Genomic DNA, 40,553 nt, shown 5'->3' with positions numbered 1-40,553 from the left:
TGCGCCTCGCGGCCGATGTCGAGCGCCTGCCAATGGACATTCTGGGCGCGGCGCAGGCTGAAGTGCAGCATGCCCGCCGCGACCGTCGCATTGGTCAGCTTGTCGATCAGGATGAACCCGCCGAGCGTGCGGTTGTCGCCATAGGCCTCGAACACCAGCGGCTTGTCGGTCGCGACCTCGACGACCCCGATGCCGTTGAGCTCGAGCGTCTTCGCCGCGAGATGGTCGAGGGTGTTGACGTTGATCTCATACTTCGGCGCCTGCACCGTCGCCGACACATTCTGCGTCGCGAGCTTGAGCCAATAGGCGCGGCCCGCGATCATCGCTTCGTCGGCCATCCAGACGAGCGTCGCCTCGAAGCGGTCGGCGACCTCGGGCGGCGCGTCGGCGAGCGCGATGACGTCGCCGCGCGAGCAGTCGACCTCGTCGGCGAGGGTCAGCGTCACCGACTGGCCGGCGACCGCTTCGGGCAAGTCACCGTCGAGCGTGACGATGCGGGCGACGGTGCTGGTCTTGCCGCTTGGCAGGATGCGCACCGCATCGCCGGGCTTGACCGAGCCGCCCGCGATGAGGCCGGAGAAGCCGCGGAAGTCGAGGTTCGGGCGGTTGACCCATTGCACCGGCATGCGGAACGGCGTCTCGACATCGCGCTGCGCGGCGACCTCGACGCTCTCGAGATGCTCGACCAGCGCCGGCCCCTTGTACCAGGGGGTGTTGTCCGACAGGCCGGTGATATTGTCGCCCTTGAACCCCGAGATCGGGATCGCGGTAAAGTGGGTGATGCCGATCTCGGTCGCGAAGGCGCGGTACGAGAGCAGGATACGCTCGAACACCGCCTTGTCGTAATCGACGAGGTCCATCTTGTTCACCGCGAGCACGATATGGCGGATGCCGATCAGGTGCGCGAGGAAGCTGTGGCGCCGGGTCTGGGTCAGCACGCCCTTGCGCGCGTCGATCAGGATCACCGCGAGGTCGGCGGTCGAGGCGCCGGTGACCATGTTGCGGGTATATTGCTCGTGCCCCGGGGTGTCGGCGACGATGAACTTGCGCTTCTCGGTGGTGAAGAAGCGGTAAGCGACGTCGATCGTGATCCCCTGCTCGCGCTCGGCGGCGAGGCCGTCGACGAGGAGGGCGAAGTCGATCTCGCCGCCCTGGGTGCCGACGCGCTTGCTGTCGGCCTCGAGCGCGGCGAGCTGATCCTCGAAGATCATCTTGCTGTCGTAGAGCAGCCGCCCGATCAGCGTCGACTTGCCGTCGTCGACCGAGCCGCAGGTGATGAAGCGCAGCAGCGACTTTTGCTGATGCTGCGCGAGATAAGCGTCGATATCCTCGGCGATCAGCGCGTCGGTGACGTAGATGGGGTCGGTAGATGTTTTGGTCATATGGCCTTACTCGTCGCCCCCGCGAAGGCGGGGGCCGTTGGCGTGGGGGCTCCGCCGCTGGCGACCCCCGCCTTCGCGGGGGTTGACCCTTCGTCAATCTGAAGATTGACGCGGCGGGTCAAAAATACCCCTCCTGCTTCTTCTTCTCCATGCTGGCGTCGCCGCCATCCTTGTCGATCGCGCGGCCCTGCCGTTCCGACGTCGTCGTCAGCAGCATCTCCTGGATCACTTCGCTCAAGGTCGCCGCCTCGCTCTCGACCGCGCCGGTCAGCGGGTAGCAGCCGAGCGTGCGGAAGCGGATCGAGCGCTCAACCGGGACTTCGCCCTCGCGGAGCGGGAAGCGGTCGTCGTCGACCATGAGGAGGAGCCCGTCGCGCTCCACCGTCGGGCGCGGCGCCGCGAAGTAGAGCGGCACGATCGGGATCGCCTCGCGGGCGATATATTGCCAGATGTCGAGCTCGGTCCAGTTCGAGATCGGGAACACCCGGATGCTCTCGCCCTTGGCTTTGCGGGCATTGTAGAGGTTCCACAGCTCGGGGCGCTGCTTCTTGGGATCCCAGCCGTGGCTCGCGGTGCGGAACGAGAAGATGCGCTCCTTGGCGCGGCTCTTCTCCTCGTCGCGGCGCGCGCCGCCAAAGGCGACGTCGAAGCCATGCAAATCGAGCGCCTGCTTCAGCCCCTCGGTCTTCCACATGTCGGTGTGCAGCGGCCCATGGTCGAACGGGTTGATCCCGCGCGCCTTCGCCTCGGGGTTTTGATAGACGAGCAGTTCCATGCCGCTCTCGGCCGCCATCCGGTCGCGCAACTCGTACATCGCCTGAAACTTCCACGTCGTATCGACGTGGAGCAGCGGGAACGGCGGCGGCGACGGGTAAAACGCCTTGCGCGCCAGATGCAGCATCACCGCGCTGTCCTTGCCCACCGAATACAGCATCACCGGTGCCGCCGCATCCGCCAGCACCTCCCGCATGATGTGAATCGCCTCCGACTCCAGGCGGTCGAGATGGGTCAGGTTCGATGGACTTTGCGGCGTGGGAGACGACAAGCTCCGGTTCCTCTTTATTCGATGGCGCTGGATCGGCGACATACGCGCCTATCCGGCGTAGACTATTCCCAAATGGGAGCCACGCGGACGACCGTCCGCGCCGATCGCCCCTAGCCACTCGGCCCGCCGAGAGGCAAGCAGTATGGGCTTTGCGGCAAAATAGTCTGGCTTGTGCATCCCCTTCTGTTTGCGGCACCTTCCTGCTAGTCGCAACAACAAGCAGATAGAGGAACATATGCGCGCCACCCCCGATTTCGATTTCGCGCTCGGTGACAATGCCGAGATGATCCGCGAGAGCGCCGCGCGCTTCGCCGACGACAAGATCGCGCCGCTCGCGGCCAGGGCCGATGCCGAGGACTGGTTCCCGCGCGACGAACTGTGGACCGCGATGGGCGACCTCGGCCTGCACGGCATCACCGTCGAGGAAGACTATGGCGGGCTGGGGCTCGGCTATCTCGAACATGTCATCGCGGTCGAGGAAGTCAGCCGCGCATCGGGCGCGATCGGTCTCAGCTATGGCGCGCATTCGAACCTGTGCGTCAACCAGATCCGCCGCTGGGGCAATGCCGAACAAAAGGCGAAATACCTCCCCAAGCTGATCTCGGGCGAGCATGTCGGCAGCCTTGCGATGTCCGAAGCCGGCGCCGGCAGCGACGTCGTGTCGATGAAGCTCAAGGCCGAGCGGAAGGGCAGCGGCTATGTCCTCAACGGCACCAAATTCTGGATCACCAACGCGACCTGTGCCGACACATTGGTCGTCTATGCCAAGACCAGCCCCGAGGCGGGATCGCGCGGGATCACCGCCTTCCTGATCGAAAAGGACATGCCCGGATTTTCGATCGGCCAGAAGATCGACAAGGTCGGCATGCGCGGCTCGCCGACCGCCGAACTGGTGTTCGACGATTGCGAAGTGAGCGAAGAGCAGGTGATCGGCCCCGAAAATGGCGGCGTCGGTGTGCTGATGTCGGGGCTCGATTATGAACGCGTTGTGCTCGCGGGACTTCAGCTCGGCATCATGCAGGCGTGCCTCGACACCGTGATTCCCTATGTGCGCGAGCGCAAGCAGTTCGGCAAGCCGATCGGATCGTTCCAGCTGATGCAGGCGAAGGTCGCCGACATGTATGTGATGCTCCAGTCGGCGCGCTCCTATGTCTACAACGTCGCCAAGGCCTGCGACGCCGGCCAGACGACGCGCTTCGACGCCGCGGGCTGCATTTTGCTGGCGAGCGAGAATGCGGTGAAGGTCGCCGGCGAAGCGATCCAGGCACTGGGCGGCGCGGGCTACACCAAGGACTGGCCGGTCGAACGCTATTGGCGCGACGCCAAGCTGCTCGACATCGGCGCCGGAACGAACGAAATTCGCCGTATGTTGATCGGCCGGGAGCTTATTGGAGCGGGCTGAGACCAGCCGAAGGGGGGCTAAATGAGGGGTATTGGCGGCGGGATACGCGGCGCGTGAACTGGCTATGGCTTGCCGCCGCGGCGATGGTCGTATCGGCCCTCACCCATTCGATCCTGGGCGAAAAGCGGCTGATCCAGCCGCTGCTGCGCATCAAGCGCGGAATCCTGCTCGCCGACCTGCCGCGCAAGGTCTTTCGCTTCGCGTGGCACGCGATGGCGGTGCTGATGCTGCTGTCGGCGGCGACGGTCGCCTGGCCGGGCACCCCGCGCGGGCTGATTATCGTCCTCGGCGTCGGCTGGCTGGGAACCGGCCTCGTCAATGCGGCTTGTACCGGTGGACGGCACATCATCTGGCCCTTTCTGGCCGGATCGGGGGTGCTGGCGTTGATCGGAGCATGGGCTTGAACGACACGCTGCTGACCGCGATGCAATATTATGGCGCCGGCGCGGCGACGCTGGCGGCGCTCGTCGTCTCGCTCAACCTCGGCCGACGCTGGACCGGCTGGGCGTTCGTGGTGTTCGTGACGAGCAGCATCGCGCTGGTCGCGTGGGGCTTTCTGCAACCCGACAGCGAGGGCATCGGGTGGCAGAATATCGCGCTGCTGATCATCAACGCGATTGGGGTCTATCGTTATCTGATCCTGAAGGAAAAGCCGGGCGGGCAGCCCGCCCAAGAAGAGTAGCGCCAAAGATCCTCCCCACGCGAAGCGATGGGGAGGATCTTTTGGGCCGCTCCAGACTGTCGAGGTATTTTACCCCCAAACCCGCACGCGCTTGTCGGGCGCCAGATACAGCTTGTCGCCTTCCTTCACGTCGAACGCCTTGTACCAGGCGTCGAGGTTGCGGACCGTCAGCGCGCGGTACATGCCCGGCGCATGGCCATCGGTCGCGACGCGCGCGCGCAGCGCCTCGTCGCGCATCTTGGTCGCCCAGGTCTGCGCATAGGCGATGAAGAACCGCTGGTCGCCGGTGAAGCCGTCGATCACCGGCGCCTCCTTGCCGTTCAACGAGGCGCGATAGGCGTCATAGGCGGCCTGCAAGCCCGCGACGTCGGCGATATTTTCACCCAGCGTCAGCTTGCCGTTGATCGCGAGGTCGGGGAACGGTTTGTAGGTGTCGAACTGCGCCGCGAGCGCCGCGCCCGCTGCGTTGAACTTGGCGAGATCGGCCGGGGTCCACCAGTTGCGCAGCGCGCCGGTGGAGTCAAACGCGGCGCCATTGTTGTCGAAGCTGTGGCTGATCTCATGACCGATCACCGCGCCGATCGCGCCATAATTATAGGCGGGGTCGGCCTTGGGGTTGAAGAAGGGCGGCTGCAGGATCGCGGCGGGGAAGTTCAGCGCATTCTGGACCGGCAGGTTCACGGCGTTGACCGTCTGCGGCACCATCCACCATTCGGCCTTGTCCATCGGCTTGCCGATCTTGGCGAACTGGTGCGCGGTCTCGGCCTTTTCGCCCGCGACGACATTGGCATAGGCATCGTTGCCGACCGTGTAGCTGCCATAGTCGCGCCACGTGTCGGGATAACCGACGCCGACGACGATCGTCTCGACCTTCTTGATCGCTTCCTTCTTGGTGTCGGGCGCCATCCAGTCGATGCCCTCGACCCGCTTGGCAAAGGCACCTTTGATATTGCTCACCATGTCGCCGACTTCGGCCTTGGCCGAGGCGGGGAAATATTTGTCGGCATAGGCCTTGCCGACCGCATCGCCGAGATAGGTGTCGAGCGCGTCGAGCGCGCGCTTGTCACGCGCACGCTGCTGCGGCGTGCCCGCCAGCGTCGTGCCGTAAAAGGCGAAATGGACGTTGTCGACCGCGGTCGGCAGCACGTCGCTGTGCGTGTTGATCTGGTGGAAGACCAGCCAGTCTTTCCACGCGTCGAGCGGTTCGGATGCGACGAGCGCGGACAGGCCGGTGATCGCCGCCGCGTGATAGGCGCCGAACTTGCTCGCGCCGTCCAGTCCGGCACCCGCCAGATAGGCCGACCAGTCGATGCCGGGGGCCTTTTTCGCGAAATCGGCCTTGCTCCACACGCCCGACGATTTGGCGAAATCCTCGCTGTCTTCGCGCGACACATGCGCCTTCGCGATCTTGACCTCGAGATCGTAGATGCGCTTCGCCTTCGCAGCGGCATCGGCCTGCCCCGCGGCGGTCAGCAGACTGGCGATATAGGCCTGATATTGGTCACGGATCTTCGCCATCTTGGGATCGGCGGACAGATAATATTCGCGCTCGGGCAAACCCAGCCCGCCTTGCAGCACATAGGGAATGACGTCGCCGGGCGTGGCGAGTCCCTGCGTCACGAAAATGCCGAACAGGTTTTCGGTGTTGAAGTCGGTGGCGTTCAGCGGGTCGACGTCGGCGCGCGTCTGTTCGCCCAGTATCTTCGACAGCGCCGCCTTGTCGGCGATCGCATCGAAGCGCGCGATGTCGGCCGCCACCGGCTTCATGCCCGCGGCATCGATCGCCTTGGTATCGACATAGGCGCGATAAAAGGCCGCGATGCGCGAATTGTTGCTGTCCGCCCCAGGCGCGCCCTTGACGATCGCATCGACCAATTCGCGGTTGCGCTTTTCGGTTTCGAGCTGCGCCACATAGAAAGCGCCGATGTTCGACCGGTCGGCGGGAATCTCGGTGGTCTTCGCCCAATTGCCGTTGGCATAAGCGAAGAAATCGTCGCCCGGCTTGGCGGCGGTGTCCATCGCCGCCTTGTTGATGCCGAGTTCGGTGCCGACGGTATAGGCGGCGCTGCTTGCCTCCTTGCCGCTGGTGCAGGCAACGGGGCCACCGAGGATCGCCGCGGTGGACAGCAGGATGGCGAGGATGGGATGCTTCATGGGGGGAAGGACCTTGTCTGTTTCAAAAATATGCCGAAGCGATACGCCTGTGTGCCGATGGTTTCAACGCCAACCGATTTCGGCGTGCGGCGCTTTCCAATCGACGAGCGACCGGCTAACTCCGCCCTTCTGAACGGGAGAGTAATGGACGTGAGCGCACCGGTCCTCGGAACCATGATCAACGCCGATAGCGAAGCCTATCGCGCCAATGCCGCACACAATATCGCGCTGCGGGAGGAACTGCGAGCACGCGTTGCCGAAGCCGGGCTGGGCGGCAATGAAAAGTCGCGCGAGCGCCACACCAGCCGCGGCAAACTACTGCCGCGCGAGCGCGTCGAGCGGCTGCTCGATCCGGGCTCGCCCTTCCTCGAAATCGGCCAGCTGGCCGCGAACGACCTTTACGACGGCGAAGTGCCCGGCGCGGGGCTGATCTGCGGCATCGGCCGCGTGTCGGGGCGCCAGTGCATGATCGTGTGCAACGATGCCACCGTGAAGGGCGGCACTTACTATCCGCTGACCGTGAAGAAGCATCTTCGCGCGCAGGAAATTGCCGAGGCGAACCGCCTGCCCTGCATCTATCTCGTCGACAGCGGCGGCGCGAACCTGCCGCATCAGGATCAGGTGTTTCCCGACCGCGACCATTTCGGGCGCATCTTCTTTAACCAGGCGAATATGTCGGCGAAGCGCATCCCGCAGATCGCCTGCGTGATGGGCAGTTGCACCGCGGGCGGCGCCTATGTCCCGGCGATGAGCGACGAGACGGTGATCGTCCGCAACCAGGGCACGATCTTCCTCGCCGGCCCGCCGCTGGTGAAGGCGGCGACGGGCGAGGAAATCAGCGCCGAGGACCTCGGCGGCGGCGATTTGCACGCGAAGAAATCGGGGGTCGTCGACCATCTCGCCGAGAATGACGAACATGCGCTGACGATCGTCCGCGACATCGTCAGCCATTTGGGAACCGACGCGGGCTTCGACGTCGCGATCAAGGACCCGCGCCCGCCCAAATATGACGGCGAGGAGCTCTACGGCATCGTACCGCAGGACGTGCGCGCGCCCTATGACGTGCACGAGGTGATCGCGCGCATCGTCGACGCCAGCGAGTTCCACGAATTCAAGGCTAATTACGGCAGTACGCTCGTCTGCGGCTTCGCGCATATCTGGGGCATCCCGGTCGCGATCCTTGCCAACAACGGCGTGTTGTTCAGCGAGTCCGCGGTCAAGGGCGCGCATTTCATCGAACTCGCGCAGCAGCGGCGCATACCCCTGCTCTTCCTGCAGAACATCAGCGGTTTCATGGTCGGTGGGAAGTATGAAGCCGAAGGCATTGCGAAACATGGCGCCAAGCTGGTGACGGCGGTCGCGACCGCAACGGTGCCGAAGATCACCGTACTGATCGGCGGCAGCTTTGGCGCGGGCAATTACGGCATGTGCGGGCGCGCTTACTCGCCGCGCTTCCTGTTCACCTGGCCCAATGCGCGGATTTCGGTGATGGGCGGCGAGCAGGCCGCGTCGGTGCTGGCGACGGTGCACCGCGATGCGGAGAAATGGACGCCCGAGGAGGCCGAAGCCTTCAAGGCGCCGATCCGGCAGAAATATGAGGATGAGGGCAATCCGTACCACGCGACCGCGCGGTTGTGGGATGATGGGATCATCGACCCGGCGCAGACGCGCGACGTGCTGGGGCTGGCCTTTGCCGCGACGCTGAACGCGCCGGTCGAGGAGCGCGGGTTTGGGGTGTTCAGGATGTAACGTCGAATTTTGTTGGCGAAAGGAGATCTGGCATGGGCATAACGAGCTATCCCCTTCCAAATGGGTCAGTTTCAATTGAAACCAAAGAAGCGGATCTTGTTGATCAGCTTGTAGACATCCCCGCACGGGTAAGCGTGGCCGTTCAAGGTTGCGTCGGTCAAAACGAGGCAAGGGAACCCGTAACGATTACGAGTTCGCGTGTTACGATATTCACTCAACGGTCGCCAGAGGGCCTACCGCCAGGGACAATCATAACATGGCTTCAACCAATCGGGGATGGTAATTTTCAAACACTTACGGGTGACGGGACGTTCGCCGTTCCGCCGGGAAAATACACTCATCGGGTAGGCGGAATATCGGTCACCTGCACGGATCAACACCCAGCCTTATTTATCAGCAGTACAATGACTTATTCGTAGAGGCCATATGATCCAATCCCTCCTCATCGCCAATCGCGGCGAGATCGCCTGCCGTATCATCCGCACCGCGCGCGAGATGGGCATAAGGACCGTCGCGGTCTATTCGGACGCCGACGCCAAGGCGCTGCATGTGCGCGAGGCCGATGAGGCGGTGCATATCGGGCCTTCACCGGCGCGCGAGAGCTATCTGATCGGCGAAAAGATCATCGCCGCCGCCAAGGCGACCGCGGCCGAGGCGATCCATCCGGGTTATGGCTTTCTCTCGGAGAACGCCGAATTCGCGCAAGCGGTGGCCGATGCGGGGCTCGTCTGGGTCGGACCCAAGCCTTCGTCGATCACCGCGATGGGCCTCAAGGACGCGGCCAAGAAGCTGATGGCCGAGGCCGGGGTGCCGGTGACGCCGGGCTATATGGGCGAGAATCAGGACCCCGCCTTCCTCGCCGAGCAAGCGGCCGACATCGGCTATCCGGTGCTGATCAAGGCGGTTGCGGGCGGCGGCGGCAAGGGGATGCGCAAGGTCGATGCCGCGGCGGACTTCGCCGATGCGCTCGCCTCGTGCCAGCGCGAGGCGGCGGCGTCGTTCGGCAATGACCATGTGCTGATCGAAAAATATATCCTGACCCCGCGCCATATCGAGGTGCAGGTGTTCGGCGACACGCACGGCAATGTCGTCCACCTGTTCGAGCGCGACTGTTCGCTGCAACGCCGCCACCAGAAGGTGGTCGAAGAAGCCCCCGCCCCCGGCATGGACGACGCTACGCGCGCTGAACTCTGCGCCGCCGCGGTGCGCGCGGCGAAGGCGGTCGACTATGTCGGCGCCGGCACGATCGAGTTCATCGCCGACGCCTCGGAAGGCCTGCGCGCCGACCGCATCTGGTTCATGGAAATGAACACGCGGCTGCAGGTCGAGCATCCGGTGACCGAGGAGATCACCGGCGTCGACCTCGTCGAATGGCAGCTCCGCGTCGCGTCGGGCGAACCGATCCCGCTGACGCAGGACGAGCTGGCGATCAACGGCTGGGCGATGGAAGCGCGGCTCTATGCCGAGGATCCGGCGAAAGGCTTCCTGCCCTCGATCGGCACGCTCGAACTGTTCCAGCTCCCCGAGCATAGCGGCCGCGTCGACACCGGCGTCTATGAAGGTGCCGAGGTCTCGCCCTTCTACGATCCGATGATCGCCAAGGTCATCGCCTGGGGCGAAGACCGCGAGGAAGCGCGCGAATTGCTGTCCGAGATGCTGGAGGACAGCGCGATCTGGCCAGTGAAGACCAATTCGGCCTTCCTGATCAACGCGCTCGACCACCCCGACTTCGTCGCGGGCAGCGTCGATACCGGGCTGATCGGCCGCGACGGCGACAGCATGACCGCCGAGCCCGAGCCGTCGGCGCAGGCGCTGACCAACGCCGCGATGGCGATGACGCCGCGTGTCCTGCAGGCGGGTTTCCGCCTCAACGCGCCCGATGTGCGCAGCGCGCCCTTCCTGCTCGACGGCAAGCGCGTCGAGGTGATGCTCCACGGCCCCGGCGCCGAAGAACCCGCCCCCGCGATGCTCGTCGCCGAAGCGGGATCGGTGTGGCAGCTCACCCCCTGGCGCGCGGCGGGCGGCACAGGCGGGGCCGCAGGCGACGGCGCGATCCTGTCGCCGATGCCTGGCAAGATCATCGCGGTGGAGGTCGCCGCGGGCGACACGGTGACCAAGGGCCAGAAACTGCTGACGCTCGAAGCGATGAAGATGGAGCACAGCCTGACCGCGCCCTTCGACGGGGTGGTCGCCGAACTCAATGCGGTGGCCGGCGCGCAAGTGCAGGTCGAAGCGCTGCTGGTGCGGATCGAGAAGGAAGAAGGCTGATGGCCGGCAAATATTTCGACGAATGGGCGATCGGCGATACGCTGGCGCATGACATCCGCCGCACGGTGACCGAGACCGACAATCTGCTGTTCACGGTGATGACGCACAATCCGCAGCCGCTGCACCTCGACGTCGAGGCGGCGAAGGCGTCGGAATTCGGCCAGATCCTCGTCAACGGCACCTTCACCTTCAGCCTGATGGTCGGGCTGTCGGTCAGCGATACGACGCTCGGCACGCTGGTCGCCAATCTCGGTTACGACAAGCTCGTCATGCCCAAGCCGGTGTTCATCGGCGACACGCTTCGCGCCGAATCCGAGGTCGTTGGTCTCAAGGAGTCCAAATCGCGGCCGAATGCGGGTATCGTGACCTTCCTGCACCGCGCGATCAACCAGCGCGACGAAATCGTCTGCCAGTGCGAACGCTCCGCGCTGATCAAGAAGAAGAACTGATTTTTCCGTTCGGTTCGAGCGAAGTCGAGAACCGTTTGCCCTTCGCGCGTCTCGACTTCGCTCGACACGAACGGCATAGGTGATGGCATGAGACTCCGCTCACTCCTCTTCGTCCCCGGCGACCGGCCCGAACGCTTCGCCAAGGCCGCCGCCTCGGGCGCCGACGCGATCATCCTCGACCTTGAGGATTCGGTGTCGCTCGCGAACAAGGATGCCGCCCGCCACGCGATCGCCGACTATTTGGCGGGCACCCGCGAGGTGATCACCTTGGTGCGCGTCAATCCGCTCGACGGCCATCTGACCGCCGCCGACGTCGCCGCGATCATCGCCGCGCGCCCCGACGCGATCATGCTACCCAAGGCCGAAGGCGCCCCCAGCATCCAGCAACTCGACACCATCATGCGCAGCGAGTCGGCAAGCGACGCGTCGCTACCAGCGATCCTGCCGATCGCCACCGAAACCCCGGCCGCCCTCTTCACCCTCGGCAGCTACCGCGAAGTGAAGGATCGGCTCGTCGGACTGACCTGGGGCGCCGAGGACCTGCCCGCCGCGATCGGCGCCACAACGAGCCGCGAAGCCGACGGCAGCTATACCGCGCCCTATGACGTCGCCCGCGCCATGACGCTCTTTGCCGCGCACGCCGCGGGCACCGCCGCGATCGACACGGTCTTTCCCGCGATCAAGGACGAGGCCGGCCTCGCCGCCTATGCCGCCCGCGCGCGGCGCGACGGTTTCACCGGCATGATGGCGATCCATCCGTCGCAGGTCGGCCCGATCAACGCCGCCTTCACCCCCGCCGCCGACGAGGTCGCGCGGGCTCAGGCGATCGTCGATGCCTTTGCCGCCAACCCCGACGTCGGGGTGCTGCAGGTCGACGGCAAGATGGTCGACGCGCCGCACCTGAAACAGGCGCGGCATATCCTGTCGCTGGCGGACTAAAGAACTTCGCACCCAATCTCCATTGGTGTCGAGCGAAGTCGAGACACCCTGAAGGCGGGGGTTTCCCAAGCGTGTCTCGACTTCGCTCGACACAAACGGGAATTTAGGCCGGCTTTCGCCCGAACGGCCGGTGCCGCCTGATCCAGGCCTTGCCCTTGTGCCAGTTCTTGCGCATCCCGCGCTCGGGGATCGCATCGAACATCGCGTCGGGGCTTTCGGGGTCGAGCAGTTCATGCTCGGCGATATATTGGTCGAACGGCCCCGGTTTGGTCAGGTCGAGCAGTTCGAGCGTCCGCCCTTCGCTCCCGCGTAACGCCTCGATCGCCGCAACCAGCGACCCGCTGCCTTCGAACGCGCGGCCGACCTCGCTCGGCTCGACCCCCAGATGCTCGGCGATCAGCGACTCGCGCAGCCGGCGGATCGTCGGCTCAACCCCGGTGTTCGCCGCCAACGCGGCATCGATCGTCACATCGCATTCGCTGTCGAGCCCCATCGAGCGGTTGTTCATGTTCGCCGACCCGACACGGATCATCCGGTCGTCGACGATCGCGGTCTTGGCATGGACATAGATGGCCTCGCCCCCCTCGGTATGCGGGACATAGACGCGCAGCCGGTCGCCATGCTTCGCCTTCGCGATTTCGCGCACCAGCTGCACGCGCGCGGCGTCCATCGCCATCTGCTCGAGCCAGCCGTCAGCCTGCTTCGGCATCACCAGCACGAATTCGGGCGGATCGTCCTCGTTGAGCCGCTCGGCGATCGCGGCAGCGATCTTGGCGCTCGTGAAATATTGATTTTCGAAATAGATGAAGCGCTGCGCCGCCGCGATCATGTCGAGATAGAGCTGCTCGATCTCGCGGATTTCCTCATAGCCGTCATATTCGGCGCGGGTGCGCGAAATGGCGACATCGACCCCGAAGAAGTCGGCCTCGAGCGCTTCGGGCCAATTCTCCCCGTCGCCCTTCACCTCGCGCAACGGCTTCTTGGTCGCGCGCTGCCACCGCTCGTTGCCCAGTTCGGCCAGCGCATTGCCGACCGGCCCGGCGAGGATCATCGTCGAATCATGCCAGGGCATATAGGATTTATCGTCGGGATCGGTGCGGCGCGGATCTTCGTCGGAGTGGTCGCGCGTATCCCAGCGGCGCGCGGCGACGTCGATGCCGCCGCATACCGCCAGATGGTCGTCGAACACCGCGACCTTCTGGTGATGGCTACACCCGAACGGGTGCGCGCTGTCCATGCGAAAGCTGATCGAGCGCGTCAGTTTCCAGCGCGCGATCATCGTCACGATGGCGGGCGACAGATATTGCTTCAGTCCGCCGAAATTCCATCGGAGGATGTCGATGTCGCGATCGGGGGCATCATGCGCCAGCCGCAGCAGATAGTGGCCGAGCGCCTCGCCCTCGCCCTTCTCGTCGGGGCATAGGGCGATGCGCGGATCGAAGTCCCAGCCGATCAGCAGGATGCGTTCCTTCGCACCCGCCATCAACTCTTTGAGCAGCGCATAATAATCGGCGGCATCGACGATCATCCGCGCCTTGTCGGCGCGTTCGATCCGCCAGCAATTGCGGCCTTCGACAACGATCGGGGAAAGCGCGCCCTCGCTCATGGTCGCTGAGACGCACCGCAACCGCTTTGGTTGCCCCGACCTGCAAAGACGCCATCAGGCAGCGTGGAACTGCTCCGGCGTCAGCGCCATCATCGCCTCGCTGCCCGCCTCGATCTTGCGGCGCAGCGCGCCCGCGTCGGGCATGAAGCGTTCGGCGAAGTGACGCGCGGTGACCAGCTTGGCCTCCATGAACGCCTTGTTGCCGCGCCCCTCGACCAGCGCCTTTTGCGCTGCTTCGGCCATCATCAGCCACATCGACCCGAGCGCGACGATACCCATGATGTGCATATAATGATGCGCGCCGGCGCCGACATTGTTCGGGTTGGCCATGCCGTTCGCCATGAACCACATCGTCGCGGCCTTGAGTTCGCCATTGGCCTTTTCAAGGCGTTCGGCGAAATCGGCGAGCTCGGGCACGTCCTTCGCCCGCGCGCATTCGCCGTCGACCACCGCGAACAGCGCCTGCACCGCACGCCCGCCGTTCTGCGCCAGCTTGCGCCCGACCAGGTCCATCGCCTGCACGCCGTTGGCGCCTTCGTAGATCATCGTGATGCGGGCATCGCGGACATATTGCGACATGCCCGTTTCCTCGATGTAGCCGTGCCCGCCGAATACCTGCTGCGCGTTTGTCGCGACCTCATAGCCCTTGTCGGTGCCATAGCCCTTGATCACGGGGGTGAGCAGGCTGACGAGGTCGTCGGCCTGTTGGCGTTCCGCCTCGGTCTCGGCGACATGCGCCAGATCGACCTGGAGCGCGCCCCACAGGCACAGCGCCCGCAGCCCCTCGACCGTCGCCTTGCCGTCCATCAGCATGCGGCGCACATCGGGGTGGACGAACAGCGGATCGGCCTTTTCCTGCGGGTCCTGCGGGCCGGTGAGCGCGCGGCCCTGGCGACGGTCCTGCGCATATTGCACCGCGTTCTGGAACGCGATCTCGGCCTGCCCCAGCCCCTGGATGCCGACGCCGAGCCGCGCGGCGTTCATCATCACGAACATCGCAGCGAGCCCCTTATTCTCCTCGCCGACCATCCAGCCGGTCGCGCCGTCGTAATTCATCACGCAGGTCGAATTGGCGTGGATGCCCATCTTGTGCTCGATCGACCCGCACAGCAGCGTGTTATGATCGCCCAGCGAGCCGTCGTCTTTGACCAGATATTTGGGCACGATGAACAGCGAAATGCCCTTGACGCTGTCGGGCGCATCGGGGGTCTTCGCCAGCACGAGGTGGATGATATTGTCGGTCAGGTCGTGCTCGCCCGACGAGATGAAGATCTTGGTGCCGGTGATCGCATGGCTGCCGTCGCCATTGGGCACCGCGCGGGTGCGGATCAGGCCGAGGTCGGTGCCGCAGTGCGGCTCGGTCAGGTTCATCGTCCCGCCCCACTCGCCGGAAATCATCCTGGGGACATAGATGGCCTTCTGCTCGTCCGATCCCTTGACGAGGATCGCGGCGACCGCGGCCTGGGTCAGACCGGGGTACATAGCGAACGCCTGATTGGCCGCCATGCGATATTCCTCGACCGGGAAACCAACGACGTGCGGCAGTCCCTGTCCGCCGAACTCTTCGGGCTGGGTCAGCAGCGTCCAGCCGGCGTCGCAATAGGCCTTATACGCCTCCTTGAAACCCGCCGGGGTGGTGACGCTGCCGTCTTCGTGGCGCGTACAGCCTTCAAGGTCGCCCGACAGGTTGATCGGGAACAGCACCTCTTCGCAGAACTTGCCCGCCTCGGTCAGCACCGCCTCGACCATGTCGGGGCTCGCATTGGCAAAGCCCGGCAAATTGGCGTAGCGCTCGATCCCGAGCACTTCGTTGATCAGGAACAGCGTGTCTTGGACGGGGGCGCGATAGACGGGCATGCGAATTCTCTCTGCAAAACAGGGGTTGGTATCATGTCTTGCCCGGGGAGGCTGGATTGTCGAGCGTCAGTTCGCCTTTTGGCGCGCGTCGACCTTTTTCACCATGTCGATGAAGCGTGACAGTTCATCGACGGCGCTGTCGATGTCGTCCCGCTGGCTGCGGAGCAACGCGATGCGCTCCTGGCATTTTTCGATCGTCACCTGGCGCTGGGTCTTGCGGTCGTCGCCGACGTCGTAAAGGTCGATCATCTCGCGAATGTCGGCGAGGCTGAAACCGGTGCGCTTGGCGCGCAGGATCCAGGCAAGCCGCGCCCGGTCGCGCTTCGAATAGATGCGCGACAATCCCTTGCGCGACGGGCTGATCAGCCCCTCATCCTCATAGAAGCGCAGCGCACGCGCGGTGACGCTGAACTCCGACGACAGGTCGGTGATGCTGAACTGTTCGCGGCCGAGGTGATCGGGCGTATCGATGTGGGCGTGGCCGTAGTCGTCGGTCATCGGAGGAGAATAGTTTCCGTTGACGTGAACGTCAAGGCTGGCGGAGCGGAGGGAAACCGGTGGATCAGGCGCCGCACGGCATGGTCATATTGCCGCGCTTGTCCTTCATCTGCAAGCGTCTTGCATCGCCCTCCGCCCAGCTCGCACGCGGCAGGCGCAGACCCGACAACGACGCGCGTTCAGGGCAGAGCTTGTCGCACTGCGACGGCAGCCCGCCGGGCAGTTGCAGCTCATCCTCTTCCTCGCGAACCAATGCGCTGCAGCCCTCGGCGCCGGCGAAATCGAGCCGCCAGCCTTCGCCGTCGCGAACGATACGCCCGCTCGCCTCGCACGACAGGCCCGGGCCGAAGGCGGCGGTGACGGCGAAGCGCCAGCGGTCGGCGCCGTCGGGGACGACGCACATCGCGTCGCGGCCCAGATCGTGGCGTCGCTCGAACACCCCGGTCAGGTCGGTCGCCTCGGGCCGGACGATGCCGCGCTCGCGCGCCGCGATCTCGAGCGGATTGCCGCTGTCGGCGCTCTCGGTCGCCTCGGGCGCGGGCCGCCCGCAGGCCGCGAGCAGCAGCAACAGCGCGCAGCCGAACTTACGCATCGTCGTCGAGGAAGGTCAGCCGGCCATCGCTCTCGACGCGGCGATAAAAGCAGGATCGCCGCCCGGTGTGACAAGCCGGCCCCGCGGGGGTGACGCGGAGCAACAGCGCGTCCTGATCGCAATCGACGCGCATTTCGACGAGCGTCAGCCCATTCCCGGATGTTTCTCCCTTGCGCCACAAGGCCTTACGCGATCGCGACCAGAAATGCGCCTGCCCTGTCTCTTGCGTCAGCCGGATCGCGTCATCGTTCATATGCGCCACCATCAGCAAAATCCCGCTATCGGCATCGGTGACGATCGCCGTCACCAGTCCGGCGGAATCAAAACGCGGGTCGAAGCGGTCGGTGGCATCACGGATATCGGTCATGAAAGGCGCTTTAGAGCAGGACAAATGCAACTGTCACGCAAGAGTCCAAATTGGGGGGGCGACAATTGCGATTCCCCTCCCTATATGCGCCGCAGTCACTGCCCCGCACAGCTGGACAAAAATGCTCACCACACACCCGTTCGATGACGACAAGCTCCGTGAGGAGTGTGGCGTCTTTGGTATTCACGGCGCCGAAAGCGCGGCCGCAGTCGTCGCGCTGGGCCTCCACGCGCTCCAGCATCGCGGCCAGGAGGCCGCGGGCATCACCGGCTTCGACGGCAGGGAGTTCCATACCCACCGCGCGATGGGCCATGTCGCGGGCAATTTCGACCGCGACGACATCATGCGCCAGCTCGCCGGCGCCTCGGCGGTCGGCCATGTCCGCTATTCGACGACCGGCGAAACCGCGCTGCGCAACGTCCAGCCGCTCTACGCCGACCTGTCGACCGGCGGTTTTGCCGTCGCGCACAACGGCAATATTTCCAACGCGACGGCGCTGAAGAAGATTCTCGTCCGCCGCGGTTCGATCTTCCAGTCGACCAGCGATACCGAGGTGATCATCCACCTCGTCGCGACGTCGAACTACCGCACCCTGCTCGACCGCTTCATCGACGCGCTGAAACAGGTCGAAGGCGCCTATTCGCTGATCTGCCTGACCGCCGAGGGCATGATCGGCTGCCGCGACCCGCTCGGCATCCGCCCGCTGGTCATCGGCAAGCTCGGCGATGCCTTCATCCTCGCGTCGGAAACCGTGGCGCTCGATGTCGTCGGCGCCGATTTCGTGCGCTCGGTCGACCCCGGCGAACTGGTGATCATCCGCGACGGCGAACTCACCTCGCACCGCCCCTTCGCCGAACGCCCGGCGCGCCCGTGCATCTTCGAATATGTCTATTTCTCGCGTCCCGATTCGATCGTCGACGGGACGAGCGTCTATTCGGTGCGCAAGGCGATCGGCGCCGAACTGGCGCGCGAAAATCCGGTCGAGGCCGACCTCGTCATCCCGGTTCCCGATTCGGGCACCCCGGCGGCGATCGGCTACGCGCAGGAATCGGGCATTCCGTTCGAACTCGGGATCATCCGCTCGCACTATGTCGGCCGCACCTTCATCCAGCCGGGCGACAAGGTCCGTCACCTCGGCGTCAAGCTGAAGCATAATGCGAACAAGGCGCTGATTGCCGGCAAGCGTGTGGTGCTGATCGACGATTCGATCGTGCGCGGCACGACGAGCCTCAAGATCGTGCAGATGATGCGCGATGCCGGCGCGACCGAGGTGCATATGCGCATCGCCAGCCCGCCGACCCAGCACAGCTGTTTCTATGGCGTCGACACCCCCGAGCGCGCCAAGCTGCTCGCGGCGCAGATGACCGTGGGGCAGATGGCGAATTTCATCAACGCCGACAGCCTGTCGTTCATCTCGATCGACGGCCTGTATCGCGCGCTCGGCGAGGCCGAACGCAGCGACCGCGCGCCGCAATATTGCGATGCCTGCTTTACAGGCGACTATCCGACCACGCTCACCGATTTCGACGAGCATGGATTGGAAGATCAATTTTCCCTGCTCGCCGAACGAGTTGTCTGACACCATGCATATTCAGTCTGAAGAATTGGCGGGCCAGGTCGCGCTCGTCACCGGGGCAAGCCGCGGCATCGGCGAAGCGATCGCCGAAGCGCTGGCGGCGCGCGGCGCGCATGTCGTCATCACCGCGCGCACCGCGGGCGGACTCGAAGAACTCGAAGACCGCATCCATGCCGCCGGAGGCAGCGCCACGATCGCGCCGCTCGACCTCACCGACGGTGACAGCATCGCCCGGCTGGCGAGTGCGATGGCCGAACGCTGGCAGAAGCTCGACATGCTGGTGCTCAACGCCGCGATGCTCGGCACGCTGACCCCGGTCGGCGCGATCGACGGCAAGGAATTCAACAAGCTGCTGACGCTCAACCTGATCGCACAGCAGGCGCTGATCGCCAATTTCGACCCTTTGCTGCGCCGCGCCGCCAGCGGCCGCGTCCTCGCGCTGTCGAGCAGCGTGGCGCGCGAACCGCGCGCCTATTGGGGCGCCTATGCCGCGACCAAGGCGGCGCTCGAAACGTTGATCACCAGCTATGGCGCCGAGATGCGCAATATCTCAACCGTGCGCACCGCGATCCTCGACCCCGGGGGCACCCGCACCCAGATGCGCGCGCGCGCCTATCCCGGCGAAGACCCGCAGAGCATCAAAGACCCCGCCGCGGTCGGCGCCTTTGTCGCGCGATTGATGATCGACGGCTTCGACAGCACCGCCTTTCATGCGCTGCCCAAGGTGATGGCGGAGGCTTAACGCGATATTTGCTTTCGCGACCTAGGATGTCCGTTCGATACGGGTTTTCATGAAGGTTTCGGGAATGACCAGCGGACTTATTCGATCGGCGATTGCAACGATCGTCGGCATCGTCGTGGCGTTCGGCCTCATCCTGCTCTTCCAATATGCCAGCGCGAGCCTGTTTCCCGCCGGCTATGACACAGCGGTCTATGATGTTTCCGCCGAGGAAATCGAGGCGCCGCTTGGCACGACGATCGCGCTGATCATCGGTTGGTTCGTCGGCACCTTCGCCGGCGGATGGCTCGCCATGCGGGTGTCGGCAGGCACTGGCGCCGGCTGGATCGTCGCCGGCGCGGTGATGGGCGCGGCCATCTACCGTGCCTCTTCGCCCGTCGACGAATGGTGGATTTTTGCCCTGGCCGTACTCGTCCCCGCCGCCGCGGCCTGGCTTGCGCAGCGCGCGACGGGCTTCGCGACCCCGGCTACGGCTTGACCGCGGCGTCCTTGTCGACGGCCGCCTGCACCGTCTTGTAAAATGCCTCGCGCGCCGCGCCGACGCCCTCGGGATCGGTCGCGGTCGGCCAGTTGCCGTTCGACGCGATCACCAGCTTGCGCTTGGGATCGATGAAGATCCCCTGCCCGAAGATGCCCTGCGCGGCGAAGCTGCCGTCGTCATTGGTCCACCATTGATAGCCATAGCCGCGGCCCGGGATGTCGATGCCCGTCTGTTTGGTCGTGGCCGACGCGATCCAGTCGTCGGGCAGGACCTTCTGCCCGCCCGCAACGCCGCCGTTCAGGATGAACTGGCCGAAACGTGCATAGTCCTTGAGGCTCGCCGACATGCAGCAGCCGCTGATCTCATGCCCCGTCGGCCCGAGCATCCACACCGCATTCTGCTCCATGCCGAACGGCTTCCAGACCTTCTCCGACAGATAGGCGGACAGCGTCTTGCCCGTCGCGCTCGACACCAGCACCCCGATCAGATTGGTCTCGCCGGTCTTGTACACCCACTTCGACCCCGCAGGCGCTTCACGCGGCAAGGTCTTCATATAGCTGACGGTGATGTCTTCTCCCGCCACCGGTTTTTGCAGGTTGAACTGCGCCACATCGGATTTGGGATCGGTATAATCCTCATTCCATTTGACGCCCGAAGTCATCGTAAGCAGCTGCTTCACCGAGACATCGTCATAGGCCGAGCCCTTGAGCCCGGGGATATAGACGGTGACCTTGTCGTCGAGGCTCTTGATATAGCCGTCCTTCACCGCAGCACCGACCAGCGTCGAGGTGAAGCTCTTGGCGACCGAAAAGCTCGTCCAACGGCCCGCGGCGCTATAGCCGAGCGCATATTTTTCGAGCCTGATCTTACCGTCCTGGACAATGATCAGCCCGGCATTGCGCTGCTTGCCCATATAGGCATCGACATCGGCCCCGATATCGAGCGGCTTGCCCTGCGGCAAGGGATAGACCGGCCCTCCGGCTTCAACGGTGTTGACCACCACCTTGGGCACCGTCTCCATCGTGCGAAAAGCGGCGTCGCGTTGATCCTGGGTCCAGAACAGCACATTCAAATCCTTCGGCAGGTTGTCGGTTTTCGTGGGTGCGGGGGATGTGCATCCCGCCGTCGCGCACAGCAGCGCCGCCGCCATAAGCCTTCGCATGTATCGTCTCCCCCTGCTTGTTTTCAGGCTGTTTTTTCAAGCGTGACCTGGGCGACGTCGATGCCGCCGCCGCGAAAACCGCCCTCGCAATATTGCAGATAATAGCGCCAGAGCCGGATGAACCGCTCGTCGAACCCTGCGGGCAATTGCTGGCTCGCCACCGCCGCGTCGAAGCGTTCACGCCAGCTTCGCAGCGTCTCGGCATAGTCGGGTCCGAACCGTCGCACATCGCGCCAGGCAAGCCCGCGTTCCTCGGCAAGCTTACGGAAGCGGCTTTCGGATATCAGGCAGCCGCCTGGAAAGACATAGGCCTGGATGAAGTCGCTGCTCGCGGCATAACGCTCGAACAGGGCGTCGTTGATCAGGATATACTGGATCGCGGCGCGGCCACCGGGCCGCAACAGCCGCGCGACGGTGTCGAGATAGGCGGGCCAATAGGCCTGCCCGACCGCCTCGACCATCTCGACGCTCGCGATCGCATCATAGGGGCCCTGCGCATCGCGATAATCGCATAATTCGATCGCACTGCGTCCCGACAGGTCGACCTCGGAGAGCCGCGCATCGGCGATCTCCGCCTGCGCCGGCGAAAGGGTGATCCCGGTGTAGATCACATCGTGGCGTTCGACCGCCCGTTCGGCAAGCGCGCCCCAGCCGCAGCCGATTTCGAGCAGCCGGCTACCCGACCGCAGGTCGAGCCGGTCGAGGATCGCGTCGAGCTTTTCGACCTGCGCCTCCTCCAGCGATTGCGCCGCTTCCGCAAACAGCGCACTCGAATAGTTCATGCCAGTGTCGAGCCACAAGCGATAGAAATCATTGCCCAAATCGTAGTGAGCATGGATGTTGCGCTTGGCGCCGCGGCGGCTGTTGCGGTTGAGGAAATGCGCCGTGAGATTGAGCCAGCGCCACGGTCCGCGCGATCGTGCGGCATTGCCCAACGTCTCGCCATTGCGCATGAACAGGTCGAACAGCGGCACCGGGTCGGGCGAAGACCATTCGCCCTTGTCCCAGGCGCGGTACCAGCCCACCGATCCCGACAGCGCGAGGCGGACGAGGGCCGCCCAGCTGTGGACATGCACCACCGCGACCGGCCCGCGGCCTCGCCCCCCGAGAATGCGAATGCTGCCATCGGGGAGATGGGCTTCGAGCGTGCCCTGTTCGAGTCCGGCGTCGATCTTGTCGAGACGGCCATGGAAAAAGGCGGCGGGCGCTCGCGCCATCATCGAGGCGATCAGCCCGCCCGACCGAAAGGCGCGATCCGCCCGCAGCAACCGTCGGCCCCGCCCCGTCCTGACATGCGTGTTCATAGGGTCATCACTGCCGCAAAGCGGCGCGGCTGACAATCAATTGTCGTGCGCCTTCATGACGTCATACGCCGCAAGCGCCCGGGCCCGCGCCTCGCGATGCCCGATGAGCTTGGCGGGATAGCCCACCGGCCGTACCCCATGTTCATCCGGGTCATGTACGTGATGTGCGTGAAGATCGAGCAATTCCGGCACCCATTCGCGAATATAGTCCGCCGCATCGAACTTCTCCGACTGCGTCAACGGCGCCATGATGCGCGGAAACATGTTCGAATCGATACCGGTGCCGGCGGTCCACTGCCAGTTGACGCTGTTGTTCCCGTAATCCGCGTCGACCAGCGTGTCCCAGAACCATTGCTCGCCGAGCCGCCAGTCGATCAGCAGATGCTTGATCAGGAAACTCGCCGCGATCATCCGCACCCGGTTGTGCATCCAGCCGGTCGCCCAGAGCTGGCGCATCCCGGCATCGACGATCGGATAGCCGGTGCGGCCCTGTTGCCAGGCTTTGAGGTCGGTGTCGGCCGCCTTGCCGGTGCGCCAAGGGAAGGCGTCGAAGGCTTCGCGGGCGTTACAACCGCCGTAATCGGGATATTGCAGGATGACATTCTGCGCATAATCGCGCCAGCCGACCTCACTGAGAAACACGTCGACCGATCCGCCCGCATCGGCGAGCCGATGCCAGACATGGGCGGGCGAGACTTCGCCGAAGTGCAGGTGCGGCGAGAGACGCGAACTGCCCTCTTCGGACGGCAAGTTGCGGCGGCGGTCGTAATCGGCGGCTTCGTCGATGAAATCGGCGACGCGGGTGCGGGCGCCCTCCTCGCCGGGCGTCCATTCGTTGCCGAACCCCGTCGCCCAGTCGGGCTTGGTAGGGAGGAGGTTCCAGTCGGCGAGTCTGTCGGAGGCCGGCCACTTCGGCGGTGCGGCGATCTCGCTCGGGCGGTTCGCCGGCGCTGGCGGCGGCATGCGTTCTTTGAGCGCCCGCCAGAAGGGGGTGTAGATCTTGTAGAGGTTGCCGGTGCCGGTCGTTACCGATCCCGGCGGGGCGAGATAATTGCCGTCGTGGCAGACCAGGTCGAGGCTCTTGGCGACGGCGCGCTCGGCGTTCCGCCACCAGGGTTCATAGTGATGCAGGCAATGGACCTGCCCTGCCCCGCATTCCTCGGCGATTTGAGCGAGTTGCTCGTCGCACTTGCCGCGGCGCAGGATCAGCCGCGAGCCCTCTTCGCGCAAGGCGGCATCGAGGCTGGCAAGACTGTGGTGCAGCCACCAGCGCGAGGCGCCGCCCATCGCGCGGTGTTTCGGCGTTTCGTCGTCGAGGATATAGACCGGGATTACCGGCCCCGCCGCCGCGGCGGCGAGCAGCGCCGCCTGATCGGACAGGCGAAGGTCGCGGCGAAACCAGACGATCGAGGGTGCGGTCAGGGCGTGGGTTCCGGCTTGGGGTCGACGATGACTTGAAACTGCCCGCGGCTGAGGCGGTTCCCGAAGCGCTGGTCGGACAGGACCAACCGGCCCTTTGTGTCGAACTTCGCAACCGGCATCCGCGACCAGAACAGGAAGGCCTGCGCCACCGGGCTGGTTTCAACGAGCGGTGCGACGCGCGGGTCGTCCATGCCGGTCGGCATGCCGGTGATATCAACATCGCCCCCCGCGCCGATGTCGAAACTGGCGCTGCCGTAACGCTCACCGCTGCGCCAGAAGACGTCGCGTTTCCAGAACATCAGCGGCGGCGGGCTGGCGACGACGAGCGCGTCGTCATGTCCGCCGCCGCGCAAGACCGCGCCGATCTCGCGCTCGGCGGTGCCGGTGATCAGGCCGTTGAACAGGATATAGCCGCAGACCGCGGTGAAACCGACCCAGGCCGGACGCGTCCAAGCCGCGACCTTCGCGCGCTCGCGGCGGAGTGAGAGCCAGATCGACAGGCCGAGCGCGATCCATATCCACAGGTCGATGATGAAGATGCTGTCGCCGTAGAACCAGCGGTGGCTGAACGGTTCGAGGAGGCGGATGCCGTAATTGTTGAGCCAGTCGAGCGCGGGATGGCTGAGGCAGCCGACATAGGCGAGCGCGAGCAGCCAGCCCTTGTGGATCGGCAGGCGGTTTTCGGGGCGCTTGCCGCGTTTGGTCTGCCAGCGGTCGAAGCCGATCATTGCGGCCCAGAGCAGTATGGGGAGCAGGACGAGCGCGATCGGGCCGTGGGTGATGCCGCGGCGCATCGACAGCGAAAGCTGGCCGTAGATTGTGCAGGCGGCGTCGATATCGGGCAGGTTCGCCGCGATGATGAGCGTCGGCATCGCGAGGCCGGTCTTTTTCTTGAGCCCCATCTGGCCGAGCACGGCACCGACGAGGCTGTGGGTCAGGTTGTCCATAGATCCTATAGACCCGACCCACAGCGTTATCGCAATGCGTTAAAGATCAGGCCCGCCCTCGGTCACCGTCCAGGTCTGCCCCTTCTTGAGCAGGCTTTGCAAGTCGGCGGTCTTGCCTTCGGCGGCGGCCTTATTCTGGCGCCAGACGTCGGCTTCGAAGGTCGGGCGCGGGTCGTCGTAGAGGACGCCGAGGGCCATCGGGAATTCGCCGAAGCGCATTTCGACGAGCATGTGCGCGACGCTGCGGTTGGTGACGTCATGGACGATCACACCCGCCGCCTGCCAGTCGCCATCGACCACGTCGACGACCTTCAGATGCAGAGCTTCGCTGTCGAGCGCGATGCCCTTCGTGCCCTTTGCAAAGACCATCGGTTCGCCATTTTCGAGCCAGAGCTGGCGATCCTCGGCGCCCTTGGGGGCGGCGAAATCCTCGAACACGTCCTTGTTGTAGACGATGCAATTCTGGAAGATTTCGATGAAGGCGGCGCCCTTGTGGGCATGGGCGGCTTTCAGAACCTCAGGCAGCTTTTTCGACACGTCGAAACCGCGCGCGACGAAGCGCGAACCGGCGCCGAGCGCGAAGGCGGCGGGCTGGGCCGGACGATCGACCGAACCATAAGGCGTCGAGGGACTGGAGGTGCCGACACGGCTGGTCGGCGAATATTGGCCCTTGGTGAGGCCATAAATCTCGTTGTTGAACAGCATGATCTGGCAATCGAGATTGCGACGGATCAGGTGCATCGTGTGGTTGCCGCCGATCGACAGCCCGTCGCCGTCGCCGGTGACGATCCAGATGTCGAGGCCCGGATTGGCGAGCTTCAGCCCCGTCGCGAACGCCGGCGCGCGGCCATGGATCGTGTGGAAGCCATAGGTTTCCATATAATAGGGGAAACGCGACGAGCAGCCGATGCCGCTGATGAACACGGTGTTTTCGGGCGTCGTGCCGATTTCGGGCATGGTGCGCTGCACCGCCTTCAGAATCGCATAGTCGCCGCAGCCGGGGCACCAGCGGACTTCCTGATCGGTTTCCCAATCCTTGAGCGTCGTGGTGCGGGCGATGGTGGTCATCTCGTTCATCAGAGGGCTCCCTCGATCGCGGCTTCGATTTCGGCGATGGTGAAGGGCTGGCCCGACACCTTGTTCACCGGCTTCGCGTCGACCAGATACTGGTCGCGCAGCACGGTCTTGAGTTGGCCGGTGTTCATCTCGGGCACGATCACCTTGTCATAGCTTTTGAGCAACTCGCCAAGGTTGGCGGGCAGCGGCCAGATGTGGCGGATATGGATGTGGCTGACGTCGGCCCCCTCGGCGCGCTTGCGGCGCACCGCCTGGTGGATCGGGCCGAAGGTCGAGCCCCAGCCGACGACCGCGAGCTTGCCGCCCTCGGCGCCGAGTTCGACGACCTGATCGGGCACCTTGATGCCGTCGATCTTGTCCTTGCGGATGTCGGTCATCGCCTGATGGTTCGACGCCTCGTAATTGATGTGGCCGGTGTCGAGTTCCTTCTCGATCCCGCCGATGCGGTGGAGCAGGCCGGGGGTGCCGGGCTTGACCCACGGGCGCTTGAGTTTTTCATCGCGGCCATAGGGCTTGAACCCGCCTTCGGGCACTTCGGTGAGGAATTCGACCGGGAACGCCTCGTAGGTGGTGAGATCGGGGACCGCCCAGGGTTCGGCGGCGTTGGCGATATAGCCGTCGGTGAGCAGCATCACCGGGGTCATATATTGCACCGCGATGCGCACCGCCTCGATCGCGCAGTCGAACGCGTCGCCGGGCGAGCGCGCGGCGATGACAGGCAGCGGCGCGTCGCCGTTGCGGCCGTAGACCGCCTGATACAGATCCGACTGCTCGGTCTTGGTTGGCAGGCCGGTCGAGGGACCACCGCGCTGCGAATTGACGATGACGAGCGGCAGTTCGGTCATGATCGCGAGGCCCATCGCCTCGCCCTTGAGCGCGATGCCCGGGCCCGACGAGCTGGTCACACCGAGCGAGCCACCATAGCTGGCGCCGATCGCCGAACAGATCGCCGCGATTTCGTCCTCGGCCTGGAAGGTCGTGACGTCATATTCCTTGAGCCGCGAGAGGTGATGCAGGATCGCCGACGCGGGGGTGATCGGATAGCCGCCGAAAAACATCGGCAGCTTCGCGAGTTGCGCCCCCGCGACGAGCCCGAGCGCGATGCCCTCGGCCCCCGTCAGCGTGCGGTAGAGGCCGGGCGCGACCGGCGCGGGATCGACATGGTGCTGGATGAGCGGTCCCGCGAGTTCGGCGGTCTCGCCATAAGCGTGGCCAGCGTTCAGCGCGGCGACGTTGGCGGCGGCGAGATTCGGGTCCTTGGCGAATTTTCCGTTGAGCCAGTCGATCAGCGGCTGGCGCTCACGGTCGAACATCCAGAGCGCGAGCCCCAGCGTCCACATATTCTTGCAGCGCAGCGCTTCCTTGTTGCCGAGGCCGAACGGCTTGACCGCGTCCATGGTGAGCCGGCTGATGTTGAGCTTGAGCAACTGCCATTTGGCGAGGCTGCCGTCGTCGAGCGGGTTGGCGTCATATTTCGCCTTGGCGAGGTTGCGGTCGTTGAACTCGCCCTCGTCGGCGATGATCAACCCGCCCGGCTTGAGCGACGGCACATTGGTCTTGAGCGCCGCGGGATTCATCGCGACGAGCACGTCGGGCGCGTCGCCCGCGGTGTCGATCGCCGAAGACCCGAAATTGATCTGGAACGCCGACACGCCGAACAGCGTGCCCTGCGGCGCGCGGATCTCGGCGGGGAAGTCGGGGAAGGTCGCGAAGTCGTTGCCCGCGAGCGCCGACGACAGGGTGAACTGGCCACCCGTCAACTGCATCCCGTCGCCGCTGTCGCCGGCAAATCGAACCACCACTGCATCGGAAAGGGGGGACTGCCGATTGTCGGCTCGGTCCTCTACCGCACTCGCCATTTTCTATCTCTGCCTTTGAATCTTGCGAACCTGTGACATTGGCCTAGGCCCGTCGGCGGCAAGCCGCAATTCAGAAAAAATTGTGCGCTGCAAAGCGAATGCGCGCCATAGGCGACGAGATCGGTTGCCAATTGCCATTGAATTATCGGCCGCGATGCCGAATAGCTGCGCCGACAACATAAGCGAGGGACGAACAGGATGACCGACGGCACCACCCATTTTACGCGCCCCGATGTGGCGGCCTTTCTTGCCTTCCTGAATGCACAGGAAGGCCCGAAGATGGAGGAGATGCCCGCCGAGGGCGCTCGCGAAATGTTCCGGGTGATGACGCAAATGGCCGACAGCCCGCGCGGCGAGATCGCCAAGGTCGAGGACCGCAGCATCCCCGGCCCGGCGGGCGACATTCCGATCCGGCTCTATGACAGCCGACCGGATCGCGAGACGGGTCCGGTGCTGGTCTTCTATCATGGCGGCGGCTGGGTGATCGGCGACCTCGACACGCACGATGGCTGGTGCGCCGAGGCGGCGCGCCAGCTCGACATGCCGGTGATCGCGGTCGATTACCGGCTGGCGCCCGAACATCCCTTCCCTGCCGCGCCCGAGGATTGCGAGGCGGCGACGCGCTGGGTCGCCGACAATATCCCCTGCACCGGGCTGGTGCTGGCGGGCGAAAGCGCGGGCGGCAATCTGACCATCGCGACCGCGCTGACGCTGCGCGACAAGCCGGCGTCGAAGCCGGTGGTCGCGATTCACCCCATCTATCCCGCGGTGACCACCCACGACGACTGGCAAAGCTACCGCGATTTCGGCGAGGGCCATTTGCTGACCCAAGGCAGCATGACCTGGTTCAGCGATCAATATGCCGCCGACCCCGCCGACTATCGCGCGTCTCCGCTCGATTTCCCGGCCGAGGGCCTGCCCCCGACGCTGCTGGTCACCGCCGGACTCGATCCGCTGCGCGACCAGGGCCGCGCCTATGCCGCCAAGCTGGTCGAAGCGGGGGTGACGACGGTTTACCGCGAGGGCGCCGGCACGATCCACGGCTATATCAACCTGTCGCAAGGCATTCCGAGCGCCAAGGACGACATCAAGGGGGCGCTGACCATGCTCAAGGCGATGGTCGCCGAAGCGACCGCGACGGCATGAACGACCATAGCAGCCTGCCCTATCGCCCCTGCGCCGGGGTGATGCTGGCCAATCGCGACGGGCGCGTCTTCGTCGGGCAGCGGCTCGATACGACAAGCGAGGCGTGGCAGATGCCACAGGGCGGGATCGACCCCGGCGAGGACGCCGAGATGGCGGCGATCCGCGAACTCGGCGAGGAAACCGGGGTGCATGGCGGGCTGGTCGAGATCATCGCACGCAGCCGCGAGGAATATTTCTATGACCTGCCCGATCATCTGATCGGCAAGATGTGGGGCGGCAAATATCGCGGCCAGCGCCAGCACTGGTTCCTGATGCGCTTCATGGGCGAGGACAGCGACATCAATATCGCGACCGAGCATCAGGAGTTTCGTGCCTGGCGCTGGTCCGACCTGAACGAGATCGAGAAATTGATCGTGTCGTTCAAGCGCGCGCTCTACCGCTCGCTGGTCGAGGAGTTCGGGCCGCTGGTCTGATCGCGGAGCGCCAACGCGGTGCGGAAGACATCGGCGAACATCGCCGCGGTCAGGCGCCCGGTGTTCGTGTTGTAGCGCGAGCAGTGATAGCTATCGAGTAGGTGCCGGCCATCGGGGAGCGCATGAACGGCGCCGTGGGCGAAGGGATAGGCGGCGAGCCGCCCGCCGAATGACCGGACGACCGCGTCATGCGCGATCTTGCCCAGCGCGACGATCACGCGGACGTCGGGCAGCGCCGCCATTTGCGTTTCGAAAAAAGGCCGGCAGGCGGCAATCTCCTGCGGGGTCGGCTTGTTTTGCGGCGGCAGGCATTTGACGCTGTTGACGATGATCGCGCCGTCGAGCGTCAATCCGTCGTCGATGCGGGCGTTATAGCGGCCGCGGCTGAGGCCGAACTCGGCAAGCGTCGCGAACAAGAGGTCGCCGGCATAATCGCCGGTGAAGGGCCGTCCGGTGCGGTTGGCGCCATGCTTGCCCGGGGCGAGGCCGGCGAGCGCGAGCCAGGCGCCGGGATCGCCAAAGGCATGAACGGGGGCGTTCCACCACTCGGGATATTCGGCGCGGCACGCGGCCCGGAACGCCACCAGCCGCGGGCATCGAGGGCAGTCGCGCGGCGGTTCGGTGCCGGGCAAAGGGCTTACAATCTCCACCCGCCTGCGATAGGCGCAAGCCTGTGAGCAAAGCAACGCCATCCCGCGTCCCCTTGGCCCTCTATGCGATCGGCCTCGGCTCGAACCGCCGCCATGCGCGGTTCGGCGACCCGCGCGCGGTGCTGATGGCGGCGCTCGCCGCACTCGAAAGCGACGACATCGAACCCGTCGACGCCAGCCCTATCATCGCCAGCGAGCCGATCGGCCCATCGCGGCGCCGCTATGCCAATGCCGTCGCGCTCGTCGCCTCGCCGCTTTCCCCGTCCGAGATGCTCGGACGACTGCAGGCGATCGAGGGCGCATTCGGCCGCCGTACCGGCCAGCGCTGGAGCGCGCGCACGCTCGATCTCGACATATTGCTCTGGTCGGGCGGCACTTGGGCCGACCGCGATCTGACGATCCCGCACCCGGCGATGGCGAGCCGCGCTTTCGTCCTCGGCCCGCTGCGCGCGATCGCGCCCGACTGGCAGCATCCGCTGCTCGGTCGCAGCGTCCGCCAGCTCGCGGCGAAACTGGTGCGGGCAAAGCCGGTTGACCGGAACGCATCGGCGCACTAGGGCGACGGCTCACTTCGCGGGCGACCTTTTCGAGGCACCGCGATGGGCCCTTAGCTCAGTCGGTAGAGCAACTGACTTTTAATCAGTAGGTCGCTGGTTCGAACCCAGCAGGGCTCACCATATCCCGTCTCGGCCAGCGAACCAGCGAGTCTCGGGCGGTCCAATCGTCAGGCCGATCGACCTGGCAGGGCTCATCCCCTCCCCCACCGCTTCCGATTGCGCTTTCGGGTGCGTCACCCTATGCAGCCAGCTGAAAGCGGGGGTTATTCGGTCGATGGTTCGGATGCGGTTGCCCAAGAATTCCGAACTGGCCGATGCCCTTCGTTCGCTCCACGGGCCGTTGATGGTCGTCGGCGGGCTGAGCGCCTTCATCAACGTCCTCGCGCTCGCCAGTTCGATCTTTCTGATGATGGTCTATGACCGGGTGCTGCCGAGCGGCAGCGGGGCGACGCTGTTCGGGCTGTTCGTCCTGTTCGGCCTCGCCTTCGTCTTTCATGGCGTGCTCGACGTGTCGCGCGCGCAGATGCTCGTCGATATCGGGCGGGCGTTCGGCGACAAGCTGTCGCCGCGGGTCGAGCAGTTGCAGTGGCAGTTCGCCATCGCACCGCCGCCGGGCAGGCCGCGCCCAACGCAGGACCTCGACCATATTCGCGGTTTCATGTCGGGTTCGGGACCCGCCGCCTTCATCGACCTGCCGTGGGTGATCTTCTTTCTCGCGGTCCTGTTCCTGCTGCATCCGTGGCTGGGTGTCGCGACGCTGGCCGGCATCATCGTGCTCGCGCTGCTGACCTGGCACACCGAGCGGTCGATCGCGAAGAACATGACCCTGCTCGAACCGCTGCGTTATACGCGCGGGCAGGATCAGGAAATGAGCTTCCAGAATGCGGCGACGCTGAAGGGGCTGGGCATGACCGGAACCCTCTCGTCGCGGCTGCGGCAGAGCGACGGCGCCTATCAGGACGAAAGCAACCGCATCAGCCGGATCGTCGCCCGCGCGGGCGGAACCGGGCGCATCTTTCGCATCTTCCTGCAATCGGCGGTGCTCAGCGTCGGCGCGCTGCTGGTGATCGACGGCAAGGCGTCGGGCGGAATCATCTTCGCCAGCTCGATTCTCGCCGGCCGCGCGCTGGCGCCGATCGATCAGGCGATCGCGCAGTGGCGCGGCTTCGTCGCGGCCCGGCAAAGCTGGACCCGGCTCGACGAGATGCTCGGCAAACTTGCCGAAGAGACCGCAAAGCCCGTTCGCCTGCCGCGGCCGACGAAACAATTGCAGGTCGACCGGCTGACCCTCGTCCCCGCCGGCAGCGACCGGATCGCGATCGCCGACGTCAGTTTCGATGCGCAGGCGGGCGACGTCATCGGGGTGATCGGCCCGAGCGGATCGGGGAAATCTTCGCTGCTGCGCGGCCTTGCCGGGATATGGCCGCCGGTGCGCGGCGGCATTCGGCTCGACGGCGCGATGCTCGACCAGTGGGAGGGCGACGAACTCGGCAGCTATCTGGGTTATTTGCCGCAGGAAGTCGGCCTTTTGTCGGGCAGCGTCGCGGCGAATATCAGCCGCTTCTCGCCGACGGCGGGGTCGGACCAGATTTTGGCGGCGGCGCAGCAGGCCGGGGTCCACGACCTGGTGGTCTCGCTGCCCGGCGGCTATGAAACCGAAATCGGGTCGGGCGGGCATAATCTGTCGGCCGGCCAGCGCCAGCGCATCGCCCTCGCCCGCGCGCTCTATGGCGATCCGTTCCTGCTTTTGCTCGACGAGCCCAATTCCAACCTCGATCCCGAGGGCGAGGCGGCGCTGGCAGGAGCGATCAAGCGCGCGCAGGGTCGTGGTGCGATCACCCTGCTCGTCACCCACCAGACGCGCATTTTGAGTTCGACCAACAAGCTGCTGGTGCTTCGCGACGGCAAGGTCGCCGGATGGGGACCGCGCGACAAGGTTCTGGCGGCGCTCGCGCAGAGCGCGAAACAGGCGCCACGCGACGGCGGCCTGAAAGCCGTGAACTAGGCCGCGATGACCGACGCTCAGGACCAGCCAACAGGGACCCCCGCTGCCGCGGCAGTGAGTGTTTCGTCGCCCGACGTTACCGCCGCGCTGGCGACGCGGATGCGGCGCGCGCTGTGGTTGATGGTGGGGATTATCGCCGCGCTGCTGGCGATCTCGACGATCGTGCAGATCGACGGCGCGGTCGTCGGCAGCGGCGCGCTGTCGGCCGAATCGCGCGTGAAGACGATCGCGCATCCGACCGGCGGCATCCTGTCGCGCCTGCTCGTTCGGGACGGCGATCGTGTGCGCGCAAATGACATCGTGATGGAATTCGCGACCGACGTATCGGGACCGAGTTCCGAACTCAGCAACCAGTCGCTGGACCAGTTGCTGGCGCGGCAGGCGCGGCTCGATGCCGAACGATCGGGCCGTTCGCAGATGCGCTGGCCCGCGGGATATCCGCCGCCCGCCGATGACGAGGCGCGCGCCGCGCTGGCGCAGGAACGGCGATTGTTGCAACTGCGCCAGAGCGAGATGACCGGCAACCGCCGGCTGCTCGACGAGCGGATTTCGCAGTTCAACGAGCTCAGTCAAAGCTATCGCGTCCAGATCAATTCGGCGCGGCGACAGCTCGAAATCATCCAGCCCGAGCTGGCCGGGCTGCGGCAGCTATATGAAAAGCGGCTAGTCACGGTGAACCGGCTCAACCAGCTCGAACGCCAGGCGGTCGAACTCGAAGGGTCGATCGGCGCGCTCGAGGCGAACATCGCGCAGACCAACGCGCGCATCTCCGAAGTCCGTGAGCAAAAACTCACCATCGAGCAATCGCGCCGCGCCGAAGCCGGCGCCGAACTGGCCCAAGTCGACGCCGCGATCGCCGACCAGCGCATCCGTATCGCCGACGCCGACGACCGCTTTTCGCGCTCCGTCGTGCGGGCGCCGGCGGCGGGGGTGATCGAAAAGCTGGCCTTTACGACGATCGGCAGCGCGGTTCCCGGCGGCACCCCGATCGCGCAGATCGTGCCCGACAAGGATGCCCTGATCGTCGAAGCAAGCGTGCGGCCTTCGGATATCGACCAGTTGAAGGTCGGACAGCCGGCACGGATCATGTTCCCGACGCTCGAACAGAATGTCACGCCCGAACTCGCCGGCAAGCTCATCTATCTGGCCGCCGATGCCACCGACGACGGTCGGGGCGGCCCGCCCTTTTTCCGCATTCGCGTCGAATTGCCGGTCACGACCCGCAACATGCCGATCCATACCCAGCTTCGTGCGGGATTGCCGGCGGAGGTGTTCCTGCGCACCGGCAGCCGGTCGCTGATGTCCTATCTGCTGAAACCGCTGCTCGACCAGATCAACCACGCCTTTCGGCAGTGACGCCCGCAGGGTCGCCGGGCGCCACCCGACGACGACCGGATCAACCCGGGAAAGCGGGCGCCTTGCTGACCATTGCCGGCAACGGGCGGCCCATGACGCCGGTAAACCAGGTCGCAGCGTCAACGATGGCGGGCAGGTCCAGCCCCGTGGCCACGCCGCCGCGTTCGAGCAAATAGACGACGTCCTCGGTCGGGACATTGCCCGCGGCGCCCGGCGCGAAGGGGCAGCCGCCGAGCCCGCCGAGCGACGCATCGACGGTCGCGGCGCCTTCGGCAACCGCCGCCCAGACATTGGCGAGGCCGGTATTGCGGGTGTTGTGGAAATGGACACGAACGGGCAACCCGCTGACCGCTTCGCGGACGCGGCCGACCATGTCGGCGACCTGCGACGGCACCCCGACGCCGATCGTGTCGGCGAGCGCGATCTCGCGCGGCGCCGCATCGGCGGCGCGCTTGGCCATTTCAACGACGCGGTTGATCGCGATCTCGCCCTCGAACGGGCAGCCGAAGGCGGTGGCGATGGTGATCTGACCGCTGCGACCCGCGTCCTTGGCAAGCGCGACGATCTCCATCGCGGCGGCGAGCGATTCGTCGGACGTCTGGCCCTGATTGCGGATGCCGAAACTGTCGCTGGTTACGCACACCGCGCCGAGTTCGTCGATCCGGCCGGTCGCGACGGCGCGTTCGGCGCCGCGGCGGTTGAGGACGAGGCCGATGTAGGTGACATCGTCACGGTCGGGGAGCTGCGCCACCAATTCCTCCGCATCGGCCAGTTGCGGCACCTTTTTGGGATTGACGAAGCTCGTCACTTCGATGCGGCGCGCGCCGTAACCGATCGCGCGGTAGATCAGCGCGAGCTTGTCGGCGGTGGCGACCGCAAGTGCTTCATTTTGCAGGCCGTCGCGGGGGCCGACTTCGACGATTTCGATGCTGGTTTGCTTCACGATTTTGCCTATCTTCGCGCATATCCGAGATTGCAGTTGATAATTGCATAGCATTCTAAGTATATCATGGCCACAGGGATTGAGGATGTCGGGCCGCGCGCGGTCCCCTTCCTAGGCTAAAGAGACGCCCGAAGGGAATGATATGACGGAAGCGAGCAGCGGGGGAGCGCTGGAAGGGTTGAAGGTCGTCGAAATGGGGCAGCTGATCGCCGGCCCCTTTTGCGGCCAGTTGCTCGGCGACATGGGCGCCGAGATCGTCAAGCTGGAGCCGCCGGTCGGCGGCGACCAGATGCGCAACTGGGGCCAGGGTGACAAACCGAGCTGGTGGCGCGTCATCGCGCGCAACAAATATTCGGTCGCGGTCGACCTGCGCAGCGAAGAAGGCCAGGCCCTCGCGCGCGAGCTGATCGCCAAGGCCGACATATTGATCGAGAATTTCCGGCCCGGCACGCTCGAGAAATGGAACCTCGACCCGCAGGAGCTGCGCAAGACCAACCCCGGGCTGATCGTCGTGCGCGTGTCGGGCTACGGCCAGACCGGCCCCTATTCGTCGCGCGCCGGCTTTGGCGGCATCGGCGAGGCGATGGGCGGGTGGCGCGGCATCGTCGGTTATCCCGACCTGCCCCCCGCGCGCATGGGGGTGTCGATCGGCGATACCCTCGCCGCCACTTACGGCTGCATGGGCGCGCTCGCCGCGCTGCATCATCGCAGCAAGACCGGTGAAGGCCAGATCGTCGATTCGGCGCTGTATGAGGCGGTGCTGCAGGTGATGGAATCGACGGTATCGGACTATTCGGCGAGCGGCACCAAGCGGCGGCGCACCGGATCGACGCTCCCCGCGATCGCACCGTCGAACGTCTATCCGTGCAGCGATGGCGAATATCTGATCGGCGCCAACCAGGACGGCGTCTTCGCGCGGCTCGCCGCGGCGATGGGCCGCCCCGAACTCGCGGACGACGAACGCTATGCGACGCACCGCGCGCGCGGGGTGCGGCAGGAGGAGCTCGACGCGCTGATCGGCGAATGGACGGCCACGCTGACGATCGAGCAGCTCGAGGCGAAGATGGTCGAGGCGGGCGTTCCCGCCGGACGCGTATTCGATGCCGAGGACATGCTGGCCGACCCGCATTTCGCCGCGCGCGACGCGCTGGTCACGGTGCCCGACGCCGAGCTCGGCGAAATCCGCATGCAGGGAGTCTTCCCCAAGCTGTCGGGCACGCCGGGCAGCGTCCGCCGGCCTGCCCCGCTGGTCGTCGGACAGGATACGGACGATGTGCTGAAGCGCTGGCTCGGACGCGAGGGTTGAGACGATGATCACCCTCTGTGGCGGCGCCACCCCCAATGCGCGCAAGATCGCGATCGCACTGCTGGAGATGGGGCTGCCGTGGCGGCTCGAATATATCGATATCCTCGCGGGCGACCAGCTGACCCCCGAATTCCTTGCGCTCAACCCGAACAACAAGACGCCGGTGATCGTCGACGAGGACGGCCCCGGCGGCGAGCGCTTCGTCCTGTGGGAGACCGGCGCGATCCTGCTCTATCTCGCCGAAAAGACCGGCCGCTTCGTGCCGACCGATCCGGTGAAGCGCGCGACCTGCTGGCAGTGGCTGATGTTCCAGGTCTCCGGCGTCGGGCCGATGTTCGGGCAGGAAGTGCATTTCACCCATTACGCCAAGGATCGGCACGATTATGCCATCGCGCGCTACAGCCGCGAGGTCGACCGGTTGATGATGGTGCTCGACAAAAGGCTGGGCGAAGCGACTTGGCTGGCCGGCGAGGATTATACGATCGCCGACATGGCCACCCTGCCCTATCTGCGTCGCCAGCTGATCGACAAGGCGGGGCGTTTCCCCCATGTCGAGCGCTGGGGCGCGGCGATGCTCGAACGGGCCGCGGTCGCCGAGGGCATGACCGTCGGTGTCGCCCGCGCCGAAACGATCGAGGGCGGGCTGACCGGATTTACCGACGAGCATCGCGCGATCCTGTGGGGCGACCGGCAGCATCAGGCGCGGTAGCGCCGCCGGCGGATGGATCGCGATGCCGGACGGAGCGCGGAAGACGACTTGGTCGCACACGCTCTCGATCCGGTCGCCGCACCGATCAGATCAGCGACTTCAACCGGTCGACTCCCGTCGCCTGCCGAAGGATCCGGGCCGCGAGCGCATTTCCGTTCACGGCATTGGTAAAGACGACGATCGCTCGTCCGCTGCGGGGATCGCCGACGCCCATGGTTTTGAAGATCCCGTAATTGCTGCCACTGTGCTGGAACAGCAGGCCCGCCGGGGATTGTTCCAGTTCCCAGCCCAGCCCCCGCGAAATGTCGCGCCCGCGCACGTCGAGCCGGGGGGTGAGCATCGCCCGCCGCGTCGTGTCGCTGATCTCCCACGCCGCCCGCGCCGGCCGGTCCATCATGAGCGCCATGAACTTCGCATAGTCGGACGCGGTCATCAGGAGGCCGCCCGCCGAATTGACCAGCAGGTCGTGGGTCGATGGCGGCGTCTTGGGATCGCTCTCTCGCATCGCGGCGACCGAATCCTCATAGGTCCAGGTTGAGATCGGCTTGCCCCGCTTTTTCGCGACCCGTAGCAGCCGGTCGCCCAGTTCGCGGGTGGGCTGGGGCGGAAGCACCTGCTCGCCTTCCGGCGGTTCGGAATGGCCGAAGACCGCCGACTTTGCGATGGCTTCGTCCCAGCCGAAGCTGCTGTGCGACATCCCGGCCGGGTCGAACAGTTTCGCCCGCATCACGCTGCCGAGACCCATTCCCATGATGGTCTCGACAACCAACTGGAGCCAGATGAAGGCTTCGCCGGAATAGGTGTAAATCGATCCGGGCGCGCTGCTCGTGACCAGCGGCTCGGAGGCCCAGTTGGGCAAGCCCGTCGAATGCTCCAGCACATGCCGGGCAGTGATCCGCTCGAGATTCGGGTCATCGCCCAAATTCGCCGGCCGGCGATAGGCGACGAGCGGCGTATCGAGATCGAGGCGCTTTTCATCGACCAGCCGCATCACGACATAGGCGAAGACAGGCTTGGTCATCGACGCGGCTTCGAACAGCGTATCCTCGCGCACCGGGTCGCGGGTGAGGATGTTTTTGACGCCGAAGCTTCTGCTCCAGGCGAGCGTCCCGCGATCCACGACCGCGATGGCGGCGCCGGGCACCCCGGCGATCCGCATGAGACGCGGAAGGTCCGCGACCAGTTCCTCGGGCGGGATCCAGGCGGCGTTGCCGTCCGGGCATCGCCCGCCCGTACCGGCGCGGGCGGGCGTCGCGCCGCCGGCGATCAGCGCCGCCGATCCGACCAGCACCGCCCGCCGTCCGGGCATCGTTCCGCCACTCATCTTTGTTCGCCGCCCAGCCAGCGCATCAGGCGAGCGACACGGCGAACAGACAGGACAAAAGCTTCATCGGTTTCCACTTCCAATCGATCATCTCGCTCATTGATAGCGCAGCGTCTTTTCGAACCCCTCATTCGCCTTGGTCATCTTTGCCAGTTTCCTGAGTTGACCGCGAACATGGCGCTGAAACCGCGCGTCGTCATAGATACCCGTCGCCCGATAGTCTTCCTGCCCGACCAGTTTCTTGATCTGCGCAGCGAAGGCACTCTGCTCATCGGTGCAATGCGCGGCGATCAGGGCACGGCAGACCCATTCCTCGGCGGCCGCCTTGTCATAGTCGTCCTGTGCCTCATACCCGCGCCGGTCCGCTGCCGCCTGATCGAGGCTCGAAGCCTCAAACCGCCGGTCCAGCCATTTCCGGACCTGCTCGCCATTCCACGCTTTTGACGGATCGTTCATCGCTTACTCCAAGCCTTGTCGGCGCCAATCTCCGTGCTTTGGCGACGCACGAGCCTTTGCCCGCGGTCCAAATCGACAGCAGCATGGCGCCTGCCTAAATATTGGTCTGATCGGCCGGAACCCCTTCGGGCATGGTCGCGCTCCCCGCAGCCTCTTCGCACGGCAAGCTCTCCGTGCCAACGCCGTAACAGGTCATGGATAGCGATCCCATCGCATAGCCGCGCAGGAGCGGCGCGGCCCCGCCCCCCGCCGCGGCGAGGCCGGCCATATGGAGGAGCGGAATGAAATGATCGGGGGTGGGGACCGCAAGGTCGTAATCCGGATGCTGGAGGACATTCAAGATGCCGCCCGGATCTCGCATGATCTGGTCGACGACGGCATCGTCGAACCGCTGCGCCCAATCGGTTCCGCCATCCGGATTGTGCCGGTCGATCTTTCGGAGGTTGTGAACGACATTGCCGCTCGAAACGATCAGGACGCCCTGCCCGCGCAACGCCGATAGCCGGCTGCCCAATTCCAGATGATAGTCCATCGGCTGGAGCGCGTTGATCGACAGTTGCACGACCGGCACGTCGGCATCGGGGAAAAGATGCGCGAGGACGCTCCATGTCCCGTGGTCGAGCCCCCATTGATCCCGATCGGCGCCGACCCAATGGGGTTTGACGACCTCCGCAATCTCGCCCGCCAGTTCGGGCAGGCCGGGCGCCGGATATTGAAACGCGAACAGTTCGTCGGGGAAGCCGTAAAAATCATGGATGGTGCGGGGGCGTGCCATCGCGGTCACGGCGGTCGCCCCGATGAACCAATGCGCCGAGACGACCAACAACGCGCGCGGTCGCGGCAAGGCCTTCCCCAGCCGGCGCCAGGCGCGCGTATAGCCGTTCAATTCGAGTGTGTTCATCGGGCTGCCATGGCCGATGAACAGGGCGGGCATCATATCCATCGGACGGCCCGTCAGGTCGCGCCGATCTGCGTCATGAACGAGGCATTGTCCCAAAACAGCCATTCCTCCTTCATCAGGCCATTTTCCCACCGCCCGACGGTCATCATCGGCAGCACGAACTTCTTGCCGGTGGGTTGGAGCGTCTTGCCGCCGCCGAGGTCCATCGGTTTCGTGAAGGTCCCGGTCATGATGCCCTGCACCGCGGTGTATTCCCCGTCCGCGAGCTTGATCGGATGCTCCGCAATCCTGGTGTCGGGGGCAAAGGCGAACTGCGGTTTCAGTTTGACGAGGTGGTCGGCGATGCCGGTCGTCGTCGATCCGTCCGGATAATGAACCAGAATGTCCTCGGCATGGCTCTTGTTGAACTCATCCCATTTCTGCCCGCTGTACACGCGGAAATCGAGATCGTCGAAATTGGCGAGATTGCGCTGCTGCTCTTCGGTGTGGCCGGTCGCATCGGCGCCCGTGGAACCGCCGGCCATGTCGGACGCTTGTTGGGCCGAACATGCCGCGATCGACAGCGACGCAGCAAGCACCAGCAGGTTACGGGTTTTTTGAGATAGGCGCATGTTCGACTCCCTCGATTCAGACCGCCGGGAACGGGCCGTTCGGGATAGGAAGCCTGAATGATCGCCCAGTCAAGACGATCGTCCCAATCACCGCTTCAGGCGCCCCGCGATGGCTGGAAATCGAAAGGCCCGGCCCCCGAGCATGACATCCGACTGGTGGAGCGGACCCCGCTCGCTCGCTTCTCAATCGCCCCGCACCGCCGCGCGGTTGGCGTCGCCGAACATGTTCGACCATTCGGTCTCGTCAAGCTTCTGGTGGCGGCCGAGATATTTCGCGGGCGCCTTCAGGTCTTCGCGCGCCATCGCGCGGGCGACGGCGGGGCGCTGGCCGATGCGTTCGAACCAGCCGCGCGTCGCGGGCCAGTCGTCGAGGCCCATGCCCATGACGAAGGCCGAGGCGCGGCCGGGCCAGATCGCCATGTCGGCGATGCCGTAATCCTCGCCGGCGACATAGGGAGACTTTTCCAACCGCTTTTCGAGGACGGTGAGCAGGCGGGCCACTTCCTTCGTATAGCGCTCGACCGCATAATCCTGTCCGGCGGGGGCATAGCGCAGGAAA

38 protein-coding genes and 1 tRNA gene (1 of these 39 cut by a window edge) are annotated in these 40,553 nt (G+C 65.3%); 18 read left to right on the top strand and 21 right to left on the bottom strand.

All coding sequences use genetic code 11. The features are described from left to right. Both cysN and cysD read right to left on the bottom strand, forming a co-directional pair. Positions 1-1,382 (bottom strand): sulfate adenylyltransferase subunit CysN (cysN, locus tag AC07U1_RS15200; protein ID WP_495175914.1); only part of this gene is annotated, 1,382 nt, incomplete at its 3' end. A gap of 118 nt (positions 1,383-1,500) precedes the next feature. Beyond that, entirely contained in the window at positions 1,501-2,427 is a 927-nt protein-coding gene (gene cysD / locus AC07U1_RS15195; RefSeq protein WP_495175915.1) for a sulfate adenylyltransferase subunit CysD, read from the bottom strand. 235 nt (positions 2,428-2,662) lie between these two features. On the opposite strand from cysD, the gene AC07U1_RS15190 reads away from it, so the two are divergent. From AC07U1_RS15190 to AC07U1_RS15180, 3 genes are read left to right on the top strand one after another with little or no spacing between them, the layout of a single operon-like run. Beyond that, positions 2,663-3,829, top strand: coding sequence for an isovaleryl-CoA dehydrogenase (locus AC07U1_RS15190; RefSeq protein WP_056347342.1), 1,167 nt, complete (start codon positions 2,663-2,665; stop codon positions 3,827-3,829). Positions 3,830-3,882: 53 nt separating this feature from the next. Further along, positions 3,883-4,233, top strand: a complete 351-nt coding sequence (locus AC07U1_RS15185) for a hypothetical protein (protein WP_495175916.1) — start codon at positions 3,883-3,885, stop codon at positions 4,231-4,233. Continuing rightward, positions 4,230-4,511 carry a hypothetical protein gene (locus AC07U1_RS15180; protein WP_187141921.1) on the top strand — a complete coding sequence of 94 codons (282 nt, stop codon included), beginning with the start codon at positions 4,230-4,232 and terminating at the stop codon, positions 4,509-4,511. Before AC07U1_RS15185 ends, AC07U1_RS15180 begins: the two co-directional genes overlap by 4 nt. Before the next feature lie 69 nt (positions 4,512-4,580). On the opposite strand, the gene AC07U1_RS15175 is transcribed toward AC07U1_RS15180, so the two are convergent. After that, positions 4,581-6,665 carry a M13 family metallopeptidase gene (locus AC07U1_RS15175; RefSeq protein ID WP_495175917.1) on the bottom strand — a complete coding sequence of 695 codons (2,085 nt, stop codon included), beginning with the start codon at positions 6,663-6,665 and terminating at the stop codon, positions 4,581-4,583. 150 nt (positions 6,666-6,815) lie between these two features. Between AC07U1_RS15175 and AC07U1_RS15170 the strand changes: the two genes are divergently transcribed. The 4 genes from AC07U1_RS15170 to AC07U1_RS15155 all read left to right on the top strand — a co-directional run bounded on the left by AC07U1_RS15170 (position 6,816) and on the right by AC07U1_RS15155 (position 12,070). Further along, positions 6,816-8,414: a carboxyl transferase domain-containing protein gene (locus AC07U1_RS15170; RefSeq protein ID WP_495175918.1), complete on the top strand. Its 1,599-nt coding sequence runs from the start codon at positions 6,816-6,818 to the stop codon at positions 8,412-8,414. A 426-nt stretch (positions 8,415-8,840) separates the two neighbouring features. Then, a complete protein-coding gene (locus AC07U1_RS15165; RefSeq protein WP_495175919.1) occupies positions 8,841-10,682 on the top strand; it encodes an acetyl/propionyl/methylcrotonyl-CoA carboxylase subunit alpha in 1,842 nt (613 codons plus the stop codon). After that, positions 10,682-11,131 (top strand): MaoC family dehydratase, encoded by a 450-nt coding sequence (locus AC07U1_RS15160; protein ID WP_495175920.1) that lies wholly within the window; start codon positions 10,682-10,684, stop codon positions 11,129-11,131. The genes AC07U1_RS15165 and AC07U1_RS15160 overlap by 1 nt, the downstream gene beginning before the upstream one ends. Positions 11,132-11,218: 87 nt before the next feature. Beyond that, a complete protein-coding gene (locus AC07U1_RS15155; protein WP_495175921.1) occupies positions 11,219-12,070 on the top strand; it encodes an HpcH/HpaI aldolase/citrate lyase family protein in 852 nt (283 codons plus the stop codon). A gap of 103 nt (positions 12,071-12,173) precedes the next feature. On the opposite strand, the gene AC07U1_RS15150 is transcribed toward AC07U1_RS15155, so the two are convergent. From AC07U1_RS15150 to hisI, 5 genes are all read right to left on the bottom strand, one after another. After that, positions 12,174-13,676, bottom strand: coding sequence for a phospholipase D-like domain-containing protein (locus tag AC07U1_RS15150; RefSeq protein WP_187141928.1), 1,503 nt, complete (start codon positions 13,674-13,676; stop codon positions 12,174-12,176). Positions 13,677-13,730: 54 nt separating this feature from the next. Further along, entirely contained in the window at positions 13,731-15,533 is a 1,803-nt protein-coding gene (locus tag AC07U1_RS15145; protein ID WP_495175922.1) for an acyl-CoA dehydrogenase C-terminal domain-containing protein, read from the bottom strand. Between the two features lie 66 nt (positions 15,534-15,599). Further along, positions 15,600-16,031, bottom strand: a complete 432-nt coding sequence (locus tag AC07U1_RS15140) for a MerR family transcriptional regulator (RefSeq protein WP_056347361.1) — start codon at positions 16,029-16,031, stop codon at positions 15,600-15,602. A 64-nt stretch (positions 16,032-16,095) separates the two neighbouring features. Continuing rightward, positions 16,096-16,623, bottom strand: coding sequence for a hypothetical protein (locus AC07U1_RS15135; protein WP_495175923.1), 528 nt, complete (start codon positions 16,621-16,623; stop codon positions 16,096-16,098). Continuing rightward, on the bottom strand, positions 16,616-16,990 hold the full coding sequence (gene hisI, locus AC07U1_RS15130) for a phosphoribosyl-AMP cyclohydrolase (protein ID WP_495175924.1): 375 nt from the start codon (positions 16,988-16,990) through the stop codon (positions 16,616-16,618). Before hisI ends, AC07U1_RS15135 begins: the two co-directional genes overlap by 8 nt. Positions 16,991-17,111: 121 nt before the next feature. On the opposite strand from hisI, the gene purF reads away from it, so the two are divergent. Genes purF through AC07U1_RS15115 form a run of 3 tightly spaced genes read left to right on the top strand, consistent with a single transcriptional unit; the run spans position 17,112 to position 19,783 of the window. Continuing rightward, positions 17,112-18,569: an amidophosphoribosyltransferase gene (purF, locus tag AC07U1_RS15125; protein ID WP_056347365.1), complete on the top strand. Its 1,458-nt coding sequence runs from the start codon at positions 17,112-17,114 to the stop codon at positions 18,567-18,569. Between the two features lie 4 nt (positions 18,570-18,573). Further along, on the top strand, positions 18,574-19,308 hold the full coding sequence (locus AC07U1_RS15120; RefSeq protein ID WP_492738119.1) for an SDR family NAD(P)-dependent oxidoreductase: 735 nt from the start codon (positions 18,574-18,576) through the stop codon (positions 19,306-19,308). A gap of 49 nt (positions 19,309-19,357) precedes the next feature. Continuing rightward, on the top strand, positions 19,358-19,783 hold the full coding sequence (locus AC07U1_RS15115) for a hypothetical protein (RefSeq protein ID WP_495197727.1): 426 nt from the start codon (positions 19,358-19,360) through the stop codon (positions 19,781-19,783). On the opposite strand, the gene AC07U1_RS15110 is transcribed toward AC07U1_RS15115, so the two are convergent. From AC07U1_RS15110 to AC07U1_RS15085, 6 genes are read right to left on the bottom strand one after another with little or no spacing between them, the layout of a single operon-like run. Beyond that, positions 19,773-20,948: a serine hydrolase domain-containing protein gene (locus AC07U1_RS15110; RefSeq protein ID WP_495175925.1), complete on the bottom strand. Its 1,176-nt coding sequence runs from the start codon at positions 20,946-20,948 to the stop codon at positions 19,773-19,775. The two genes, AC07U1_RS15115 and AC07U1_RS15110, sit on opposite strands and share 11 nt — an antisense overlap. Before the next feature lie 23 nt (positions 20,949-20,971). Further along, complete coding sequence (locus tag AC07U1_RS15105; protein ID WP_495175926.1) at positions 20,972-22,252, bottom strand: class I SAM-dependent methyltransferase; 1,281 nt, start codon at positions 22,250-22,252, stop codon at positions 20,972-20,974. A gap of 36 nt (positions 22,253-22,288) precedes the next feature. Then, entirely contained in the window at positions 22,289-23,674 is a 1,386-nt protein-coding gene (locus AC07U1_RS15100) for a cryptochrome/photolyase family protein (RefSeq protein WP_495177445.1), read from the bottom strand. Then, positions 23,671-24,621 carry a metal-dependent hydrolase gene (locus AC07U1_RS15095; RefSeq protein WP_495175927.1) on the bottom strand — a complete coding sequence of 317 codons (951 nt, stop codon included), beginning with the start codon at positions 24,619-24,621 and terminating at the stop codon, positions 23,671-23,673. The genes AC07U1_RS15100 and AC07U1_RS15095 overlap by 4 nt, the downstream gene beginning before the upstream one ends. Before the next feature lie 39 nt (positions 24,622-24,660). Further along, entirely contained in the window at positions 24,661-25,698 is a 1,038-nt protein-coding gene (locus tag AC07U1_RS15090; protein WP_495175928.1) for a 2-oxoacid:ferredoxin oxidoreductase subunit beta, read from the bottom strand. Then, positions 25,698-27,557 (bottom strand): 2-oxoacid:acceptor oxidoreductase subunit alpha, encoded by a 1,860-nt coding sequence (locus AC07U1_RS15085; RefSeq protein WP_495175929.1) that lies wholly within the window; start codon positions 27,555-27,557, stop codon positions 25,698-25,700. Before AC07U1_RS15085 ends, AC07U1_RS15090 begins: the two co-directional genes overlap by 1 nt. Before the next feature lie 198 nt (positions 27,558-27,755). Between AC07U1_RS15085 and AC07U1_RS15080 the strand changes: the two genes are divergently transcribed. Next, entirely contained in the window at positions 27,756-28,703 is a 948-nt protein-coding gene (locus tag AC07U1_RS15080; RefSeq protein ID WP_495175930.1) for an alpha/beta hydrolase fold domain-containing protein, read from the top strand. After that, entirely contained in the window at positions 28,700-29,176 is a 477-nt protein-coding gene (locus AC07U1_RS15075) for an RNA pyrophosphohydrolase (protein ID WP_495175931.1), read from the top strand. Before AC07U1_RS15080 ends, AC07U1_RS15075 begins: the two co-directional genes overlap by 4 nt. Here the strand turns inward: AC07U1_RS15075 and AC07U1_RS15070 are convergent. Then, positions 29,137-29,826 (bottom strand): uracil-DNA glycosylase, encoded by a 690-nt coding sequence (locus AC07U1_RS15070; RefSeq protein ID WP_495175932.1) that lies wholly within the window; start codon positions 29,824-29,826, stop codon positions 29,137-29,139. The two genes, AC07U1_RS15075 and AC07U1_RS15070, sit on opposite strands and share 40 nt — an antisense overlap. Positions 29,827-29,849: 23 nt before the next feature. Between AC07U1_RS15070 and folK the strand changes: the two genes are divergently transcribed. The 4 genes from folK to AC07U1_RS15050 all read left to right on the top strand — a co-directional run bounded on the left by folK (position 29,850) and on the right by AC07U1_RS15050 (position 33,744). Further along, complete coding sequence (folK, locus tag AC07U1_RS15065) at positions 29,850-30,383, top strand: 2-amino-4-hydroxy-6-hydroxymethyldihydropteridine diphosphokinase (protein ID WP_495175933.1); 534 nt, start codon at positions 29,850-29,852, stop codon at positions 30,381-30,383. Positions 30,384-30,427: 44 nt separating this feature from the next. Further along, a tRNA-Lys gene (locus tag AC07U1_RS15060) sits at positions 30,428-30,503 on the top strand. Positions 30,504-30,672: 169 nt separating this feature from the next. Further along, positions 30,673-32,388, top strand: coding sequence for a type I secretion system permease/ATPase (locus AC07U1_RS15055; RefSeq protein WP_495175934.1), 1,716 nt, complete (start codon positions 30,673-30,675; stop codon positions 32,386-32,388). A 6-nt stretch (positions 32,389-32,394) separates the two neighbouring features. Beyond that, positions 32,395-33,744, top strand: coding sequence for an HlyD family type I secretion periplasmic adaptor subunit (locus AC07U1_RS15050; RefSeq protein ID WP_495175935.1), 1,350 nt, complete (start codon positions 32,395-32,397; stop codon positions 33,742-33,744). 40 nt (positions 33,745-33,784) lie between these two features. Here the strand turns inward: AC07U1_RS15050 and AC07U1_RS15045 are convergent, their stop codons facing one another. Then, on the bottom strand, positions 33,785-34,687 hold the full coding sequence (locus AC07U1_RS15045) for a hydroxymethylglutaryl-CoA lyase (protein ID WP_495175936.1): 903 nt from the start codon (positions 34,685-34,687) through the stop codon (positions 33,785-33,787). Positions 34,688-34,829: 142 nt separating this feature from the next. Between AC07U1_RS15045 and AC07U1_RS15040 the strand changes: the two genes are divergently transcribed. Both AC07U1_RS15040 and AC07U1_RS15035 read left to right on the top strand, forming a co-directional pair. Further along, the gene (locus tag AC07U1_RS15040; RefSeq protein WP_495175937.1) at positions 34,830-35,993 is read left to right on the top strand and encodes a CaiB/BaiF CoA transferase family protein; all 1,164 of its coding nucleotides are present in this window, start codon (positions 34,830-34,832) and stop codon (positions 35,991-35,993) included. Between the two features lie 4 nt (positions 35,994-35,997). Continuing rightward, a complete protein-coding gene (locus AC07U1_RS15035) occupies positions 35,998-36,702 on the top strand; it encodes a glutathione S-transferase family protein (RefSeq protein ID WP_495175938.1) in 705 nt (234 codons plus the stop codon). Positions 36,703-36,787: 85 nt separating this feature from the next. Here AC07U1_RS15035 and AC07U1_RS15030 read toward each other — a convergent pair whose 3' ends face one another. The 5 genes from AC07U1_RS15030 to AC07U1_RS15010 form a co-directional block, all read right to left on the bottom strand. After that, positions 36,788-37,993: a serine hydrolase domain-containing protein gene (locus AC07U1_RS15030; RefSeq protein WP_495175939.1), complete on the bottom strand. Its 1,206-nt coding sequence runs from the start codon at positions 37,991-37,993 to the stop codon at positions 36,788-36,790. Positions 37,994-38,122: 129 nt separating this feature from the next. After that, the gene (locus AC07U1_RS15025) at positions 38,123-38,482 is read right to left on the bottom strand and encodes a hypothetical protein (protein ID WP_495175940.1); all 360 of its coding nucleotides are present in this window, start codon (positions 38,480-38,482) and stop codon (positions 38,123-38,125) included. 94 nt (positions 38,483-38,576) lie between these two features. After that, positions 38,577-39,425: a 4,5-DOPA-extradiol-dioxygenase gene (gene ygiD, locus AC07U1_RS15020; RefSeq protein WP_495175941.1), complete on the bottom strand. Its 849-nt coding sequence runs from the start codon at positions 39,423-39,425 to the stop codon at positions 38,577-38,579. An 11-nt stretch (positions 39,426-39,436) separates the two neighbouring features. Beyond that, entirely contained in the window at positions 39,437-39,907 is a 471-nt protein-coding gene (locus AC07U1_RS15015) for an ester cyclase (RefSeq protein WP_495175942.1), read from the bottom strand. A 270-nt stretch (positions 39,908-40,177) separates the two neighbouring features. Then, positions 40,178-40,553, bottom strand: partial view of a glutathione S-transferase N-terminal domain-containing protein gene (locus AC07U1_RS15010; RefSeq protein ID WP_495197726.1) — the 3' portion only. 350 nt of this gene lie beyond the right edge of the window; 376 of the gene's 726 nt are visible here — the last part of the coding sequence; its start codon lies off the right edge, out of view — the gene reads right to left on this strand; the stop codon is at positions 40,178-40,180.

It is taken from the genome of Sphingopyxis sp. GW821-FHT02C12, from assembly GCF_059421785.1.
This window is presented reverse-complemented; position numbering and strand designations above follow the sequence as displayed.

Excerpts from the sequence above, each read along its gene's own strand:
- AC07U1_RS15155 (WP_495175921.1), top strand. The coding sequence starts at position 11,219 with ATGAGACTCCGCTCACTCCTCTTCGTCCCCGGCGACCGGCCCGAACGC.
- AC07U1_RS15120 (WP_492738119.1), top strand. The coding sequence starts at position 18,574 with ATGCATATTCAGTCTGAAGAATTGGCGGGCCAGGTCGCGCTCGTCACC.
- AC07U1_RS15175 (WP_495175917.1), bottom strand. The coding sequence starts at position 6,665 with ATGAAGCATCCCATCCTCGCCATCCTGCTGTCCACCGCGGCGATCCTC.
- AC07U1_RS15050 (WP_495175935.1), top strand. The coding sequence starts at position 32,395 with ATGACCGACGCTCAGGACCAGCCAACAGGGACCCCCGCTGCCGCGGCA.
- AC07U1_RS15015 (WP_495175942.1), bottom strand. The coding sequence starts at position 39,907 with ATGGCCGGCGGTTCCACGGGCGCCGATGCGACCGGCCACACCGAAGAG.
- AC07U1_RS15085 (WP_495175929.1), bottom strand. The coding sequence starts at position 27,557 with ATGGCGAGTGCGGTAGAGGACCGAGCCGACAATCGGCAGTCCCCCCTT.
- AC07U1_RS15025 (WP_495175940.1), bottom strand. The coding sequence starts at position 38,482 with ATGAACGATCCGTCAAAAGCGTGGAATGGCGAGCAGGTCCGGAAATGG.
- AC07U1_RS15135 (WP_495175923.1), bottom strand. The coding sequence starts at position 16,623 with ATGCGTAAGTTCGGCTGCGCGCTGTTGCTGCTGCTCGCGGCCTGCGGG.
- AC07U1_RS15145 (WP_495175922.1), bottom strand. The coding sequence starts at position 15,533 with ATGCCCGTCTATCGCGCCCCCGTCCAAGACACGCTGTTCCTGATCAAC.
- hisI (WP_495175924.1), bottom strand. The coding sequence starts at position 16,990 with ATGACCGATATCCGTGATGCCACCGACCGCTTCGACCCGCGTTTTGAT.
- AC07U1_RS15035 (WP_495175938.1), top strand. The coding sequence starts at position 35,998 with ATGATCACCCTCTGTGGCGGCGCCACCCCCAATGCGCGCAAGATCGCG.
- AC07U1_RS15190 (WP_056347342.1), top strand. The coding sequence starts at position 2,663 with ATGCGCGCCACCCCCGATTTCGATTTCGCGCTCGGTGACAATGCCGAG.
- AC07U1_RS15110 (WP_495175925.1), bottom strand. The coding sequence starts at position 20,948 with ATGCGAAGGCTTATGGCGGCGGCGCTGCTGTGCGCGACGGCGGGATGC.
- AC07U1_RS15150 (WP_187141928.1), bottom strand. The coding sequence starts at position 13,676 with ATGAGCGAGGGCGCGCTTTCCCCGATCGTTGTCGAAGGCCGCAATTGC.
- AC07U1_RS15080 (WP_495175930.1), top strand. The coding sequence starts at position 27,756 with ATGACCGACGGCACCACCCATTTTACGCGCCCCGATGTGGCGGCCTTT.
- ygiD (WP_495175941.1), bottom strand. The coding sequence starts at position 39,425 with ATGGATATGATGCCCGCCCTGTTCATCGGCCATGGCAGCCCGATGAAC.
- AC07U1_RS15095 (WP_495175927.1), bottom strand. The coding sequence starts at position 24,621 with ATGGACAACCTGACCCACAGCCTCGTCGGTGCCGTGCTCGGCCAGATG.
- AC07U1_RS15090 (WP_495175928.1), bottom strand. The coding sequence starts at position 25,698 with ATGAACGAGATGACCACCATCGCCCGCACCACGACGCTCAAGGATTGG.
- AC07U1_RS15105 (WP_495175926.1), bottom strand. The coding sequence starts at position 22,252 with ATGAACACGCATGTCAGGACGGGGCGGGGCCGACGGTTGCTGCGGGCG.
- AC07U1_RS15160 (WP_495175920.1), top strand. The coding sequence starts at position 10,682 with ATGGCCGGCAAATATTTCGACGAATGGGCGATCGGCGATACGCTGGCG.
- AC07U1_RS15075 (WP_495175931.1), top strand. The coding sequence starts at position 28,700 with ATGAACGACCATAGCAGCCTGCCCTATCGCCCCTGCGCCGGGGTGATG.
- purF (WP_056347365.1), top strand. The coding sequence starts at position 17,112 with ATGCTCACCACACACCCGTTCGATGACGACAAGCTCCGTGAGGAGTGT.
- AC07U1_RS15165 (WP_495175919.1), top strand. The coding sequence starts at position 8,841 with ATGATCCAATCCCTCCTCATCGCCAATCGCGGCGAGATCGCCTGCCGT.
- AC07U1_RS15140 (WP_056347361.1), bottom strand. The coding sequence starts at position 16,031 with ATGACCGACGACTACGGCCACGCCCACATCGATACGCCCGATCACCTC.
- AC07U1_RS15115 (WP_495197727.1), top strand. The coding sequence starts at position 19,358 with ATGAAGGTTTCGGGAATGACCAGCGGACTTATTCGATCGGCGATTGCA.
- AC07U1_RS15040 (WP_495175937.1), top strand. The coding sequence starts at position 34,830 with ATGACGGAAGCGAGCAGCGGGGGAGCGCTGGAAGGGTTGAAGGTCGTC.